The sequence below is a fragment of the Pirellulales bacterium genome, assembly GCA_036499395.1.
Classification (GTDB): domain Bacteria; phylum Planctomycetota; class Planctomycetia; order Pirellulales; family JACPPG01; genus JACPPG01.
On sequence record DASYDW010000120.1, the window covers coordinates 1 to 57,671 of the forward strand.

Genomic DNA, 57,671 nt, shown 5'->3' on the forward strand with positions numbered 1-57,671 from the left:
GCGCCGGTAGAAGGGCAGAAAGAAGTAGCACAAGGAAAGCAGGCAGAAGATCGCACCGAATTCGAAGTTGGCCTGCGCGAAACCTTCCTTCAAGCCGGCCCCCATCATGCCGACCATGTGGTGCGAACTGATATTGGTGCCGAAGATCGATCCGGCCACTGCCCACCAGGCGACGGTCTTCCCGGCTAGGTAATAGTCGGTGGTGTTTTCCTTGCGGCGCGCGATCCACATGCCGAAGGCTGTTGTTCCCACAATGGTGGCCGCGACCACCAATACGTCGATCCATTGCAACGGCACGCTAGCGGACTGGGCAAAGATCATGGGAAGGCAGTCGTTCATCGCGCGAGGCACCTAAGAGAGAAGAAGGGTGGCCTGAATCTAACGAGCCGAGCGCAGAGGGGGAAGCAGTTCGTGGGGCACGGTTGTGGGCGAGGTCGAGAGCCGCGCGCTGGATGTCCTCGCGGATCGAGCAGATTGGAACGGGCAAATTCCGCCGCCACGCACTGTCGCAGAACCCGGCATGGTCCATCAAGGCAGAACGGGCACCAAAACGGTACGCGGTGTGCATTACGAGGAGCGGATGGCAGTTCGCTGGCAATGGGGTGCGCTATGCAACCAATAATTCTGCTACTGATGCTGAGCGCTATTGAGCGGGGTGACGCGCGTGTGACCTCGCCGGTCCCTGATTCTTTGGCGCCTCGCAATCGTGATGTAACCGTTGTTGAGACGCGACGAGCCACCGGGCCATTGGGTAATGACTGGCGCTACGTCCACCACGGTGGTCGTCATTGGTACTGGATGCCGAACAAAACCTGGACGTTATGGACGGGTACGAACTGGGAGCCCTATCCCGCCGACATGGCTAACCCGGGGAGCAGCGAAACGCAATCACATCTGCAAATGCAAGGGTATCGTCAACCTGTGGCTCCGGCCGGCGCCTACGCTGTGCCGGGGGGCGAGACTAGCTCCCGGCCGAAGCAGTACAAGCCGCGCGACGGCACGTTACCGCTTGGCGAGCGAGCTTACAGCCCGATCGTGGGGCCGAAACAAGGGCTAACGCCGCAGGATACGAAGTTGTTACCGCAGCCTACGCCCGATCGATGACGCGCGAAGATTGTCCTGCGGAGGCGAGCAAAGAATCGTCGCGAGAGAAAGGTGGATCTTGTGGCAGAGAAAGGCGCGCTACCTTCTTTGGAATTCGTTGAATGTCAACGATTTGTTACCGTTCTTGTCGAGTGTCACGAACTCCTTCTTCGCCTTCGTGGCTGACTTGCCGGCTTTCTCGCCGACGAACTCCTCCTCGCTCAGCTTCTTGTCACCATTGGTGTCGAGCTTTGCGAATCGCTTTTCCTCGAACTGTGTGGTGGGGGCAGCGTGCGCCTGCGGTGACGAAGCAAGACCGATGGCGAGGATCGCAAGAGTCAGCAAGCAAAAGAGCGACAATTTCACGATGAGATTCCTCGAGGTTCCGACAGATCGCAAAGTGCGGGGGGGGGCGCTAGATCCACACTATCAAGAGCTAACGGCCGCTTCAACCTTTCTGCATGCGGACGTGCCGCGCCGGGTAGTAGGGCGTGAAGCAGTTCACCCGATTGTAACGTCACCTGATTGAGCGAATCCTGACCAAGGCAACGCGGCAGCATGCGATCCGGAGCCTTCCCCGCGACTGCAGAATACGGATCATGGCTCGATCATTGGTCGGTGGTCATTTGCATATTTGCACGCCCCGAGCTACGTAACTAGGATGCGGAGAAGGCACCGCAAAACCGGCCGGCGGAGCGGAGATTTCGGGCGGCGCGACGCGGGTCAGAGTTCTCGCCGGCGGGGAGAAAGCATCTCCTCTCATTGCGAAAGGCCTGAGAAACGTCACAATCCTATCGCGGCCGGATCCTGGCAACGTTTCAGGTCGGCTGCTGACAGGGGCGAGAGCCCGACTATACTAGAGAGTTTAGCCGTGGTAGCGGATGTCCGAGCGGGAAGTAGGCCGATGCCGAGAGCCTTGAGTATCAGCGGAATCGTCGTCGCGATATTACTCGTACTGGTCTTCGGACTGGACGTGACGCCCCTTAGATTCCCCTTCGGCGGCGCCAGTACCTTCATGGACATCGGCTTTATCGTCGCCGCCATGATGCTCGGCTATCTAAGCTGGACGACGCTTCGCGAAGCCACTTAGCGGCGCAATCCTCGCGCATCCTTCACTAGGCGGCTTGTCTCCGCAGGATCGAGCAGGCCGGAGCGGCGGTGTGACGTGGTTGCGAAAGAATCGTTGCGGCCGTGACCAAGGTTTGGGTCTGCAGCCCTCCTTGCCGGGAATACGACGAGATCTGCCGCACTACCGACCCCAGGTCCTCGGCTGGTCGTCGCGCTCCTGCGGAGACCGATGCCAGATCGATTTCCAGGTGGATCATATCAGCCGTCGCCACGGCGCGGTCGATCGCGTGTCGCACGCGCCAGGCGCCTTCGTTTGTCAGGCTGATCGCTTGCGGCATGCGCCACAGGCCCCAACGCAGTTTTTGGGGAACGGCGCTACTGCGGGCGGCCATCGGTAGCAACCATTGCCCGGCACGGCGAATCCGACTGGTCGACGCACGGTCGCCCGCGCCTTGGGCCGCGACATGGAGGGCCGACATCCCGTACTTGGCCAACAGTTGGTAGCTTTCCGTCGACAAGGCTTTGCGAGCGAACACCGTCGTCAGTCGCAGGCCACCGGCGCGCGCTCGCAATGTTTCGCGACGGAGTTGCTCGGCCATGAGCGCTCCACCGTCGTGGGTGAGTGTTACCGCCATTGCTTGGCGCGGTTCGTTTGCGACGATTGCTGAAACCAACGGAAAGTCGATGGGCGAACGGCAGCCCCAGGTCGCGGCAATGTCGTTTTCGACGAGCAATTCGAGCGTCGACTCGGCGGCAGTCGTGAGCGGCTGTCGCGAAGCGTGGTCGAGGGACGTTGCATCGGCCGTTACACTGACCAACAGCACCGCGGAAGAGCTTGACGCACGCATAGCAATCCCTCGCAATTTCGACGAACGACACAACGCCCCGGCATGGGAATCGTCGGCACCGCCAGCACGTCTACTGGAAGGAATGTAACGAGCGCTTGGGGCGGAAATCCGGGGCCAGTTTTTCGCGCTCGGGGCTGCTGCGGAATGTCACGAATATCCGGCCGCGCGTGACCCCGCGTAGTTGCTACGCCCGGCAAACTCAGCCGGCGAGAATCGCGCGGATCAGCCCATCGGTCGTATATTCCGCGGCTTCTACGGCGACGTCATAACCGAATTCTTTCAACGTTTCGGTCGTGATGGGGCTGATGCTTGCCAGTCGGGCCCGCTTCAAATCCCCACCGATCATGGTCGCCAAAGAGCGGGCGATGGCCGAACTTGTGACCGTGACCCACACCGGATGCTCGCCGGACAAGGCCGCCGCGACCGCCGGATCGGCAACCGTAACGTCACGGCTTTCATAGACCGTGATCTGGTCGACCTGTGCGCCGGCGGCGCGCAACTCTTCGGCCAGCAGTTCTCGGCCGCGACTGGCCCGTGCCAATAACACGCGTTGACCTGACACGCGCCCGGCCAGGGCAGCGGCCAGGCTTTCGGCCCGAAACTCGGGCGGCACAAGTTCCGCCCGCAGCGAGTACTGTGCCAATGCCTCGGCGGTGGCCGGTCCAATGGCGGCCAGACGGACACCGGCCAAACGTCGCACGTCATCCTGTTCGAGCAATCGTTCGATGAGAAACTTGACGCCGTTCGCACTCGAAAAAACCAGCCATTGGTAGTCGGTAATTTTTTCGAGAGCGCGATCGACCGGCGCCCAATCAGCGGGCGGCCCGATCTCGATGGCCGGTTGCACGAACACGTCCGCACCCAAATCGGTCAGCCGGGAACGCAGTTCGTCCGCCTGTTCCACGGGGCGCGTCACGATGACGCGTTGGCCGAACAACGGGCGGCCAGTGAACCAATCGGCCAACGGTTCGGCGCCGGCCACGTCGCCGACGATTGTGATGACAGGAGGCCGGATTTTTTGCGTATGAAACACCTCGGCAACTTCGCCGAGCGTCGTGCGAATGGTCGCCTGGTCAGGCCACGTGCAACGGCGGATCACGGCCACGGCCGTCGTGGCAGGCATGCCACCGGCTAGCAATCCACCGGCCCAATGGGCGACGGTTGTCGCTCCCATGTAAAACACCAGCGTGCCAGGGAAACTGGCCAGCGCGGCGTAATTGAGAACGGCCTCCTTGCCGTTTTCCTCGTGCCCCGTGACCAGGGCCACGGCCGAGGAAAGTTGACGCCCCGTCACGGGCACTCCGGCGTAGGCCGCCGCGGCGAGCGCCGTGGTCACGCCCGGGACGATTTCAAAAGGGACTTGCGCGGCGATCAGCGCACCGCACTCTTCCGTCGCACGAGCAAAAACGAGCGGGTCGCCAGCCTTCAGACGGACGACGATTCGCCCGGCGCGTGCCGCGGCAATCATTCGTTCGTTGACTTCTTGCTGCGACAGGATGCGTCCCGCGCCATGCCGGCCCAGGCAAACCTTTTCGGCCGTGGGACGCGCGTGGGTGAGCGTCTGCGGATTGACGAGGTAGTCGTACAGCACCAGGTCCGCTCGCGCCAGGCATTCGGCGCCGCGCACGGTCAACAGTCCGGGATCTCCCGGGCCTGCTCCGACTAAATACACGGCTGCGATACTTGCTGGGGTGCGAGAGGGCATAGGAGCGAAGTTGTGTGGCTGCGGCCTGCTGGTAGAATGGGGAATTACCGATCGAAACGCGGCCCTGGCTGTCTATTTCGGGCCGCTTCTCGATGAATCGATCTTAGGGACTCGTCGGCCGGCATCACAGTCGTCGCGGCCAGATTTCGGTAGCGAAGCGACATTTGTGGCTCTGTCGTTCGGTTCTCCCCGTGGATCGAGCGGATTCCTGGCAGATCAACTGAAACGAATTCCACTTCGCATACCCGTCGACAACGATCTCGATTTTCGCCTATGGCCGACAAGCCCTCGAAAGACGATCCCCAACAGCCAGTCTCGCGCCAGATGCGCGGGCGCTTGCAGGCCTGCTTCGAGCACGGCAGCAAGAGCGCCTCGAAGGGGAACTACGACTACGCCACCGAGATGTTCACGCAATGCGTGCAGGGGGATCCCGGCAACCTGCTGTACGTGCAGAATTTTCTCAACAACCTGCAGAAGAAATACGGGAATAACAAAAAAGGGAGCAAGCTGGCCGGGTTGAAGGGGGGCATGGTCAAGGGATCGATTCAAAAGTCCTACATGCAGAAGGACTGGAAAGCGGTTCTGAACAGCGGCCTTGAGATGCTCAAACTGAATCCCTGGGATTTGCAGTCGCTCAAGCAAATGGCCAATGCCTGCGAGCAACTGCAATTCGACGAAGTGCAGTTGGCGTACCTGAAATTGGCGCAAGACGTTGATATCGCCGACATCGACGTCAACCGACTTTACGCCCGGGCACTCGGCCGGCTGGGACGCTTCGATGAGGCCATCGTCTGCTGGACGCGGGTGCAAAAAGTCAGCCCACGCGACGAAGAGGCCAACCGCTCGATCGCGAATCTGACGGTTGAAAAGACGATTCACAAAGGTGGCTACGAGGATGCCGAATCCAGCACCGAGGTGATGGTCGACAAGGATGCCCAGTCCGACCGGCAGGGGACAGGCGTCGCGAAGCTCACGCCCGAGCAGCAGTTGGAAAAGGCGATCGCCAAGAATCCTGAGAAGGTCGAGAACTATTCCGAGTTGGCAGATTTACATCTGCGTCATGACCGGCTGGAGCAGGCCGAACAAGTATTGGCCAAGGCTCTGCAAGTGTCCGGTGGAGAAATGACGATTCGCGAGCGGTTAGAAGACGTGCAGATGCGCCGCGCACGCCGCGACTTGGAAATCGCGCAGAAGCGCGCCCAGGCCGAGAAGACGCAGGAATCGGTCGATCTGTGGCGGCAGATGAACGAAGCCCTGAATCGTACGGAACTCGAGGTTTATCGCAGCCGGTCGGACCGTTATCCCGACAATGCCGCCTTGAAGTTCGAGTTTGCCGTACGGCTGCAGCGGGCGAAAAATTTCGCCGAGGCGATCAAGATTTACCAGCAGGCCCACGCTGACACGAAACGGAAAGCGGCCATTCACCTGGGGCTGGGGGAATGCTTCCAATCGATCAAGCAATTCAAGCTGGCGATGAGCAATTTCGAGCAGGCGGTGATCGCGACTTCGGACCGCGAACCGGATCAAAAAAAGGTCGCCCTATACCGCGCCGGCAAGCTGGCCTTGTTCATGAAGAACCTGGACGTGGCCGAAAGGCACCTGAACGAGCTGGCCGGCCTCGATTTCGGCTATAAAGACGTGGCGGACCTGCTGGACAAACTCAATCAATTAAGGGAAGATGGCGGGTCCTCGGGCTAGCCGCCCCGGGAGATTCGCGGCCTGGCGGCATAGTCCGGCGAGGTCGCCCCCTGTTTTGGCCCTGCGAGGCCGGTAAGAACGAGCCTCGCCTGGTCGCACCTACTGCCTTCTGGATTTAACTCTCCGTATGCCGACATCGAACAGTGCCAAGAAGCGTCTTCGCCAGAACATCGTCCGCCGAGGACGCAATCGTGCCGCGCGCAGCGTGCTGAAGAACGAAGTTCGCAAAGTGCGTGACGCCGTGATCGCCGCCGACACTGACGCGGCCAATGTTGCCCTGCGTGGGGCGGCCCGCAGCCTCGACAAAGCCACGGCGCGCGGAGTGATTCATCGCAATGCGGCGGCACGCTTGAAGTCGCGCCTATCGGCCGCGGTGAAGAACTCGAAGGGCGCGACCCCGGTCAAGGCCACGAAGACGAAGGCCAAGGCGAAAGCCTGACGCAGCGCCGATTTTCGCCACGCGATAGCGTTCTTGACGCAGGCAGCATCGTCGACCGGTAAGTACCGTCGGTAGTCTCTTGCGCGCCAGCATGACCGGCTGCATCGGTATAACCGTCCCTCGTCCGCATGGCGGCTGTTCTCCTTCGGGCGACGCACTTCGCCGAGCCGTTTGCATTTCACTTGCCGCGCGGCCATGATCGAGCGGGTGGCCCATTCGCGGCCACGTTTTTTGCTTTCGATCTTCCGCGGTGCTCGCCATGTCGCCGACCGACGCACGGGTGGCTGTCTATACCGGCTCGTTCGATCCCATTACGCTGGGGCATTTGAACGTCATAGAACGTTCGAGCCGGCTGGTCGATCGATTGATCGTCGGGATCGGGATCAACGCCGGCAAAGATCCGCTGTTCTCGCTGGAAGAGCGCAAAGCGCTCGTCCGTCACGTCACCGAGCGCATTCCCAATGTCGAGGTGCAGGAATTCTCGGGCCTGGCCGTGCATTTCGTCCGCAAGTGTGGCGCCCGCGTGATGATCCGCGGCGTGCGGCCGCTGACGGATCTGGAAACCGAAATCACGATGATGATGGCCAATCGGCAACTCGATCCCGGCTTAGAAACCGTGGTGCTGTTGGCCGACGCCGAGTTCGCGCACGTTTCGAGCTCGCTGATCAAGCAGATCGCCCCGTTGGCCGATGACGAAGAGCTGAGCCGATTCGTCCCGGCCGAAGTCATCGCAGCGCTACGCCAAAAGATGGCCGATCGCCCCGTGCAAGGGCGTGATCTCTGAGCGGCTGGCCGAGCGCCGGTTTTGCTGTCGCCGCGGTTTTGCGGCGCACGATTACGCCGGCAGTTCAGCGAAGTTTCGCAGAATCTGCAGTCCGTCCTGCTGACTCTTTTCGGGATGGAATTGCGTGGCGAAGAGATTGTCGCGCCACACGACCGCCGTGAAGGGATCGGGATAGTGGGCCGCGGCCGCGATGACCTGGCTGTCTTGTGGTGCCACGTAATACGAATGCACGAAGTACATGTAAGGGGCGGGCGAAAGGCCGGTGAAGATCGGCGGCTGTCGCTCGATCGCCAGTTGATTCCAGCCCATGTGCGGGACCTTGAATCCTTCGCGCGGCGCGAAGCGCACTACCTCGCCCGGCAGAATGCCCAGACCCTGATGGCAGCCCCCTTCATAGCTGACGTCAAACAGAAGCTGCAGCCCCAGGCAGATGCCTAGGAAGGGCCGGCCTGACGTGGCCGCCGTGCGGACGACGTCGATCAGCTTGCGTACCTCGAGTTCGTGCATGGCGTCCTCGAACGCTCCGACCCCTGGCAGGACTACATGGGGTGCATCGGCAATAACGGCCGGGTCGCTCGTGATCGTTGCCTGGTGCCCGACTTTCTCGAAGCCCTTTTGCACGCTCCGCAGATTGCCCATGCCGTAGTCGATAATCGCGATCATAGTGCTCGTGGTGCGTGCCAGTCAGGCGGGGATTTCGAGGAAGATCGAGGACCGTGGGGCGGGCGAGCTCGTGCCAGGTACGGTCCTGAAAGGGACAGCACCGGGTCGCCGCTGGTTCGCCAGCCACCCGATTCTAACGTCCCGGGGTGCGCTCGGGGTAGATGACCAGCTCCACCCGGCGATTCCGTTCTTTGCCCGCCGGCGTTCCGTTTGAGACGATCGGGTGGTTCGGACCGTGACCAACCACGAAGAGTTGGCCCGGCTGCAGGCGCGACCGGAGCGAAATGTAGTCGTACACGGCCATGGCTTCGCCGATCGACAACTGGTGATTACTCTGCCATTTGCCAGCGCTGGAAGGGTCGCTGTCGGTGTGCCCCTCGATTCCCACAATCTGGTCGGGACAGAGCTTTTGGATATCGGTGGCCACGGTGTCCAGGAGGGGGCTGGCCTCGGGCAGCAACCGCGCCGTGCCAGGTGAAAAGAGGCGCGCGCTGGGCAATTCGATCCGTATCACATCGCCGTCAGCACGCACTTCGATGCCGGGGATCTCGATCGCCGGTAACTGGCTCTTCAAGCTATTGTTGGCCGTGATCTTCGCGCCGGCCGGCTTGGACGAGACGGTCCAGGCCTCGGGGCGAGTGCCTGCGGGGGGCGTTTGCTCTTTGACCTTGGCTAGTTGCGAAGTGGCGCTGCCCAATTGATCGCGCAGTGCGGACACCTGGTCCTCGAGCAATCGCGACTGCTGCTGCGACTGCCCCAGCATCGACTGCAATTCTTGATTGTCTTTATCAAGTGCCGAGGCCCGGGTTTGTAGTTCCGTGTTCCGCTGGGCGAGGGCGACTTGCTGCTGCTGCAATGATGAGACCTGGCTCTGCGACGAGAGGGAATTCTGCGCGCAGCCGACCACGGCTAACGGCAGAATCCACAACCAGCGCGCAGCGGCCACGGCTCGCATGGCGGCTAACTCCAAGATCCAGGACAGAAACAAGAAGAGATTCAAGCAGATGTGCAGCGAGATGCCCGTTGCCGAACCGACCGAAGCATGTTCGCACAGACGGTTTCCGACTGCGCACCTTCCGTAACGGCGCGGCAAGCGAGGGATGGTAGCCAGGGGGTATTAGCGACACAAGGCCAATCGCGAGGTTGCCGGCGGCGCGTCGCCACGAGACAGCATCGCGGCTGCTAGCGTGTCGCAGTCGGGGTACTGCCCGTAGAAGCGCTTGATGAAATGCCGGTGCCGCGGTCCGGGAGCGTGCGGCTCCCAACCCCAGCGAGCGAGCAACCGATCCGAGATGCGCGCCGTGGCCACGTCGCACACCAAAGCGTCGGTTCGCTTCAGGCGAGCCAGCTCATCCAGAACGCCCAGAGCGCCGCGAAACGTGGCCAGCGTCGTGCCGCGTGTCGAGACGACGTAATCCAGCACTAAGAACTGCGGCAATCGACGAGGCTCCCGGTAATAAAGCCAGCAGCGATTTCCCGAACGCCAGCGATGGATCAGACGTCCCCAGGTCAGTGCTTCGACCTGCGACGGACGGTGCGAGAAAGGACGCAGGCGAATGCGTACGAGTTGCTCGTCGGCCACGTCGATCACGCCGCATCGGCCGTGTTGCAGCAAGTCGGCATGCTGCTGGCAATCGGTCACGGTGGCGAAGAGCGGTCGCATGGAACAAAACCTTTGCAAAAGCGAACAGCCTGTGATCGCACCAGGTGTGATCACAGGCTGTTCTACGAATCTGGCGAAACGCCGCTCCCTTGAACCTAGTTGGTCGGACGGGCCGCTTCCGTGGCGCGATGCGCGTGGGGCGAGGCCGGGTGATGCTCTTGCGCCGGCTCTTGCTGCGCCGTGGCCTCGGTGCCTTGCTCATCGCCTTCCGAATCGTCGCCGTATTGGGGCTGATAAAGGGCAATGAACGGCTTCTGCGGATCAATCGGCTTGGTGAAGTTCACCGCGACGCCGCCGCCTGCCGCGACCTGGACATTCGTTTCGCGATTTTGCTCGCGGCCGTTCTCGTTCCAAACGGTGCGAATGTCGAACTTCTCGGCCTGATCGTTTTCGTTGTCGATCTCTGGAGTCAGCAGCACGCGCTGGTCTCCTTCGCCCGGCACAGGGTTGCCATTGAGGAATACTTGGGCGTCCTTGCTGGGGAGCGCGAGGTAAATCGCACCGCGGTAGTCGACGGTGTCGCCGTCTTCCTCTTCTTCGTTGCCCATTTCATCGTTTGATGCGAGCTGATCGAGAGGGGGACGCTGAGCATTGTTCTGTTGTGTGTCGGCGTACTGGTTCTCGATTGGCGCGCCGCTGTTCTGATCGTTCGCGGCCAGGTTGTCCACGCCAGCGTTGGGCTGTGCGCCGACGTTCGAGTCGTAGGCCAGCGAGTTGCCCCCGTACGGAACCGAGATGGGCTGATTCGCGGCGTAGTTGTTCCAGCCGCCGATCGGGTTGCCCCAATTGCCTAGCCCGTAGCCAGCCAGGCCATAGCCGAGGTGCGAACCCCAACCGCCGCCCCAGCCACCCCATCCGCCCCCCCAACCACCACCCCATCCGGCACCGCCGAAGCCGTGGTGCGAATGATGATGGTCATGGGTGTGGTGATGGGCATGATGATGGCTGCTGTGATGCGCGTGATGATGGTTGCCGTGGTGGCCACCATGATGACCTCCGCCATGATGGCCGCCACCATGTCCACCGCCGCGAGCCATGACCGTGCCAGCGGCGAAAGCCACGCTCAGAGCAATCACACCCACCACAAGCACGAAACGATTTCCGCGAACAGCCATGATTCGATCCTCGATGGAAATGGGAATTCGCGTCGCCAAGGGTCGCGCGAAGTTTTTGAGCGAGCGTTCCGCCCGGCCGATACCGCGTCCGGGCTCATGGGAAATCTATTTTCTGTTCCGAGGCTAGGCGGCGGAGAATTGGCGGATTTCCGGGTGCGCGGGCCGACGATCGGAACAACTGCTACGGTCGCGATAATCGTGTCGAGAGAGGAGCCCGGCGAATGATGATTGACGCAAAGTCGAACGCGTAAGCCAGATTGCCGTGCGGACAACAGACCAATGCGTCGCGTCGTTCCGCTAATCGCCAATGCCCAAGGCGGTGCGTAATGTCCGCCAACCGCGAAGCATGATGGCCAGCATCACCAGGCAAATGGCGATCACGGTGGGGACCAGCCACGGCAGATCATACAGCGGCATGGCCCAAGTCCAGATCGGTCCCCATTTGACGATCACAAAAAGCGCCGCCAGGCATAGGAAAGGACCATAGGGGATGACGTTATTGCGTTTCACGAACCATTGAATTAACCCGACGAACAAGCCGGCCAGAGGTGCCAGAAAGAAGACCATCGGACTGGTCTGCCACCCAAGAAAACTGCCGATCATCGCCATCAAAGTGACGTCGCCGAACCCCATCGCCTCGCGCGCGAGCGCCCAACTGGCGGCGATGCGCACTGCCCAAATCAGCCCACCACAGGCGGCCATCCCGAGCAATGAACTGACAAGCCCCAGCCACCGCTCACCACCGAAGAACCAGATTGCGCCGATGGCTGCGGTGCCGACGAGAGCACAGGCCACGACCACGATGCTCAAAGGGTCGCGGCGCCATCGAGCGGTTGTCAGCGCCACGGCATGCCGCCAACCGCGCCGTCCACCCCGTCGCCACGGCAAGAGCGCCAAACACCACAGCCAGAAGCAGAGAATTGCTGCACAGAGCCAGCCAAACGTCGCGTTCGGTGTCAGGTGAATCGGTGGTTCGTTGGGACTGGCCAGATTCAAGAAACCCACGCTTAACATGCCGTTCGCCGGATCGATCACCGGCAGTAGCGAGGCAGGCATGATCGTGGCCGCAAGAAAACCGAGCAGGGTTCCGGGAATCGTCACCAGGTCGGGGATCGTCTGTTCGTCGATGTCGACAAGCGATGCCGCCAGCATAAACGTGACAAGCAACAGGTGGCTGGCGAATTGCGCATGAAGGACAAACCAGTCGCTGCCGGCCGGGGCAAATCCGGGTGGCGCCTGGTCGCGCAATAGCTCCCAGTTAGGGACTTCCCACCAATAGAGAATTGCAAAACCGAGCCCGAGCAATAATTCGAGAAGTAAAGGACGCCAGCCGCTCGGGCCGGCACCGGAAGTTGCCTTACGACGAACTTGCCAGGCCCCTACGATCGGCACCCAGGCGGACCAGCGGACGTTCTTGGAGCCATGGCGAGATGCGGTCGCAGACCGCGGCGCTGCAACGATCGCCAGCGGTTGTTGTATTTGCACCAGCCACCACGAGAACCAGTTCACCAGTCGCGCGACGGCGGCGCCGATCAGGTAAAGAACGACGAATCGCATTACAAACGGCATGCGTGCGAGGGAGGTTACTCCCCCTCCTGGCCGCGGCCGCCGAGATGCAATCGGTCGATGATTTCGCCAGCAATGTCTTGCGGTGCGCGATCGTCGGTTGCAACTTCGATCGTGGCCGCGGCCTGGTAGAGCGGAGTGCGCTCGACCAGCAATTGGCGAATCTCGGACTCGCCGCCGGCCAACAGGTTCGGGCGGCGCGCTGCCGTCGTGGCGTCGGCTGTTATCCGCGCGGCAAGCGTCGGGATCGACGCGGTGAGCCAGACGATGTTTCCAGCCCTCTGCAGCGATTGACGATTATCGTTGCGCAGAACGACTCCGCCGCCAGCGGCGATTGCCGTGCGCGGCTGCGCGACCAGGTCAGCGATGACCTTGCTTTCCAGGTCGCGAAAGGCGGGTTCGCCGTCGTCGGTAAAGATCGCGGCAATCGATTTGCCCGCGCGCAGTTCGACCTCGACGTCGCTATCGCACCAATCCCAGCCGAGCGCCAGCGCCAACTGCTGCGCAACGGTTGTTTTACCGGTGCCGCGATAGCCGATTAGCACAAGGTTTTCGAGCACGGGCACCTCGACGCGTGACAATCGACAAAAAGATCGGGTTCCTGGCACCCCGCGAATGGCGTTCAAAGCCATCGGACAGGGCAACGCGCCGCTTGGAAATTATAGGACGCTGCCCGAACGCCCGCCGGGTCACGCTTTCGCGGGCCCAATGGCGCGCCGTAAGACTTCTCGCATCGATTCGGCCGGGGCTTCCTGGCCGGTAAACAGCTTGTATTGCAGCGCGGCCTGGCGAATGAACATCTCGACGCCGGTGACCACCGTGCAACTACGGTTGCGGGCATCTTTTACCAGCAATGTGGTCTCGGGGTTGTAGACGGTGTCGAACACAACCATCGACGGTTTGAGATGGTGCTTTTCGTAGGCCGTCTCGTCGACGTTCGGATGCATACCCAGTGGGGTGCAGTTAACGAGAACGTCCGCCGGATAGTTGTAGCGGGCCGTCCAGTCGATGGCGCGGCAGCCCAGGAATTTCGCCAGCGTGTCAGCGCGCTGCGCGGTGCGGCTGGCCAGCGTGACCTCGGCGCCACGACGTAGCAATCCGTAAGCGATGGCGCGGGCAGCGCCGCCGGCGCCCAATACCAGGGCGTTCTTACCTTGCAGGAAACGGGTCGTGGCAGTTTGTTCGTCCAGTTCCATGGCCGAGGCCAGGCTGTCCATCGCGGCGCGATAATCGGTGTTATAGCCGGATAGCTCGCCGTTCTCGAAGATCAGCGTATTGGCCGCCGCCACCCCCTTCACCGCACCATCGATCTTCCCCAGCCATTTCATCACCGCTTCCTTGTGCGGAATCGTGACACTCAGTCCGCGGATACCCAGCTCTCGCGCGTCTTCGATAAAGCTGGCCAGGTCCTCGCGTGGGATGCGAAACGGGAGGTACACCTTGGGCAGCTTGGCCTGCCGGAAGGCCGTGTTGTGGATTAGCGGGCTCATGCTGTGGCCGATCGGGTCGCCGATCACGCCATACAGCTCGGTGGCCTCGTTGATGTTGTCGTAATCGTAGATTTCGCGCATCTGCTGGAAACTAAGCTGCCCAGGTGCGAGTGTCCGCTCGTGATGGAACGTAGCGTAGGTGAACGGTGAACCGTAACGTCCGGCCAGCAACCGCGAGGGGGTACCGACGTCTCCCATGCAGAAGCCGACGGTGGGGTTCTTGCTCTCGCGCACCAGACGCAGCATCCGCAGATTATCGTGCGGGTGATTGGCGAGCGTCGCCATCTTGACGATGTCGGCGTCGAGCTTGGTCAATCGCGCATGAAGCTCGGATAAGTTCTCGGGCGTTTTGCGAAAGTCGTGCAGGCTGATGATGCGCTTCGTTTTGCCGTAGCGCGGTATCTTGCTGGCGATGTCTTCTTCCAGGTCGACATACTCGACCCCTTCGGCAATGGCCGTGCGCAAGAGCATGATCCGCGCGGCCTCGTCGCCGTTGAACTTACCACCATCCTGCGTGCGGCGGATCGTGATGATCACCGGGCAGGGGCGGTCGGCCAGCACGCGTTTGAGGTTGATTTGGCCGTTGATGTAATCGAGCCGCAGTTCGACCAACTGGGCTCCCTGGTCGACCAAGTGCTTATGTTCGGCGATGACGTGACGATGCCGGCCGCGGCCAATACTGACGCAAATCATGCTAGAAGCCCACGCGGAGAACGAGAGAATATATGATCGCTCTAGTATAGAGTCTGGACCCCGGCGGGGCAGTCCGATTCACGCCGCCCGGCACCAAAGGCGGGCAAGAGAGGTCGCGGGTAGGGGATGCCGCGGCAACGGCGTTTAATGGCCCGTCAGGTGCGCATGAACTGCCGGTCCAGGTCCTCGCGCGTGAAGACCAGGGCCGTGGGGCGACCGTGTGGGCAGTGGTGCGTATCTTGGGCCAAGTGGCGCTGGGCCAAGAGCGCTTCGATTTCGGCCGGCGTGAGCGAATCGCCCGCCTTCACCGCGGCCTTGCACGACATCATGTGCAATAGCTCGTCCAGCAGATCGCGCCGCTCGGGCGCTCGCGCACCGCTGACCAGCAACTCGACCATGTCGCGCAGTAGGGCAGCGGGGTTGGCTGCCTTGAGCATTGCCGGGTAGCTCGACACCAGCACGGTGCCGCCACCAAACGGCTCGATACGAATGCCGAGCTGCGCCAATAGTTCGCTGTGCTCCAGCGCCGCGGCGGCCTCGGCCGGGCTGAGATCGACCGGTTCAGGCACGAGCAGGCTTTGCGTCTCGAGTGCGCCGGCCAACACCTTCGTGCGAAATTGTTCGTACAGCACGCGCTCGTGCAGGGCATGCTGGTCGATGACCAACACCCCTTCGGCGCTCTCGGTGACCAGGTAACGGTTATGAATTTGCACGGCCTGCGTCGCGGGGGCGGCGTAGGAACCGATAGCCTGCTCTGCGGCGAATCCTGGTCCATGCGGACGCAGGTTCCAGGCCGGAGTCCGATTGTCAGCAGTGTGGAGATCGAAGCGCATGCCCGCGTCGTGCGCGGCCGTGGAATCATTCGGCAAAGGTTCTTCGTGCGCGCCTGCCGGTTCCCAATGCCGCTCGAGCGGAACGAGTTCCAGAGGGGGACCGTCCATGAGCGAGCTTGTGGGACGTGCCGGGACGGAGGTCGGCAGAGCGTCCGGCGCCGATAGTGGCTGCCGGGCTGACAATTCGCTTTTCGCCCAATCGACGAAGGCGCTGCCGGCCGGGGATTGCGGCGCGCCGCCGTTTGTTTCGAAGGTTGTTTGCGCTGCGGGATTGGCTGCGAAATTCGCGCTTGGCTGCGCGATGCGGTCTGCCGCGACGGCGTGCGTCAGATCGCTCGTCAGGAACTTGGTGCGGATCGTGCCCAGCAGTTGGCTGTAGAGACGACCGCCGTCCTGAAAGCGGACTTCCAGTTTGGTGGGATGGACGTTGACGTCGACCATATCGGCCGGCATGTCGAAGCACAGGAAAGAAATCGGATAGCGCCCGGTCAGCAGCAGCCCGCGATACGATTCGGCCAGGGCATGTTGCAAGGCCCGATCGCGGACGTAGCGGCCGTTCAGAAACAGATACTGCATCCGCGTGCTGGTACGGCTTTGGCTGGGATGGGCCACATAGCCGGCCAGGCGGATCGGATCGTCGACGCTTTCAATCCAGATCAGATTATCACGCAGCTCAGGCCCGAAGAACGAGCCGATGCGCTCGCGCCAGTCCTGACTGGGAGGCAAGTCATAGACCATGCGATCGTTGTGCCGCAGCACGAAGTGGACGTGCGGACTGGCCAGGGCCAGGCGGGTGAAGGCCTCGGTGACGTGTCCCATCTCGGTCTGCGTCGAGCGGAGGAACTTGCGTCGCACCGGCGTGTTGACGAACAAATTGCGCACTTCGATCACGGTGCCGGTCGGACAACCGCAGGGGACGACCGGACGATGGTTGCCGGCAATGACTTCCAACTCAGCGCCTGCCGTGGCATCTGCGGTGCGGCTGCGGAGCGTGAAATGGCTGACTTCGGCGATGGACGCGAGCGCCTCGCCACGAAAGCCGAGTGTATTGACGCGAAACAGATCATCGGCCGAAACGAGCTTGCTGGTGGCGTGGCTGGCGACGGCCAGCGGCAACTGCTCGGCCGGTATGCCTAGGCCGTCGTCGACGATACGGACCAGGTCCATGCCCCCTTGGGCGACGGCCACCTCGATGCGCTTGGCGCCGGCGTCGAGCGAGTTTTCAACCAACTCCTTGACCACGCTGGCTGGCCGCTCGACGACCTCGCCGGCGGCGATCTTGTTGATCACGCTTTGCGGCAATTGTCGAATCGTGGCCATAAGAGTCCGTTCAGAAATGGCAAAGCGGGCGGCGGTGTGTCGAGCGACGGCCTACACGGATCCGCCTGCGACTACAGGTCGTATTCTTTGATCTTGCGATACAGTGTCCGCTCGCCGATCCCCAACATTTCGGCGGCCTCTTCGCGGTTGCCGCCGGTCAGCTTCAGCGTCTCGCCGATGAACAGCCGTTCGAGATCCGTCAGCGGCTTGCCCACCAGGCTGCCGAGATTGTCGCCGGCTACGGCTTCGGGCGCACCTTCGGCGGGAGCGGAAAGCTCGACCGGTAAGTCATCGACATCGAGCACGCCATCGTAGTCGACGACCACCATGCTTTCCACGACGTTGCGCAGTTGCCGCACGTTGCCTGGCCAGTCGTAGGCCATCAGCCGGCGCCGCGCGGCGGTCGACATGCTCTTGATCGGTTTCTCGTGACGCTTGGCGAACTGCCGAATGAAGTGCTCGATCAAGAGCGGAATATCCTGGCTGCGTTCGACCAGCCGGGGCAACACAACAGTGACGACTTTCAAGCGGTGGTACAGGTCGCTGCGGAACGTGCCGGCCGTGATCTGCTTTTCCAGGTTGCGGTTCGTGGCGGACAAGATACGGACATTGACCTTCACGGGATCGTTCGACCCGACACGCGTAATCTCGCCGTTTTCCAACACGCGCAACAACTTAATCTGCGTGGCCATCGGCATATCGCCGACTTCGTCCAGGAACAGCGTGCCGCCGTGCGCGTACTCGAATTTTCCGATGCGATCGGTCGAAGCGTCCGTGAAGGCTCCCTTCACGTGGCCGAACAGTTCGCTTTCGAGAATGTTCTCGCTGAGGGCCGCGCAATTCAGCGCCACGAAGGCTTTGTTCTTGCGAGGGCTGTTCTGGTGGATCGATTGCGCGACGAGTTCCTTGCCGGTACCCGTCTCTCCCTGAATTAGCACGCTGGCGTTGGTCGGCGCGATCCGCTTGAGCAGTTGGATCACGTCGTTCATCTTGGGGCTGGAGCCGACTACGCCTTCGAAGCCATATTTCTCGTCCAGCCGGCGCTGCAGTTCGGCATTGGTGCGCCGCAAGCGCAGGTTGGCCGCGGCGTTTTCGGTGACGGCCCGCAATTGCCCCAGGTCGAGCGGCTTCAGCAAGTAGCTGTAGGCCCCTTGCTGCATTGCGGACACGGCCGAAGGCACGGTGCCGTGCCCGGTGACCAGAATCACCTCGGCCTCGGGCTGGCTCTCTTTGGCTCGTTTGAGAATTTCCAGCCCGTCGATGTCGGTCATCACCAGATCGGTGATGACGATGTCGAAGACATTTTCTTCGAGCTGTGCGGCCCCGTCTGCGCCGCTGGTGGTGACGGTGCAGTCGTAGCCGACCCGTTCCAGGCTTTCTGCCATGGCTGCGGCGTGCGCAGCATCGTTGTCCACGATCAGCACGCGGATCGGTAGCGCCGGCGAGTCGGCCGTCTCAAGGGGCTTGGCTGTAACCATTTGCCCGATAATACAAAACTGGCTCGAAGCAGGCCACTGGCCTTGCCGCTTCGCTATTCTTTGATGGCGGCAGGTTCCTGCACGCCCAACCGCGCAGGTACGGGCAATTCGATCGTAAATTGTGTCCCGCGGCCGAGCTCGCTCTCGACGCGGATCTTGCCGCCGTGAGCTTCCACGATTTTCCGAGAGATCGACAGGCCCAGGCCTGACCCCCCCGATTTTGTCGTGTAGAAGGCGTTAAAGATTTTTGAGCGCGTTCGCTCGTCCATGCCGGAACCGGTGTCGATCAGGTGCAAGGCAACGCCGCGCGACGTCGCCTCGGTGTTGATCACGAGTTGGCCCCCCTTGGGCATCGCCTGCTGTGCGTTAAGCACCAGGTTCAAGAGAGCGCTTTGGAACGTTTCGCGATCCAGCAGCACGCCGGGCAAGTCCGATTGCAGGTAAGTGACGACTTCGATCTTGGTCTCGGCCGCCTTGGGGCGGAAGAAATTCAGAAGACGGCGGACCTCTTCGTTCAAGTCGGACGATTCCAATCGCGGTTTGCGCACGCGAGCGAAGGCCAGGAAATCATTGAGCAGGTCCTGCAGCCTTTGGCATTCACGCTGCACGACGGCGATCTTGGCCAGCGCTCGGCGAGCCTTCGGTGAGTCGTCGCCCCCCAGGTCCTCGGCCAACAGCTCGACATTCAGGCCGATGGTCGAAAGGGGGTTCTTGATCTCGTGCGCCAGGCCGCCGGCCAGTTGCGCGATCTCGGTGTACTGGTCGACCAGTTTTTGATTGACGTCGTCGGCAGAGGGCGGAGTGGCACGGTTCATAGGATGGTTATTTTACGAAAGGCGCGCGCAACAGCCCAGGTCCTTCTCGGCCCGAGAAGGCCATTAAGATGCTCATCCGGCCGGGGGCAGTTATCATGCAGCGATGCGAATCCATTGGCCACTAGTCGGTTTGTTGATCGGCGCGATGGTTGGGCCGGGATTGTTTCGGCAGTCGCTTGCAGGGGCACCTGACGCGAACACGGTGGTATGGGTTTTTTTGCCGGTCGTGATTGGGCTGTTGATCGGATTATGGATCGATAAAGAATGCCAGAAGCCGTCGGGAGTACGGTTCAGATTCTCGCTGCGCAAGATGCTGATCTTGGTGACAGTGCTAATCGTGCCGATGGCTTGGCTTTCCTCGGAGGTGCGGAATATCCGCTATCGCGCCGCAATGTTGGATCGATTGAAAGCGGCCGGCGGGTCATTTTATGCGATATCTTATCGCGAGGCCCGCCAGCGCCAGCCGTACACCGATAAGCACGGACGGATCGTAAAATTCCGCTTCTGGAGACCGTGGTTGGGGGATCAAATCGTTGTTGGCGTCGTGGTTCCCGACGGCTATCCACCGGACGACCTTTCCGAGTTCTGGGAATGCTTCCCCGAGGCACAGCAAACGATGCCGGTGCAAGTGCAGCGGTTGCCATAAGGGGGTTGCGGCGGAAGCGACCCGCACCGAGGGTGAGCCGAGAGTTCTATTCGCATATCGCTAAAACGACGACCGATCATTCGTCGTTAACGTTCGCGCTGGTGCGGTTTGCAGGGAATGAAACTGGGGCCGCGGCAACTGTCAGCCTGCGCCATCGATTCCAAATTAGCAACGCACTGATCAGGACAATGCAAAAAGGAAGCGCGTCGGGATTAAACCGAAGTACGACGAAATATAATTGCGTACCTACGCCGGCAGATACCAAGAAGTGCCCTTTTTTCTCCTCTCCGTCGTGCGTATCTCGATAGCATCCAAAATCGATTCTAAACCCAATTCCCGACTCGCACGGATCACCTTCGCCGAAGTGATAATCAATAGACGGCCGCATCACGATGCCTAACGTCACGATCGTTAGCATTCCGAGCAACGTACCTAGCCCGAACTGAAGTGGCCGCCAGCGGTTGGGCGCAGTAGTAGGCATGGGCGCATGGTATACGCCGGAGGCTGAGGAGTTGTTCGCAAGGCGACAGGCGGGCGGGACGCCCGCCCCCCAAAACTTGCGCCCGCCAAACATGCGTTCCCCCAAAATCTCGCCCCTCAAGACTTGCGTCTGCGCTCGGTGCTGGGAGAGGGGCCGCGGCTTTAACGCTCGTGCTTGTGCGGTTTCGACGGTTTGAAGTCCGGGCCGATTGGTAGTGGCAGGCCGAGCATGTCGCCGTTGGCTTTGAATCCGCTGCCGTCCGTATCTACAAAGATCGGGTTCGTCACGGCCGTGGGCATTTCCTTGGCGTGATCGGGCCCTACGACCATGCCCAATTCTTTCCCTTCGCCTGCGGCGACGACGATCAGGTGCGCGTCCGAGGTTAGCTCGACGGGCAATTCTTCGGCGAAGACGAGCGTTGCCTGATGGAACTTGTCGGGATGGGTGCGGCGCGTGTAGTTCCACTTCGGATCCGCCACGCCGTTGACGAAAACCTGCACACGGTTTACCTCGAACCAGTTCGGGCATTGCACGCGCACCGATAGTTGCAGTTTGCCGCCGGGGGCTTTCAGATCTTCGCCGACGAGCGCTGTGTCGGCGCCCTTGTCAGCCTTGGCATGCACGGTCAAAAACGGCCCGTTCGTCATTACGATATTGCCGTGCTCGCAAGCGTGTACCAGGTTCGGCACCGAGGCCTGGGTGGGCTCGTCGGTCGAGGACTTGATGTAGTTGCGCAGCCAGCCTGAGCCGTGAAAATTCCAGTGCGCGTCGGTATTGACTACGCCGGGGATGCGATAGCCGAGGTTCAAAAGTTGCAGCCAGTGGTAAATCGTGTTGCCTTGCTCGCGCTCGTTCGGCAGGCTTTCGGGGCGGGTGAAGATGGTCGTCAGCGGGTGTACTTCGATGACGTCCATAAAGCTGAACATCTTTTCGAAGCCGCCGTCCGGCGAGCCGTTCAGGTCCTTGTCGAAGGCCATCTGCACGATGTTGGGATGATTGACCTGCACCAGCTTATCCGAGTTGTTCTCCCACATGGCCAGCCGCTCGATCTGCACCACCGGGTCGCGATCCGACAGGGGGGCGCCGTTATCCTGCGTGCGAGGATGCGGAGTCAGCGGAAACGCGTTTTGATGATTCAGCGGCAAGGGGCGGCCCGTCAGTTCCATGCCGGGGCAGGTCAGCATTCGATTCTCGGCCTTGAACGCCTTCAAGTGCGGATCATAGACCGTGATGCGATTGTGCTCGGTACAGGGAGCGAACTCGATGTGTTCGGCGAGCAAGTTGAGCACGCGTCCTGGTTGGCTGGCCGTGTTGTCGCCCGACGGCGTCGAGTGGCTATGAAAGTCCGAGCTTAGCCAGCCGGCGGTATCGACCGACCGCTTGAGCTCCTCGGCGAGCGCCGTTTCCTTGGCGGCTGTGATCGTGATCGTTTTGAAAATCGCGTCGTGTTCGGGACCATAGCTTACGATCACGTCGTATTCACCGGGCGCGAGCGGCACGCGAAATTCGCCATTCTCGGTGTAATAAATGTTACGCACGCCGTGGATGGCGCTATCGGGACCGAAGTTAGGGCTCGCCGTGTCTCCGTGGCCAGCGAATTGCACTTTGCAGGCGGTCTTTTTGCCCGCGGCGCCCGTGATCTTGGCAACCACATAGCCGGGCGTCGGTAGCTCGACGGTTTGCGAAGCGTTCCTTTCGGCATAGAGCGTGACCGACTTCGAGTCGCGTCCTTGCGCGCTGACCGCGGCCGGATATTCGCCGGCGGGGAGCCGTACGGCGAGCTGCCCCTTATTGTCGGTGCGGCCATGAGCCAGACGCTCGCCCGCCGTGTTTTTGATTTCAACGTCGGCGTCAGGGACCGGCCCGTCGCCGTCTTTGACGGCCAGAGAAACCGTTGTCAGTGATTGCTTGTGCAGGTCGCGCGCAATCGCCAGAGTTTCGATCAAGTTCGTGGCAGGAAATAGGTATCGCACCAACTCGCGTGTTTCGCCGGCAGCGAGCGGCGCCGCCGCGGCCTTGGCTTTGATCGCGAGTTCTGGATGCTCTCCGCACTTAAGCGTGTTGGCCGCGAACTGCCACTGGGGATCGAGAATCAGGGAGCCATACCCTTGCCGCCAGAACGAATCGTAGGCCCAGAACAGGCCCAGTTCGTCGGCCACGCCAAATTCGAACTCGCCGTCGGCGCGGATCGCATCCGTAAGATGCAGCTCTAGCGCCTCGCCGCTGACATTCTTGACGCGGGTCGTGATTTTCAGCCAGCGGGCGTCGTCAGCGAGCGTGTAGATCACCTCGGCGGTTGATTTCGTCGATGGGCCCTGGAAGGTGAGCGACACTTCCGAAGATTTGCTCTGGGCCGGCCCTTTTGCATTCGTCTGATCGGGGCCCTCAAGAGCGTACTGCGCGTTGAGTGGGTAGTACGCGCTCAGTTGGTCCGATTGCTGCTTTCGCTCGGTCAGATCGATCACCGAGCCGCCGACGTTGCGCACGGTCATGTTGGCATTGCGCTTCGGCAGAGCTTCGGCAATTACAGCCACGATGTGCTCGTTGCGCAACACCCAATCGCCGTAGATGCAATCGACTTCCTTCCCCTCAGGCACGGCATCGTCCCAGGTCGCTTCTGAGAGTTGGATGATCTCCGTGGCCGTAGCCTTACCGGATGGTAGAAACGACCAGGCTGCCAGGCAGGCGACGACAAGCAGCGAACGCCTGTAAAAGGCTTTGTGACGAAGGCCCATGATGCGAATCCCCTGATGCCGAGTTAGCGATTGGCGTGATGGGGCCCATGATAGCGGAACTTTATGAGAGGAGTGTGAAGGGCCGGCCGGCCGCCGGGGGAGAGGCATTTCGCAGGCGTCGGCCTTAACAAAATGTTTTTCGTCGGCAGCCCGACTCGCTTATGATAGTGCTGACTCCGTGGGGGAGTTACGTACGGGGATGGCAGACGGCGTCGCGTTCGGGTGACGCCGCCTGTTCCCCATTCCCTGTTTGCAAGCCTGTTAGGGGGCCTAGCAATGAATACCGAACCTATCGAAACGTACCGGGGCGTGCTCATCTATCACGATATGCCGAGGAAGCCCAACGAGGTGGAGCGCGCCCAATTTCGCTGCATGGCGCAGGGGAAATGGCTGACCGCCGAAACCAAGGCTTCGCTGCGCGAGCAGATCGACCGCATGCTGCGGCTGCCGATTAACGGCTGAAGCTGCCCCGCAGCCAGCACGCAGAGCGATTGAATCTCGGACGATGATTGTCGGCAAGCATTCCTCGCGCTTGTGACGCTGCACAAAAAAAGAAGAGCCGCCGAAACGGGTTTCCCCTTTCGGCGGCTCTTTTGAAATTAGCACCAATCGACCGAGTTAACGACGCTTAGGCGTCGTCGCTACCAGCCGCGGCGGCTTGCTCACGCAGTACCGCACGTCGGCTCAGCTTGACGCGGTCTTGGTCGTCGATCGCGATGACCTTAACGAGCATCGAATCACCGATTTTGCACACGTCGCCGACGCTGTTGACGTATTCGTCCGACAGTTCGCTGATGTGGACCAAGCCGTCCTTGCCCGGCAGAATCTCGACGAAAGCGCCGAAATCCTTAACGCTGGTGACGCGTCCTTCGTACAGCTTGCCGACGGTGACGCTCTCGGTCAGGGCTTCGACGCGACGCAACGCGCTCTCGGCCGCGCCCGCATCGCTGCTGGCAATGGTGACCGTACCGTCGTCGTCGACCTCGATCACGGCGCCGGTCTGCTCTTGGATGCCGCGAATGGTCTTTCCGCCCGGGCCGATCAGCAGGCCGATCTTCTCGGGTGGAATCTTGGTCCGCAGCAGGCGCGGTGCCCACGGCGAGATCTCGTCGCGAGGCATGGGGATAGCCGTCAGCATGGAGCGCAGGATCTGAATCCGCGCTTCACGCGATTGGGCCATCGTCGCCTTGATGATGTCGGCGCTGATGCCTGTGATCTTCAGGTCGAGTTGGATTCCGGTGATGCCGTTTTGCGTACCGGCAATCTTGAAATCCATGTCGCCGTAGTGATCCTCGTCGCCGATGATATCGGTCAGCAGCGTCCATTTATCCTCGGTCTCTTTGACCAAGCCGACCGAGATGCCGGCCACGGGATTGGCGATTTTCACGCCAGCGGCCATCAAACCCAGCGTCGCACCGCACACGGTGGCCATTGAGCTGGAACCGTTCGATTCCAGGATGTCCGAGATGACGCGGATGGTGTAGGGGAACTCGTCCGGATCGGGGAGTATCGGCTTCACGCTACGTTCGGCGAGCGCACCGTGACCGATCTCGCGACGGCCAGGGCCGCGGATGGGACGAACTTCGCCGACCGAGAACGGGGGGAAGTTGTAATCGAGCATAAACTTCTTGGAGTACTCTTCGATCAGCCCGTCCACGCGTTGCTCGTCACGGTTGGTGCCGAGCGTAATCGTGATCAAGGCTTGCGTCTCGCCACGTTGGAACACGGCCGAGCCATGCACGCGGGGCAGAACGTCGACTTCGCAGTGGATCGCCCGCAGGTCCTTCGTGCCACGACCATCGGGACGTGTGCCCGACAGAATCAAGTCACGCACGACGTGCTCTTGGAGCTTGCTCCAGGCGCGGTCGAAACTGCCGACGGCGATGGCCCCTTCGGCCTTCGGGTCGGGAATCAACTCGGAGAGAACTCGTGCCTTGAGTGCGGAGACCGCGTCGGCGCGAGCCTGTTTGCCGGAGGTCTGCTTGGCGGCTTTGAAATCGCCGTAATAGGTGCCTTGCAGACGCTCGTAGACACCGTCCGGAGCCGGGATGTCGTACTGCTTCTTGACGGGATTTACCTTGCGTGAGAGCTCTTCCTGCAATTCGCAAATCTCGATGATGATGCGATGCGCTTCGTTGATCGCTTCGATCATCTCGGCCTCGGGCATTTCGCGGGCAAAACCCTCGATCATGCAGACAGCTTCCTTGCTGCCCGAGACGACCAGGTCCAGATCGCTCTCTTCCAGTTCATCCTGAGTGGGGAAGGGAACCCAGCGACCGTCGATGCGGCCCAACCGCACGGCGGCAACCGGTCCTTGAAAAGGAAGCGGTGAGATTCCCAAGCTAACGCTCGCACCGTTCATGGCCAGCACGTCGGCGTCGTTCTGACGATCGCTGGCGACGACGAAGCATTGCACCTGCACTTCGTCGTGGAACCATTCGGGAAACAGCGGGCGAATCGGACGATCCACCAGACGCGAGGTGAGCGTCTCTTTCATGGTCGGGCGACCTTCGCGCTTCAGGAAGCCGCCGGGGAACTTGCCAGCCGCGGCCGTGCGCTCGCGGTAGTCGCACGTGAGCGGGAAAAAGTCGATGCCTGGGCGGGGTGGCCCGGTGGCGGCGGCGACCAGGACGACGGTCTCGCCGTATTGTACTAGACAGCTGCCGGCGGCCTGCTTGGCCAGAAAGCCGGTCTCGAACGACAGGACGCTCGCACCGATTTGCTTTTCAACACGTACTTTCAAGGTTCTTCCATCCTTCTTCTTAGCGTCCTGACCTGCGGCTCGACGAATGAGAAAAGCGCGACCAACGCGCTTGCGCATGTCGAACGACCGCGCCCTGAGAAAACACCACCACCGTGCCCATCAAGGGCAGGCGACAGAGTGAGGACCAGCGACGGTCCCGACGCCAAAGGCGATCTCAATGCCAGAAATGGCGAGGCAGGAATGACTGCTACTCGCGGCGGACTATTTACGAATATCGAGACGTCGAATGATGTCCAAGTACCGCTGAGGGCTGACCTTCTTCAGGTAGTCCAACAGGCGACGCCGGCGACTGACCATCATCAACAGACCGCGCCGACTGGCGTAGTCCTTGGTGTGCGTCCGCAGGTGCTCCGTCAACTCGCCAATCCGGGTTGTCAACAGTGCGATTTGGACTTCGGGCGAACCAGTGTCATGGTCGCCACGGCGAAAGTCCCCGATCAGTTCTTGCTTACGCTCTTTTGTGATAGTCATCTGTTTCGTCGTAAATCCACCACTTTGACCGGCAACCGGCCGCTTCCAGCATCCGGCTCCGATGCCGGCTTGCAGCTCTGGCGAAATCCAGCTCTGCCGACTTCTTGGTTTTCCCCAAGGTTGGCTAGGACTGCTCCCACTTGTAGGTTTTTAACAAAACTTGAAACAGCCAATGTAGCAATCTCGGCCGGATTTGCAACTACAAATGCATCTTCGACTTTCGGCTTGCCCGAGTAGAGACCGGTCGAACGGCTCGTAGCGATCAGATAAACGGGTACGGGCCCGCATTTTCGCGTTGATTGAGCCTGCGTCCTGCGGCCCTGGGTGTTACCCCTGAACCACCGGATTCGACAAGGTGCCGATGCCGTCGATCGCGATATCAACCACGTCGCCGGCATAGAGCGAGAAGTCGTCGTTGGGGACGATCCCTGTGCCGGTCAGCAGAAATGCCCCGTCCCGAAACAAATTGTCGCGCCCCAAGTAAGCGATCAGGTCTTCGAACGTGCGGGCCATTTTGCAGACGCTGGTACACCCTTCGAAAACGGTCTGCTTGCCTCGGCGGATCGCCATGCGAATGTTGATTTCCTCGCGCGGCGGCATGCGGTCGACCAATGTGATCCAGGGACCCAGCGCACAGCACGCGTCGTAGACCTTGGCTTGCGGCAGATAGAGGGGATTCTCCCCTTCGATATCGCGCGAGCTCATGTCGTTACCGATTGTGTAGCCGACCAGCTTGAGCCGCGAGTTCAGCACCAGCACGAGTTCCGGCTCTGGCACGTTCCACAACGCATCCTCGCGAATTCGCACCGGCTTGCCCGGCCCCGAGACACGGCTGGGCGTAGCCTTGAAAAACAGCTCGGGGCGCGCCGCAGCATACACACGATCGTAATGCGTGGCCGCGGCGGCTGATTCGGCCATGCGGGCCGTGCGGCTGCGCGTGTATGTCACTCCGGCCGCCCACACTTCCTGGCAGTCGATCACCGAGAGTGGGACGACCTCGGACTCGGGAACTTTTTGCGCCGATTGATCGATCAGTAGCTCGACCGTCGACAGCGGGTCATCGGTTTCCAGAATTTCGGCGAGCGACTGATAATGTCCGCCACTCATTTCGAGCGGCACGGCCATTTCGTCGATCACCGCCCCGATGGCCTCTTGGCCGTTGGGGAATCTCACCTTTCCGACTTTCATCGACTCCTCCCACGAATCCGCGCAGGCCGCTGGCCTTTCCTGAAAGCGCGGCCGACAGTGAAGCGATGATTTTCCCTTGTGACCTTCATTTGGACAAGCGGCGAAAGGCCCGCAGTTCGGCGAGGACACCCTCGATATCTGCCGGCAGCGGCGCTTCGATCGTCATCGGCTCCGACGTCTCGGGATGCACAAAAGACAGTCGCCGCGCATGCAGAGCCTGACGCCCCAGCAGCAGTGCGGTGTCCGCCGGCTGTTGGCGCACTTCGCCACGTGTAATTTCGGCGCGACCGCCGTATTGCCGATCGCAGAGCACGGGGCAGCCAATGCTCTGCAGATGGACGCGGATCTGATGTGTGCGTCCGGTGCGCGGCTCGATCCGCACAGCGGCGAAACCTTGGAAACGCTCCAGAACCTCGTAAAAGCTGCGAGCCGGACGGCTATTGGGGTCGTGCGGCCGGATCGCCATTTTTTCTCGTTCGCGCGGATGCAATCCGATCGGCAGATCGATCCAATCGCGGTCATGGTCAGGGCAATTCACGACAATCGCGAAATATTCCTTCTCGATCGAACGTTCTTCGAATTGCAGCGCCAACAGCCGATGCACCTGGTCATCCTTGGCAATCAGGATCACGCCGCTGGTATCGCGGTCCAGCCGATGAACGACACCCGGCCGCGTCGGGCCGCCGGCGCTGCTGAGATGATCGAAATGGAACTGCAATGCCGCAGTCAGGGTGCCGGACCAATGCCCCTTGGCCGGATGTACGACCATGCCAGGCGGTTTATTGACGGCCGCCAGCCAGCGATCCTCGAAGAGGATTTCGAGCGGAATGTCCTCGGCTTTGGGCAGTGCGCGCGGCGGATCGATCAGCTCTATGAGAATTCGCTCACCGCCGCGCAAGCCATGGGACGCCTTCACGCGTACATCGTCCACTGTGACGCTCTTGGCATTGATGAGCCGTCGCAGGTGAACGCGGCTGTAACGCGGCAACTGCTGTGCGAGAAACGCATCGAGCCGTACACCGATCGCCGATTCGGGAGCGATCAGCTCGAGTGTTTCCGGAGAAGATGGTGTTTCGCTCGACATCGAACCTGCTCGCCCGCGGCGCCCGTTTCAATTTGTGCGCCTGGAACTCGTTGCTCTGCGAGCGTGATGGCCGATGCCGCGCACCGACGAGGTAGCTAAGGAGTGGCCGTCTCGGGCGACTTCTGATCGCCAGCGGCAGGCGCGTCCGCCTTGGCTTCGGCCTCGGGCGCGTTGCCGGTGGCACTATCTGGAGTAGTGGGGGTCTCGGCCGGTGCAGCAGCGTCAGACGATGCAGCGTCCTCGGCGGGCGTCGCGTCAGCGGCCGCGCCGTCATCGGTTTTCGCTGGCGTGCTCAGCAGGCTGTCGCTATCGGCCTTGGCCGGGGTGAACGATCGCTCGTCGGGCATCTTACCGAAATCGGGACGTAGGCCCGGCAGACCCGGACCGCCTAGGCTCTGTCGCGGGGGCGTCGCCGCAAAGAACCAGTCGTAGAAGCGTTTGGTGGGCTCGCGTCCGAGATCGCGGAGCCGCTGCTGGGCTTCGAGCGCAAAAGGGCCAGTGCCCGAAGCGGCCAACGATTCGTAAGCGCTTCGTGCTTTGTCCAGTTCGTTCAATGACTCAAAGGCGTTGCCGACACCCAGCTTGGCACGCTCGGCGAGCATCGGGAACTTCGACTGACCAGCGACACGCAGGTACTCGTCTACGGCTGCGCGCAAGGAAGTGGTTGCTGCGGGGCGATCGTTGAATAGTTGGCCGATTCCTTCTCGCAAGTGGTGATCCGCCAAGCTGAGCACCGCCCAGTAACCGACCGGCGTGTTGGCGAACTCCGACGACTGCGCAATCTGCGTCAGCGGATCGATGTCACCTTTCTGTTGCAGATCGTCCATCGCGACGAAGTAACGTTGCCATCCCTCCTCGTTGCGATAACCGGCTTGCGTATTCAAATAGCTATAGAGACCGATCGCGACGACGATCGCTACCAGCACGCCCAAAGCCAGCCGTGAATAGGGACGAAACCGTTCGACCTGGAGGCCAATCCAGTCCGCCAGCACGTTGGTTTGTAGTTCGTGGCGGCGCTCCGTCTTCATTGCGGACCTTCCGTTCGATGCGTGCGATCTAAGGACAAAAGGAGCCAAAGCAGGGCTCAGAAAGTTCTGCTGCCGGGAGTATGGGGCTCTCGCGGAAGTTCGTCAAGAGCGGCTACTTACGTCGCGTGTGCCGGTGCCGCGCGGGGGATGTTCAAAGGATATTGCCAGCCCGTTGCCAAGCCGCCACACGAGCCGGTAGGATCGCAGAAGACCGGTCACAAGGTCAGAACGGCGCACCACCCGGAAGACACAAGCTAGGATGGCGACTCCTCTCAATCCCGCCCAGGATCAGGCGGTTCACACGCTGCGCGGCCCCTTGCTCGTGCTGGCCGGCGCAGGCACGGGCAAAACGCGCGTCGTAACACATCGGATCGCGGAATTGATTCGTCGCGGCGCGCGCCCCTCGCGAATTTTAGGAGTGACGTTTACGAACAAGGCCGCCGGCGAAATGCAGGATCGCGCCGCCGCACTGTTGGGGAAGCGCCAGCCCGAGAAGCCTGAGATTTCGACATTCCACTCGCTGTGCGTCCGAATTCTGCGCCGGCACGCCCGATTGTTGGGTTATCCGGCACAATTCGCGATCTACGACCGTGGCGACCAGGAGGGGGTAGCCCGCGCGGCGCTGCGCGACATCAAAGTGCCTGGTGCCCTGTTGCGCCCCGGCGACTTGCTGAATTTCATTAGCCGCTGGAAATGTGCATCGCTACGGCCTGACGCGGCGGTTTCCCAGGCCGCGACCGACAAAGAGCATCTGGCGGCCATGGCCTATCGACGCTACCAGCGGGCTTTGAAGACGGCCGGAGCCGTGGACTTCGACGACCTGCTGTTATGCACCGAAGAGCTGTTCGACCATTTTCCCACGGCCCGCGCCGAGGAAGCAGAACGCTACAGCCATTTGTTGATCGACGAGTACCAGGACACCAACGGGTCCCAGTATCGGATCGTGAAGGCGCTCGCCGATCAGCACCGCAATCTGTGCGTGGTGGGGGATGACGATCAATCGATCTACGGCTGGCGCGGCGCTGAAGTCGCGCATATTTTGCGATTCAACCGCGACTGGCCGGATGCCACGGTGATTCGGCTGGAAGACAATTACCGTTCGACGGCGGCGATCCTGACCTTGGCCAATAGGTTGATTGCCTACAACACGCAGCGACATGACAAGGTGCTGCGCGCGTTTCGCGGCGAGGGCGAGCAGCCCCGCATTCTGCAGTTTCCCGACGAGACTGTGGAAGCACGCCGCGTCATCGAAGAAGTTCGCGCGCTGATCGACACGAAATCGGCCGAACCGCGCGAGATCGCGATCCTGTTCCGCACCAACGAGCAGCCGCGTCCCTTCGAAACGGAATTGCGGCGGGCGAAGGTGCCATACACGTTGATCGGCGGAATGTCGTTTTACGATCGTAAGGAAGTGCGCGACGTGCTGGCGTATCTGAAAACGATCGTTCATCCGCGCGACGAGGTTTCGCTGCTGCGGATCATCAATACGCCGGCGCGCGGTATCGGCGCCAAGGCGGTGGAATTGCTGATGGCCCGCGCCGTGGCGGCGGGCAAGCCGCTGTGGGAGGTCTTGCCCGAGGTCGCGCAGATCCCCGAATTGCCCGTGGCGGCTGTAACGGCGGTCGGGCAGTTTTGCGAGCTGATAGAACGCTATCGCGAAATCGTTTCGCACGGTCGATTGGTTCACGTCGTGCGGCAGCTACTGGCCGAGATCGGTTATCAGGAGGAGATCAATCGGCAATACAAAGAGCCGAACGATCAGACCGCTCGCTGGAATGCTGTGGAAGAGGTGGTCAACGCGCTAGGGGGCTATGCCGAGCGGGCCAAGCGTCCGACCTTGGCTGGATTCATCGAGGACGTGGCCCTCGGCGGACGCGATGATAGTGAAGACAAGGAATCGCGCCTGGCACGCAACGCGGTCGTCCTCATGACGTTGCACAGCGCCAAGGGGCTCGAGTTCCCGCATGTCTACCTGGTTGGGATGGAGGAAGGGTTTCTGCCGCATCATCGCTCGGTGGCGCTTGAGGGGGCGGCCATCGACGAGGAACGCCGGCTGTGCTACGTCGGGGTCACCCGTGCGCAGGACCGCCTGACGATGACGCTCTCGTTGAATCGGATGAAATGGGGGAAAAAACGCCCCACGATCCCCAGCCGGTTTCTCTTCGAACTGTTGGGGAAAGCCGACCGCGCGCCGAGCGCCGCGGGCAAGTTGCCGGCGCCCCATGGCCGACCAGCGGCAGCGCGCGGAGCGGCCAAGAAAAGTGCGCCGCACGCTGGCGGTCGCGCCACGCGTGCTCCCTCGACCGATCGGCCTCCGCCGCGCCCGAAGTGAGTCGGTGCGCGACGCGTTCCTGAGCGAGCGCTAACGACTCGGCAGCTCGGTCAAATTGGGAAAGCGAGGTAGCCCGTCAGGCCCTCTGCGACTAGACTTACGCCATTGCATGCTTGGTGCTAGCCCGGCCGCGGGCGATGCTTGCTGTGCCGACTAGGTTCTTCGGTCCGCATAGCGCCAGCAGGGAAGCATTCGAGGCGTTCATGTCGCAGTCCTTGCGTTTTTTACACGCCAGCGATTTTCATCTCGAACGCCCACTGACGGGCTTCGCCGAGACCCCTGCGCACCTGGTGGATTTGCTGATTGACGCTCCCTACGCTGCGGCGGAGCGCGTCTTCGAACTGGCCCAGAGCGAACGGGCCGATTTCCTGGTGCTGGCCGGAGATATTGCGAACATTGATCGCGCTGGCCCTCGCGCCATTGCGTTCTTGCTCGATCAGTTCCAGCGTCTGGCGGCGCGCGAGATCGCGGTCTATTGGTTGTGCGGTCCGTCCGAACGGCGCGGTCCCTGGCCGGCCGAGGTCGCGTTGCCAGGGAACGTGCGCATCTTCCCGCTGGGCACGGCGCAGCCGCTCGTCCATCATGCCGATGGCGACGATCTGGCGCTGCTGTTGGGTTACAGCCCCGGCAAAGGGGATGCACGTCCCGAGCCGGTCGCCAAGACGAAGTCCGGACGTTATACGATTGGCGTCAGCCACGGAAAATTGAATCAACGACAGGTCGCCAAGCTGGGCGTCGATTACTGGGCCTGCGGCGGACCGCATCGCCGGCATCAAGCCAGCGGTGACAAGGGGCTGACCGTTTACTCAGGCTCTCCGCAGGGACGCACGCCCAGCGAACGTGGTCCGCACGGTGCGGTCGTGGTCGAGGTCGATGAACGTGGCCTGGCTCGCCCGCGCTTCGTGCCAACAGACCTGGCGCGGTATCGCCGTATCCGCGTAGAGATCGATCCCGCGGCCTCGCGCGCGGATCAAGAACGCATCTTCTCCAATCGCGTGCAAGCGGAGTTCGACCGCGCGCCGGGGGGCGATCTGTTCTTGCGCTGGAAGATCATTCCTGTGGGGATCGCCCGCGGCAGCAACACGATTCTGGGTGCATCGACGGAAGCCTGGGGACAGTCGTGGCTGCGCTGGCTGCGACAAGAGTTCGGCACCGATTCGCCCGCCGCTTGGAGCATATCGGTTGATGTCATAACGCCGAAGACCAAGGCACACGATCCACAAGATGGTAGCCTGCTCGCCGACTTCCTGGCCGTGATCGACGAAATCGAGGAATCGCGCGACGCCCTGCCACTGGTGGAAATGTTGCCTGAGGGCGCGCGCCATTCGTCGGCTGCTGATCTTCTGCAGGTGGCCGATGCACGGCAGCGCAAGCTCTTGCTGCAACGGGCTCGCGCCTTAGGGGCGGATCTGTTGGGTGCCGAGGAGTTCTCGGCATGAAGATTCGTGACATTTCGATCGACGGCTTCGGCGTTTGGTCCGGCCTGCAGTTACTCGCGCTCGACGATCATATCAATGTCTTCTACGGTCCGAACGAAGCCGGCAAGACGACATTGATGCAATTCGTGCGGGCGATGCTGTACGGCTTTTCCGCCGATCGGCGTGCTCGTTACCTCCCTCCGGTACACGGCGGGCGAGCGGGCGGCTCAGTGACCTTGGCTAGCGCCGACGGAACGTTTCTCGTCGCGCGTACGGCGACCGACGCCACAGCTCCCGAGCGGTTAGAAATTACATCCGGCGAGGAACGGCTGCGCGACGACCACCTACTCGCGCGTCTGTTGGGTCACGTCGACGAATCGGTCTACCGTAATATTTTCGCGATCGGCCTGCGCGAAATCCAGGAACTCGGATCGCTCAGTGACACCGACGCCTCGCAGTGGCTGTATAAGCTGGCCACTGGCACGGACCGGGTTTCGTTGGTCGATGTGCTTTCCGAGCTGACCAAGGCGCGCACGCGGTTACTCGCGGACGGGCAGACATCGTCTACGATTCCGCAATTGTTGGCCGAACGCGAAGAGCTGCGACGCCAGGCGACCGCCCAATCGTCGATTCGTGCCTATCTGGATCTGGGGCGCAAACGCCGCGAGCTGCTCGCGCAGATGGACGGATGGGACAGCGAGGCCACGCTGGCCGAGCGATCCGCGCGGCTGGTCGAAATCGCGGCCGCGGTGTTCGACAAGTGGCACGCACGCCACGCCGTGGAGCGCGACCTGGAAGCGGCCCAGCAAATTCCCCGGCTCGGTCAGCAAACGGTTGATGCCTATGACGCGCTGGGCGCCTCGTTCGCGCGGATTAAACGCCGTCACAAGATCCTGTCGCGCAAGCTGGCCAAGACGAAGCAGGAAGTCACGGCCCTCGGCTTTGACGTGATCCTGTCGCGCCGTGCGGGGCGGGTCGAATCGCTCTTGGAGCAAGAGCAATGGATCACGGCGCTGGATGCCGAGCGCGTGGCCCTGGCCGAACGTGTGGTAGCTCTCGAAGCGCGCCGCGCCGAACTTTGTACGCAACTTGGTTTTGACCCGGCGGGTGCTGCCGGCACACCGGCCGAAACTCATGGCAAGGCGTGGCGGCAACTAAGAGCGCTCGCCAGCGAGCTGCGCATCGCGCGTGATCGATTGGCCGTGGCCACCGAAGAGGCCGGCAGTAAGCAGAAAGAATCGCAGACAGCCTCGCAGCAACTAACAGCCGCTCTCAAGGCACGAAACGCTGAAAGCCTGACGCCGCTTCTGGAGAGTGCCGGGCAACTGGTTTCGCAATTACGTCGCCGGGTGCAGTTGGACGATCGTGTCGCGGAGCTCACCGAGCAGCAGACCGATGTTGGTGAGCAGAGCCGCGATCTGCTTTCAAAACTGTTGCTCCCCGGCTGGGCGGTGACCGGGCTGGGGGGCGGTTTTGTTTTAGGCACCATGGCGTCACTCGGCGGCCTGTTTTTGCCGGCCTCGCTGGTGGGCGATGGTCGCCTGGCCCTGGTGGCGCTGGGACTGGTTTCCTCGGGCGGGTCGGCGGCGGCCAAATACGCACTCGAGAAAACATTCGCCAGTCGCTCGAGCCGGTGCCTGGCGCAATTGGAATCGCTGGCGGATCAGATTCAGAAGGCAAAGCAAGATCGCGATGCTCTCGATCAGCAATTGCCGCGTGGTGGTGGGCCGTTGCTCGCGCGGCTCGCAGCCGCCGAGAAGGATCAGGCCGCGATCGAAGCTCTGGTACCGCTGGAATCCAAGCGTCAGTCCGGCGCCCAAGATTCGGGCGATGCCGAGCAACGCCGCGAGGAAGCTCATGCGATCTATACCGAACTGCGACACCGCTGGCGGCACGCCTTGATCGATGCCGGTTTGCCCCCGAAGACTCCGCCCGGCCGCGCCGGTCAATTGGCGCGAGTCCGCAAGCACCTGACCAACCTCGACGCACGCTTGACCGAAGAGCGCGGAGAATTGGCTCGGCGCCAAAGCGTAGTGGACGCTTTCGCCAACCGGTTAGCGCAATTGCGGGCTGAGTTGGATATGCTGCCCGAGGAGCACGCTAGCGAGTCGCCAGTCGTTAAACCCGTGGCACCGCCGCCCGCGGCCAAGACCGTGCCCGCGACCGTGAAGGCCCTGCCGTCCGGCATTCCCGCCGAGTTGCGGCTGCTGCGCGAACGTTTGCACGAGCAGGCCGCGCTGGCCTCGCGTCGCAAGGCGCTGATTCACGCGGGAAACACGTTGATTGTGCGGCGGAAGAAGGTGCGCGCCCACGGCCATCATCTTCATCGCAAGATGCAGTCGCTTTTGAAGCGCGAAGGGGTCGCCGATGCCGCCGAACTTCGGGCGCGCGTTGCGAACTCCGTACATAGTGACCAGTTGAATGCGCAACTGGCGACATTTGCTGTCGAGATCGCGGCACTGTTGGGGCCGCAGACTCTGGAAACGGACGTCGCCGCGCTGGTTACGACCAAGAGCCGGCAAGATCTCGATAACGCCTGGATTGAACATAGCGCCAAGGCTCGCGACCTGCGCGATCGGGTCAAGACGGCGCACGAGCAACTGGGGCGCTGGCAGCAAGAATCACAAACGCTCGTGTCGGGACGTCAGGCCAGCCAGACGCGAGTGAGACTGGGGGCGGTCGAGCGCCAATTGCGTGAGGCTGCCATGCGATGGCAAGTGCTGGCCACGACCGAGTCGTTGCTGGCAGGCATTCGCAAACGCTACGAACGCGATCGTCAGCCCGAGACGCTGCGCGAGGCATCGGGTTATCTCGAACGTATGACCGCGGGGCGTTACAAGCGGGTTTGGACACCGCTCGATCAACACGTGCTGCGTGTCGACGACGCGCAAGGGAACTCGCTGGCTGTCGAAGTCTTGAGCCGCGGTACGCGCGAGCAATTGTTTCTCAGCCTGCGGTTAGCGTTGGTGCGCTGGTACGCGCGGCGTGGGATCGAACTGCCGCTGGTGCTGGACGACGTGCTGGTGAACTTCGACGCGCAGCGCGCCCGAGCGGCCGCCGAAGTGCTGCGTGATTTCGCCGCGCGCGGGCATCAGTGTCTGGTGTTCACCTGTCACGAGCACATGTATCACTTGTTCCGTTCGCTCGACGTGGAGGCCCGTGAGCTGCCCGCGAATCCGCGCGTGCTGGCGATGCGCGGTCTGGTGGCCGAGCACGACGTGCCCCGGCCTCCGGTGGCGCCATTGGTCGTGCCGTCGGCTAGGCCCGCCCCGGCAGAGTTTATCGAGCCGACGCTACCGACGAACGGGCACTCGTACGAACATGACGTGGCCCCCGCGCCGCCGCCGCCACCACCGCCTCCTCCGCCGCCACCACCGCCTGCCCCCGTTGCGGTTCCCGCCCCCGTGCCCCCGCGCAAGAAACGGGCTCATGTGAAGTTCGACACCGTTCATGGGCCGCGTGGGCCGTTTGCCACCGCGCTGTGGCACGAGCGGGTGACGTATGAACTGTCGGCCGAGCCACCCGAGGAGCCACCGCACGATTCATACGACGAAGACGATTGGATCGACGTCGATTCGGTCGAATAACGACGGATGAATTGTGCGCAGTCGATGTCACGCCTTCTGGCGGGGCAGGCAATCCTGCAGGACGCCATTTTGCAGCTTACAATGCGCGCAACCGACTCGGGCGATATGGTTATCTGGCATCAAACGGCTGGCAGGAGCAATTTCTGATGATCGATAAACGATGGACTCGTCGTGAGTGGAATGGGTTGGCGTTGGCGGGTTTGGGAAGCTGTCTGGCCGGCGACTGGAGTAGCGCCGCGGAACCGGCTGCCGATAGTGCGGCTCCTTTGGAGTTTGTCCCTGGCTCGTTCACGATCGTGGCGTTGCCCGATACGCAGATATACTGCGAGACTTATCCGCGCCACTTCATCAACCAGACGCGGTGGATCGTCGAGAATCAGGAAAAGTACAAAATCAAGTTCGTGGCCCACCTGGGCGATATCACGAATCGCAACACGCCCGAGCAATGGGAAGTCGCACAGGAAGCACTGCGTGTGCTGGATGGCGAGGTCCCCTATTCGCTGGTGCTGGGGAATCACGATTGCGGGCCGGGAGGGAACTGCACGACACGCGATACGCTCTTGAATGAATATGTGTCACTCAAGACGATCAGCGCGCAGCGCACGTTCGGCGGCGTCAAGGAAGAGGGGCGCCTGGACAATAGCTACCACACATTCGAAGCCGGCGCGAACAAGTTCCTGGCGCTGGCCCTGGAATTCGGGCCGCGTGACGAGACGGTTGCCTGGGCCGATACGATTGTCGCTCGTTACCCGCAACATCGCGTGCTGCTGACGACGCACGCTTACATGTATTACGACGACACTCGCTACGACTGGACCAAATTCGGCAAGGAACAGAAGTGGAATCCACACGCTTATGGCACGGCGAAGCTGGCCGGCGGCACCAACGATGCGCAGCAGCTATGGGACAAGTTGATCGCCAAGCATCCGAATTTCTTCATGACCCTCAATGGTCACGTGCTGGAAGACGGGCTGGGCCGACTGACGACGCCCCGGCAGGACGCAAACGACGTGCATCAGATGCTGGTCAACTACCAGATGAAGACCGAGGGGGGCGAGGGCTTTCTGCGGCTCATCGAGTTCTTGCCTGACAAGCGCACGGTGCAGGTGAAGGCGTTTTCACCTTCGACCGGCACATATAAGACCGACCCTCAGAATCAATTCACGTTGCAACTGAATCCGCCGCTGATCTGACGGTTCGAGGTCGTTATTTCCCAGCGGCGCGGGCCTGAACCCCTATGTCGGGAAAGTCTGTGAACAGGCCGTCGACGTCGTAGGTCCAAAAGTACCGGCCGGTCTCTGCTGCGTCCTTGCCCAGCGTGTAGGGAAAAACCTTCAGCCCGCGCTGGTGTGCCCGGCGGACCAGCGAATTGTCGTCGACCGGTTTGCCGTCGTTTTCGATGCGATTGATGGCCGGGCCGATGCCGTCGGCGAAGGTCGCCAGATCGTCCAGCGTGCGATCATCGAGCGCCGCGCCGGTTAAGAAAACGAGCCGGAGGTCGCTCTTCAATTCTTGGCGGATGCGGCGCAGGGCATCGAGTTCGAAGCATTGCACGATCACCGGATCGCTGCGCTTCGTACACTCGAAGGCGGCGTACTGGTCCAGCAGCTTGGCCTCGAGGGGCTGGCCCTGTTCCCGATGCCAGCGCGGGTTCTTTGGCTCGGGAATCGTGCCTACGTTTCGCCCCGTGCGCTCGTTCAAGCGGCGGATCATCGTGAGCATCTCGACCAGCGTGGGGATCTGGTAACCAGGTTCGGCCGAATCGCGCCGCCCCTTGATGGAAAGGGTCTTCAATTCGGCGAGCGTGAAATCGATGAAGTAGTATCGTCCATCCTCGCGGCGGCGGTCGGGGAACAACTCGGCGACGTTGGTCGTGTCCCCCATGTGAATGTCGTGATTGCACACCAGCACGCCGTCGCGGCTGATTACGACGTCAGGCTCGATGAAGTCGGCTCCCTGGGCATAGGCGAGCGCGTACGCTTCCAAAGTATGCTCGGGCAGGTATCCACTGGCGCCGCGATGCGCGATCACGATCTTGCCGTCTGCGGTTGACGTGTCGGCGGCGCGTGCCGGAAACGCGGACGCACTGGCGATCAAAAGAGAACATGAAGAAAAATTCAGTATGGCTCGTATAGCGATGTGCATCCGTCAGTTATCCATTCTGTAGGCGACGCTGAAGCTTCATGACGTCTCCTTAAGGTACGGTTGAATCACCGGTAGTTCCAGTGTGAATCGCGTTACGGAAGCTGCGCGGAAGGGCGTCATTGTCGTTCAAAAATGAGCACTTTAGCGCGCCGAATTGCACGCTGCGGCAAGTTATCCGCAGGGCGGCGCGGCGCAGTGAGACGCCTCGACGCACAAAGGCTTCGTTGCTAAAGTCTAAACCAGGATGTCGCCCTTCGGGGTGGCTCCCGGGTCGCCAGGTTCCTGCCCCACCTGGCGGCTCTTTTTTTGCGCGCGTTGAGAATGTTTTCATCGCGGCGCCAAAGATCGGTGCGGCGATGTGATTCCATTATTGCTATTTCTATTCGGTGGCGTGTTTGCCATGGACGGTGCTCGGCAACCGTGCGAACGCCGGAAATCAACCGCGGTGCGCCGTCCGACATGACACGATCGGCAATATCGCTAAGGGCGCTAATGGGCGGCGTCGCAAGGCGATTTTCAGCCGCCAGAGCGGGGCAGGGGAGTGGAAGGGGAGGCGAAGCCGCCTTGCCCGTCGTTGTTTTGCGGGCTACGATCCAGCACCCGGTCGCGGGATTTCGATTCTTTCGAAGCAGGTCCACCAGGCGCGCCTGTCCGTTTTCGCGGCCCCGAATAGTTAAGCGCATCCTTCTCGGCATGGCGGCAGGAGTATCGTCGGCAATGACCACTCACGAGCATCAACACGGCGGCAAGCACGAACACGGCCACGAGCATGGTCATACGACCCATCGCAAAAGGCCGATCCACCACAGTCTGATGTTGTGGGGGGCGGTGATCTTGATGCTGATCGCGATGGTGGTTTACGTGATGTCCGACGACGAACGATTCATACCGGGCAACGACAAGAAGGAGCCGATGCCCGCCGCTCCCGCGCTGTAATGCCGGTCGCTTAAGTGGAGCGTCTGCCAGCCTTTACCAATGCATGTGTACGTTGGGGAGCGTTTCGTGCAATTTTGCGACGCCGGCGTCGGTGACCTTGGTCCCTTCGACGTACAGCGATTCCAGGCCGGTCAGGCTGGTCAACTGCTGAATGCCTTCGTCCGTGATCGGTGCATTCTCGATGATCACGAACTTGAGCGCCGGCAGCTTGGCCAGATGGGCGAGCCCCCGGTCGTCAACCTGCGAACGTCCGAGCCGCAGTAGCTCTAGGTGCTCGTGTTTGGAGAGCGCGGCCAGCCCTGCACCGGTTACCTGAGCCGCGGCCAGATTCAAGACGCGCAGATTCGGCCAGTTCGTAACCACCGATAATCCCTGGTCACTGATGGTCGTCTCACCGAGCACCAGGGTTTGCAGGTTAGCCAGCTCGGCAAGGTGAGACAGGCCGGCGTCCGTGATCTTGGCCTTCGGAAGCTTGAGCACTTCCAAAGACGTTAGCGTCACGAGTCGCGCCAGGTCCTCGTCGTGCAACTCGGCATCCGGGACTTCGACCGTGCGCGATGTGCCATCGCTCGCCATGTGCAATTGATGCGCGAATTCAGGGTCGATCTGGCCATCGGCGATCGTATCTTCGCCTGGCACAACAACCGGGCACATGTTTGGTCCGTCGCAAGATTGATTGCAGCCAGCGAGCGCGCAGACAACCATGCCGATCAGTAACGTGGCCGATAGTGATGCTGAAAGGCGAGCCATTTCGCGTTCCGAAATTGGGAATGATGTCCGCACGAAATCTTTTGCCGCTAACCGCGCCACGACGTTAACGGCCTTGGCCGAAATCACCCTTCGCGTCTCGCCACAGCGAATGAATGTGATTCGCCGGATTGCCGGCCGAATCGGGCTGCGTGTTGACGAACTCGATGACGAACGTTGGGCCCTGTACGACGTAATAATGGCCGATGCCCGGCTTGTCGGCGCCGGCCCAGGCGAACTGGATCTTGTCGATGCCTGCTTGCTCGAGCGCATCAAGGCGGCCTTTGGCGACCGACTCGGGCATGTTGTCCGTGTAGGCCTTTAAGAGCGCGCGAAGCAACGTGACTTGTTCGGCGGTCATTTCGGCAACCGAAAGGCCGCCGAGCGACTCTTGCGGCGCTTGGGGCTTGGCAGCGCCGCGCAGGTCGTTCGGCGCTTTTTCGGCGATCGTGGCTTTCTTACGCTGCTCGGGTGTCAGCGATGCCAGCAGTTTGAAGCCCGTGTCTTCCTCGGGCTTGAGGACGCGCATGCCCTTTTTCAGGTCACCGAAGTCTTCTCGCAGCTCGGCCGGATTGGCACCGAAGAACGTGGGGGTCGTGGCCGCGACATGTCCGTGATCGACCACGAAATTCAGCGATAGGTGATGCCCCTCGACACTCCAGCCCCAGCGGCCGGCGTCATCGGGCGACCCGAACACCGTGAAGTAATAACGCTCGGGATCGCGAATCGGCGAATCGGTTTTCGCCTTCTCCAGCTCGCGCAAGAGGGCTTCGAGGCTCATGATCGTTTTGGCCTTGTCGTAGCCCAGGTGGCTCAAGCCGCTTTCCAGCAGCTTGTGGGCGGCGCGGCGGGCCGACTCGTCCATCTGCTTGATCTGCAGCCCCTTGCGTTGGGGCTTGGGGATGAAGTGCCAGTCGAGCCGGGCCGGATCGTCGAAGGGAATCGTGGCCGTGGTGCGCTGGTCGGCCGGCAGCGTTGACAGGAAGCCTTGCGCTGCGGTCACCATATCAGGACCGGGCCCGGCCGGACGCAGTTTCAGCCATCCGCCGGCAATTGCCAGGATCGCCACCCCCGCCAGAATCGAATACTTCGTACGCATGTTCAAAGAGATCCCTTAAGTGGTTGCCAATTCTTCAGCTTTGATTCGCTTGCGCCGCGTTTGTTAACACTGGCGCCGGTAGGTGTATTACACGCTTGGTGTTCGTCGACGTTTGTCCTTCAAGCCTACTCCGCGGCCAGATTGGCGCACACTAGCTCTTTGTCATTGCGGGCGAAGACATGCTTGTTGGCGTAGGCCGGATGGGCCCAGCAAACGCCGTCTTTACGGCGCAGTTGCTCGGTGGTGGGATCGATTAGCTTGGTACGGCTCAGCTCTTCGAAACCTTTGGGCGAGAGCTTGGTGATCAGCAGCTCGCCGCGATCGTTGAACATCCAAATCTTGTCACCATTTTTGACCATGTGGATCGTGGCCCAGCGCTCGCGGGGTACGGCCTGCTGGCTTTCCCAAATGCGATCGCCTGTCTTGGCGTCCAGGCAGCGTAGCTCGCCATAGCTGTCAACTCCGTAGACGTAATCACCCGCCATGTAGGGCGTGCTGATGATCGAATGCAGACTGTCGGTCAGCTTCTCGTCGGGGCCCAGCCGGCGCCAGATTTGTTCGACCCCCAGCCGATCCTGAAGCAGCTTCAGCATCAACGAGCCATCGTAGAAGCAACTGACGAACAGCCGATCCTTTTCCACGATCGGCGTGGCGATGTTGATGATCATTCGGGTGGGCTTGAAGGGATGTTCCCAGTACTGCTTGCCCGAGGCGGGGTCGAGCCCTGCGACGTGTTCGCCGGTCCAGCACACCAATACACGCTGGCCCGCTTGTTGGATAATGATCGGCGCCGAGTAAGAGGCATTGTCCGCCAGCGATCGCCAGCGTTCCTTGCCGCTGACTTTGTCGAACGCCACCACGCAGGCGTTGTCTTCACCGCCGATTTGCACGATCACGAGATCGTTGTCGACAAGCGGCGAAGCGGAAATGCCCCAGATTGGCATACGAATCTTGTATTCGGCATTGAGGTCCTTCGACCACAAGACCTTGCCGCCGGCCGCATCGTAGCAGTGCAAGTGCCCCATCGTGCCCAAGGCGTAAGCGCGACCATCGTCGATCGAGACCGAAGCCCGCGGTCCGGCCACGTACTGCACTGTGTATTCGCAATCGTACTGGTGCGTCCACAATTCTTTGCCCGTCTTGGCGTCGAAGGCATGGGTCCGTTCGATCTGATTGGGCATGTCGACCCGATCCATGACGTACACCCGGCCGGCAGCGACCGTGGGGCCGCAGTACCCGGCAGAAATTGGTACGCGCCACTCGGGGACGATTCGCTCGGCGGGAAGGGTCGCGACGATACCGGTCTCGTTCCAGACGCCGTCACGGTTCGGCCCGCGCCATTGCGGCCAATCGTCAGCGCGTGAGATAGGCGCGCTCAATGCCAATACGGCCAGCACGAAAATCGCTCGGCGGAATTTCGTCATGGAAAATCCTTTCTCACGGTGCGAATCATAACCTTGCGTATCATACCCTCTGCGAATCATAGCAGTGGGGCGAAGCACCGACCGCGCCCTCGGGTGGGTGGCTGGCTGCGGTGCAGGCAAGCTGTTTATCGAACCGCGCGGACCGCCTGGATGGCGGACTGGCGACCGATTCTCAGAATCCACGCGGCGTGGTTCGCTGCGCTACGGACGAAAACTATTCGCCGCCAGCCGCGGCCGCCGCCGGCTTCTTAGCATCGTCGCGGGCGTTGGCTTCGAGAAATTCTCGAAGCGTCTTGCGGAATAGCGGGTTCGTGAAGGCTGTCATGTGATCAGCCCCCTCAATCACAACCACGCGCAGGTTCTTCATCCGCTTTTCGAGTTCGTCGACCCCCAGCTTCAACGGGTCGATTTCGCCGATTAAAGAGAGCGTCGGTACTTTGTTGTTCTTGAGCTGGTCTTCGGTGACAGCGAGTCCGGTCATGCCGCGAATGACCGCGGCGAGCGCCTTTTGATCGTTGGTGAGCATCAGCATTTGATTGATGCCCGAGAGTTGCTCGGCGGTGGGCTTGGGGCGACCGGCCGGTGTCAGCTCTTCGATCAAGGGGCCGATCCCTTTACCGGCTTCGAGCGATTCGGCAAGCGTTTTCAAGAATGCCAGGCGATCATCGTCGGCCTGGGCCCAACCGGCGCCACCGAGCGTGGCCGTGATGACGCGATCCGGATGGGTCGTTAGCAGCTTGTTCGTGATGAAGCCCCCCATCGAGTAGCCGACGATGTGAGCTTTGTCGATCTTCATTTCGTCCAGTAGCCGGACCACGTCCTCGACCATGTGGATGCCGTATTTTTCGGGCTCATGCGGCTTGCCGCTGCGACCGTGACCGCGATTGTCCATCGCGATGACCTGATGGTCCTTTGCCAGGTCTTTGATCACGCCCGAAGCGCCCCACTGGACGGGGATGCTGGCGGCGAAGCCATGGATCAGGACGACCGGTTCGCCTTCTCCTTCGACGATGTAATGAATCTTTACACCGTCGGACAAAAAGTAGCGGTCGTCAGCGCGAACCGCGGAAACGAACAGCAGCGCAAGCGACAACAGCAAGAGCGTGAGGCGGCGTGGCATGGCAACATCCTCTGAAAGAGAGAAAGCTTCGAAGTAATTAAAAAATGGCGCGCGGACGCATTCACCGCATCGAGGCCCCCAGTCCTGCGCCACGCCGTCGCTTACCGTCTGAGGACTGGATTGCATTCGCCGCGGAAATGCAAAGTTCGCGTCATTGTGTGCCACCCGCCATGCGGGGTCAATCGTGCCAGCGGATTTGCGTTTTACGGGCGCATGGTCGAGTTCTCAAATAGCGCAACAAAAAGCCGGCCGCAGGAACAGTCGCTCCTGCGGCCGGGCATTAGGCTCGTGTCCAAGATCGGCGTCGAAAGTTACGACGCCACGGCCGTAGGTCGTGCGCGCATTTGCCGGGAGAAGATCAGCATGCCGATCGCTAGCGGCACAACCAACTTTGCCAATTGAATGAACGCGGTGTTGGTCGCAAATCCCAAACCCATCGTCAAGCTGCTTTTGCCGGAAACGGGGGAGACGTACATATCCATCTGCGACAGGCCAGCCAGGACGCCCAGGATGGCGCCCGTAATGATCGGCCAGTGTCGTTTGACGCTGGCTCGCGCGGCGAGCCAGGCAAACAGCGCGGCGGTGAGCGTGGCCGGCACCAATAGGGCACCAATGCACAAGAGCCGCATCACGCCGACGCCGGTCGGCGACATGCGATCGCTCGACATGCCGGGGTCCAACGCCTTGATGACGCGGCCCGCGCCGACAACGCCAAACAAACTGGCCAGATACCCCACGGCCACGACTAGGACCGGCAGGGCGATGAACATCAAAACCGGGTGTCGTCCCGTGAAGCTGCGCTGCGTGTATTCGTGCGCCGCGTGTCGCGCAATTTCCTGCGGCGATCCCAAACGATCAACTACGCTGCGGGACTGGAGAGCATCCGTGCTCATCTGATCCTCCAAAAAATCGGTGAAATGATCCGACAACTCGTCCACAAGCCGGGCAGCGTACGCCGCCGGTAGATTCATCCGGGCTAACTGCTGTCGCAGTTCGTCAAGCCACACTGGGTCGGGCACGTTCGCCTCCTTGCAGGCAGCCGCTAACCGCGGCTACGACGCGTTGCCAATCAACCACGGTTGCAGCCAACTGCTTCCGGCCGCGCGGCGTCATGCGGTACACGACGCGGTCGCGCCCGGCGGCGGGCTGGCGTCGACTGGCCAAGAGTTCTTGCGCCTCGAGCCGATGCAGGATCGGATAGATGCATCCTTCGCCGAACTCGAGTTGCTCGCCGCTGGCAGTACGGATCGCTTGTACAAGCTCGTAGCCGTACATCGGCCGCTCGTCCAGCAGGCGCAGAATCAACATCTCGGGCACGCCGTTGAGAAACGGCGGATTACTCTTTTTGCCATTCATGCCGGGCCTTGTACCTCAAGGTTCGAGGTATGGCAAGGTCAGTTCGAAGGCATAAGATATGGCGCCGCGGATCTGCGCCTACGACTTTCCCGAATGTGAACCGTTGCGGGCGTGTGCGCGTCAGTTGTTTGGTAACGCGAAGATCGTCTCTGGCACGTCGATGTTGACGCCGGCGGCCGGGATTTCGAGCTTCATCGTCCACATCACGCCCTGGGTCACCAGGCGGCGATAGAACTCTTGCTTCCAATTCTCGTGGAAATGTAAGCCGGTGAAGCCGAACGATCGGCCGCCGTCGGGACGCTGCCAGGCGAGCGCCACCATTTCGTCCTGGCCATCGATCTTCGCCGTCAAAACGGGCTGCGGCTGCGAGTCACCTGTCGGTCGTTTCAGGCGATAGTAGAACTCGTCATGCACGGTGAGCGGCGTTAGTCCTTGCGCGATCGCATGACGTGGCTCGGCCGGGCTCAACTGTGTTTCCAGTACCTGGTAGCGGCGGTCGGGCCCGCCGTGACAGCCGCCGAAGAGTTGCGTAAATGGTCCCACGAACTGCGGGTCCTTGGCGCCGATACCCCAGTGCAGCGCCGTGAGTCCGCCGCCACGCGATGCCAGTTGCGCAATCGCACCCTGCCGACGCGGATCGGCGGCGATCCACTTGGCTCCTTCCGAGACGTAGATCACGATGCCATCGGCGCGCCGAATCAAGTCGGGCCCCTCGGCCCAGGGTTCCTCGGCCTGAACGGTGCGCACCTCCAAGTCGTCGCACTTTTGCAAGGTGGCGGCCAGCACGCGCAAGCCGGGCATGAATTCGTGCGTCGTCACCGGATGGTTGTCACGCTTCTGGCCGATCAATAACAGTTGTTTTTTCTCACCCGCATACCCCACCTGACCGATTCCCAGCGCGACAACCAGGGCGAACGCAAACCGCTTGAGCATGAGAGACCTCTCTTAGAAAACTCGCAGCAGCCAATGTCCGCGGCACCAAAGAATGGGGTGATTATAGTCCATCGGTCCGTGAGGATGTCGATCCTTGACGCCCGCCGCCGCGCGAACGAGAATCGGACGCTGTTCGCCCAACCCCACCTGGCCCGATTCGTCAGGCCATTAACTCCGCCGAAGGACTTTCTTGCCATGCCTGCACTTCGCTTGTCGTCGCTCGTTTCGCGGTCGATTTCCGTCGGTTGGCGGCGCGCAGCGCTGTGCTTGTTCGTTGGCTTGGCGACGTTCGTCCTGCAATCGACAGCGGGTGCTGAGCCGTGGAGCGAGAAGCTCGGCTTTCCCGCGGGCAAGAAGGTGCTGATTCTGCACGCCGACGATATCGGCATGTGCTACGAGGCCAACGAAGCGGCCAAGACTTACCTGAAGGCCGGGCAGATCCAGTCGGCGGCGTTGATGGTGCCGTGCCCCTGGTTCAATGAGATGGCCAACTGGTACATCGAAAACCCCGACTACGATATCGGTCTACACCTGGCAATGACCAGTGAATGGAAATGGTATCGCTGGGGGCCCGTGGCCGAGCGCGCGAAAGTGCCCGGCCTGATCGATAACGAAGGCTATCTGTGGCGCAACGTGCAATCGGTCGTTTTGGCGGCGAAGCCGGCCGAGATCGAGGAGGAGATTCGCGCCCAACTCAATCGCGCTCTTGCCCGGGGAATCAAGCCCAGTCACATCGACACGCACATGGGGACGTTGTACGCCCGTCCCGATTACACGCGGGCGTATTTGAAGGTTGCCGAAGAGTTCCGCATTCCGGCCATGGCTATCGAGCCTACGCCGAAAGTGATGGAGAAGTTCAAGAAGCAGGGCTATCCCGTCAGCGAGGCCGGCAACAAAATTCTGACCGAATACAAGCTGCCGAAACTCGACGACTTCTATGGCGCGCCCGAAGGGAAGACCTACGAAGAGAAACGCGAGAATTTCTTCCAGCTTGTCCGCTCGCTTGATCCAGGTATCACCGAGATCATCTTCCACCCCTCGGTGCAAACCGAAGGGCTGAAGCACATCACCGGTTCGTGGCAGCAGCGCGTGTGGGAAGCGCAGATGTTCGCCGATCCGGTCGTGCTGGCCTTCTTCGAACGCGAAGGGATTTTGTTCACGAATTGGAAAGAGATGATGAAACGCTTCGACAAGAAGTAGGCGGCGGCGAAGGCGGTTAACGCGGTCGGCGATCAAAACTGCAGACCGCCATAGATTAGGTGCGGCTCTATCGGCGCCTAGAAGGATCGAACGTATGACGACGGACGTGGCAAGCAGGTCGCGATTTTCAACAGGCTTCTCGCAGCAGGAAGATGCCCGACAGGCTGCGCTCGAGGCGAGCCGTCAGGCGCTCGATAAGTTGGGCGCCCGGCCGCACCTGGCGCTGGTGTTCGCCGCCGGATTCGAACCGGATGACTTTGCCATTCTGGCTCGCACGTTGCACGCAGAACTCGGCGCGGGCTGCCTGCTGGGCTGCTCGGCCGAGTCGTTGGTCTACGATGCGACCGAGATCGAAGGGGATCGGGGGCTGGTGGTCTGGCTGACGCATTTGCCTGGCGTCACGCTGACGCCGATGCATCTGGAGTTCGAACGCACCGACGACGGCGTCGCCATGCTCGGCTGGCCGGAGTCTTTGGAAGGCACGCTTCCCGCCGGATCGAGCTTGCTGCTGCTGGCCGATCCGTTCACTTTTCCGGCGGATACGCTCTTGGCACATTTGAACCGGCACCAGGAGGGCATTCCGGTTTTCGGCGGTATGGCCAGTGGTGCGATGTCCGCGGGCGACAATCGGCTGATTTTCGCCGACCAAGCCCTCGACGATGGCGCCGTCGCTGTCCTAATCGATGGGCCGATTCGCGTTCGGAATGTCGTCAGCCAGGGTTGTCGACCGATTGGACGCCACTTCGTCGTGACCAAGGCCGATGACAACGTGATTCTCGAACTGGGAGGTCGCCCGGCCGTCGCGCAATTGCAAGAGCTCTACCAGCAGCTCACGCCTGCCGAGCAGCAGTTGGCGCAGCGCGGCCTGCACGTCGGGCAAGTGATCAACGAATACCAGGACCGCTTCAGCCGTGGCGATTTTCTGGTGCGCAACGTCCAAGGCATCGACGCCAAGGCGGGCGCTATCGCGATCGGCGATTACGTGCGAGTCGGTCAAACCGTGCAATTTCACGTGCGCGACGCGGCCACGGCCGACGAAGACCTGGCCGAGCTGCTGGCCACGGCGCACTCCACGAATCGAGGTTCGTGCGCCGGCGCGCTGGTATTCACTTGCAACGGGCGCGGAACTCGCTTATTTCCAGAACCGCATCACGACGCGCAAGCCGTCGCCCGGCAGTGGCCGGCGGTGCCGACGGCTGGCTTCTTCGCGCAAGGCGAAATTGGGCCGGTCGGAGGCAAGAACTTCATTCACGGATTCACGGCCAGCATCGCGCTGTTCGAGCCAACCGCTGAAAAGTCAGCCTGAAAGCATGGGCCGCGAGGGTCTGCGCGTTGCGGAATCGCGCGTACGAGCGGCAAGCCTGGGGCGAGTCAGAACGGCGAAGTACACAGACGGCTCAGTGTAGGAACTGCGCACTTCAAGAACGGCGCATTGTGCTCAAGAAAGCACGGCGAGGATCTCGTCTTCGTGCAGAATCAACAGCTCTTCGCTGTTGTACTGCACTTCGGTGCCGGCGTAGTCGTTGAACAACACCCGGTCCCCTTCGTTGACCTGTGGCCTGGCGCGGGTGCCGTCTTTAAGAATGATGCCGTCCCCCACGGACAGCACGCGTCCTTCGCGCGGCTTTTTGCGAGCGCCTTCGGGCAGAACGATGCCGCCCGTGGTCTTCTCCTCCGCCTCCATTCGTCGCACCACGACATTCGGGCCGAGGGGAATGATTCGCATAGACCTGGAGAACTCCGCTGGGCTTTTCGTCGGCCGAGAGAACGCGCGCCACCGGGACACGCGGCAGCCGACAAGAAACGATTTTCGCACGCCCGGGGGCGCCCCGCAAGTGAACGGTTGTGCCAGCCGTGGTCGAATTTGGCAGAAGATTTGCCGCGCGTGACGCCTTTGCGGACACGGCAAGCGGTATCGTTCGATACGTGCCTGATCGTGACAGGCAGAAAGTCGGACGGCGTGCCAAGGTGCAGGCGTTATCGGCCGTCGCGCGAGATGAACGCCAACACCACGCCCGGGGCCATTAGTCCAGCGGCCCACAGCGCGGCCCAGGAGCGAGCCTCGATGGCGTGCAGCACGCCGGCGAACACGATACCGGCCGCGCCCGTGCAGAATACGGCCGGCAACAGCGGATACCACGGCACTCCAAACGGCCGGGTACGTTCCGGATCGCGCTCTCGCAGCACGATTACCGAAAGCCCGGTAAGCAGCAGAAAAGACCAGAAGACGGGTGTCGTAAAATCGATCAACCGCTGGAAGCCGCCCCCTTGGGTTTCGCTACCTATGACACCGAAGCCGACGACGGCCAGCAAGGTGCAAGCCGCTTGAATCACCAGTGACCAGGCGGGCGTGCCGAAACGCGAACTCCAGCGACCGACCAGCGCAAATAGCGAATGATCGCGCCCCATCGCGTAATAAATCCGCGCCCCGGTGAAAATCATGCCGTTGATGGCTCCCAGAGTGGAAATGCAAATCAATATTGCAATCCCTCGCCGCCCCCAATCTCCCAGTCCCAATGCCGCGACGTCACCGGCCACGGCGCGACTGGCGGCGAATCCCTGCAGGCCTAGCGCGTGAACGAAGGCCAGGTTCACTCCCACATAAATCGTGGCCACGGCGAACACGCCCAGCAGTAACGCTCGCAGGATATTCCGTTCGGGATTGCGAACCTCGGCCGCGGCGTAGGCAATATCGTTCCAGCCTCCGTAGGTGAAGACGACCAGGATCAACGCCAGGCCCACGTTGTAATTGGGCGCTTCTTCGAGAGCCGGTGGCGCCTGTTCGAGCGGAGCGCGGCACGTCAAGCCGACGATCATGACGATCGATAATCCCAGCAGTTTGGCCGAGGTTAGCGCGTTCTGCGTCCATTTTCCTTCACGGACGCCGAGAATATTGATGCCGCTGATGACAAGCACCGCACCGGCGGCATAGATCGTGAACGAATAGGGCCCCAGCGAAACCAGCTGCGTGGCATACCGTCCGAAGACATAGGTCATGGCGCCGATCGAGCCGGGGCGAATCACCCACAGTTGGGCCCAGGCGAAGAGGAAGCCCAACGCCCGGCCGAAGGCACGCGTGAGATAGACATAGTCACCGCCGTCGGCCGGATAGGTTGTGGCCAATTCGGCATAGCACAGTGAGCCCACGAGCGAAAACAGGGCTCCCAGCAGCCAACCCAGGATCAACCACACGGCACTCGGCACATTGCCCGCAATGACAGGCGTGGTTTCGTACAGCCCTGAGCCGATGATGATGCCGACGATCATCGACGTGGTATCGAACAGCGACAACCGCCGCTGGGGCTGCGCGCCCGCGGCGGGTGGGGTGTTCGCGTCGGAAGGAATGTCGTTTGATGTCACGTGGCAAAGGGCGCGAAGGGTCGAAGCCGCGGCAGTCTGGGGGGCATTGTAGCAAGACGAAGCGCGGCCGCGCGAAACCAGGCCGCGATCGATGCCCACGAAGCGGCGGCGACTCTTGGCAAAGTGACAGAACGCGATTCGAAGAAATCGCCGGTGCGGACGCGAATCGGTGCTACCCGATTAACGACGCAAGGTATCGCCCGTGCGCAGGCGGGTCGCGATGCGCGGCCGATTGAGAGAATGCTCAGGCGAGTCGTCGCTGTCGTCGAGCGCGGGAATCGTGAATTCCCATAGCGCAAAAATCAGTGCGATGACCGCCCACAAAAGCGTCGTTCGCACTCGCCAGTTTCGGATATCCATAACCCGACTTTCCGCTGCGAAGTTCCTTGCAGTATGCTGACGCCTCGACCGGCGCCGCACGTGTCGACGCCGGCGTTGATCTTATCGATTCTGAAAGATGTATCGGCACGAACCAGTATGCGAAATATATTCTTTCCCGTGCTAGCCTATCGGAATTGCTGGAAGCTGGGGGGGGCGGGCGGGATGGCTTCGCAATGCTACGAACCTTTTTCGCGGGAATTCATTACCTGCAGAGGTGATTCATGACGGCGGACCTGGCGGCAATGATCGGTGCCCTGCGTTCGAAAGACACGAAGGCCCAGGCAGCCGCGGCCCAACAACTGGCGCAGTTGGGTGAAGATGCGCAAAAGGCGGCCGTGCCATTGGTTGAAGCTTGCGCTGCCGACGAATCGATGCGCGAATGGGTGACCGCGGCGCTCGAGGGACTGGGCGCGCCCCAAGCGACCGATGTGCCAGCGCTCATAGCGCTCCTCAAACGGACGGAATTGGATGTCGCCTACTGGGCTGCCACGCTGTTGGGGCGACTGCACGCCGACGCGGCGCCGGCCGTGGCGGCGCTAGTCGAGGCGCTTGAGCGTCACCGTGAAGGTGCCGTGCGCGAGCGGGCCGCATGGGCGCTCGGGCAGATCGGCCCTGCGGCCAGTGCGGCTCTCGCGCCGTTGCGGACGCTCAGTTCAGGCCACGGGCGGTTGGCACGCCTGGCAGGAGACGCCGTGAAACAGATCACGAGCTGAAGTTGTCCGTATTTGCCAGCGCCGGTGACTTGCTCGTCGCAGCGGAACTGGGTGGGACATTTACCCCATGCCCGCTTTGTTCGATCGCCGCCCGTTTCGCATCGAACATATTTCTAACAATCCGACGTCGCTCCTGGTCACGATTGACCTCCCCGCCGGCTGGTAGGCGATGAAAAAGTAATTGTCGGTCGGCTTATGCCGTCGGGTTCACGCCGGCGCCTGTCGCGAACTGGCATCGGGAATGATGCCGAATCGCAACATCCTTGCGGGGTGGCGAGTTCCGTCCCCTCGGCTGCCCGATTTTTTCTGGCGTCGAGTCGGGCGAAACGCCTTGCAACCCGGGCAGATTCGACTGAACGGCGGTTTTTTTCGGGCGTTAGTGACTGAACAATAGACGCCCGTGCAACGTCTGGTTAGCATGAATTACTCTTCTCGACACGGAACAGTAATCGCGGTCGTGGCGCCTGGGAACAGGGCGTCCTCGGTCGCGCCACAAGCCGGCGCAACATTTGCTTTTGCAACTTGGCGATGAAGATTCGGCAGTCGCAGGTCGAGAGGATCGGGGTCTACCGGCTACGGCCGGAACGCCTTACCTGGGCAGCTATGCCAGGGCCGAGAGGGTTTTCGGCACTGGCACCGGACAATTGCGTCCGGCCGACCGCTTCCGCAAATGACGCGCGGCTTTATCAAGCGGATTCGTTGGCAGTAGCTCCTTGATTTTTTTTCAGAGGCTTGTAGGGCGGAACGTAGGCACCAATTCGCCGCGTCTGTGCTCCTTCGAGTCGCAACAGAGAGAGGCTAGTTCATGGGTTTCTTCGGCTTTGGCGGTAAACGGGCCAAGAGAAACAAGAAGCGGAGCGCTCCGCGCCGGTTGTCGCTGTCGGTGCGCGGCCTGCACTTCGAGCCTCTCGAGCAACGCCAACTGCTGACCGTCACGGTCAATCCCATCACGGGGCCTGACCCCAACTCGGCGTACAACACGCCGTCGGGCAAGGACCTGTACGTCCCGCTGGTGGGTAGCGATACCGGAAATACGATTACCTACTCGGCCACCAGCAGCAATCCCAACGTGCAGGTGAGCGTGCTGACGGGCAATCCCGAGCTGATTATGAACGTCACCGGGACTGACTCGACCGGCGCAAGCTTTAGCGGCCAGTTGGTCTTCCAGTTGTTCGAGAATCTCGCGCCGCAGACGGTCGCCGCGATCATCGCCAATGTGAACAACGGCGTTTATACGAACTCGTCCTTCTACCGCATGGAGACCTCGAGCTCGTTCCAATTGATTCAGGGCGGCATTAGCGAAGAATCGAACCCGCCCAGCGTGGCGACGGTGCCCAACGAGTACAACGCCAACATCGCATTTAATTCGCCGGGCCTGCTGGCGATGGCGGCCACCAGCGCCCACGTTGCTTCGAGCGAATTCTTCCTTACGGGCCCGACCCAGCCTTTGTCGGCCGAGCCGCAGGCGCTGAATTTCGGTTACACGATCTTCGGGCAGTTGCTCAAAGGGCAGGATATCTACAATAAGATTCTCAACGTTCAGACGCATTCGAGTAGTGGCGTGAACATCGCCAATACTCCGGTCACGATCACTTCGGCCTCGATCGTACAGAACGACACACAAAACGGCGTGCTGCAAATCTCGGAAGCGCCTGGGTTCACTGGCAATGCCACGATCACGGTCACGGGAGCGGGGTCGGACAGTACTTCGGCGCAGCAGACATTTAATGTCAACGTGATCGCGCCGGCGCCGCCGACCCAGGAACCACAGGTCCTGCTGGGAGCCGTCAGCAATCTGACCACGCAAGCCGGCAAGGCGATTACGTTCCAGATCACGGCCAGTGACACTAACGGTGGCACCGCAACCTTCAACATCGGCGACCAGAACCCGTTCGGGCAGGCTCCCTATGCCACGCCGGCGAATGTCACCGTGACGATCGCGCCCGGCACGGGCAACACGGCGACGGTGACGTTAACGCCCAAGGCGGGCTTCACCGGAACGTTGAATCTGGTGGCGCACGCCGACGATTCGAGTAGTGGTCTGCGCGACGCGCAAGATTTTACGTTGACCGTCGCCGGACCGATCACGGTACAGACTGACGGCACCACACAACAGGTCACGGCTGGCAGCTCGTTGGGTGTGACGGGGTTGTCGATCACTGACCCTGGTTTGTCGACGACGAGCAATGTCACGGCGACGTTCGCGGTGGCTCACGGCACGATCAACTTCTCGACAAGCACGACCGCCGGAATTACCAGTTCGCAGGTAACTGGTAATGGCACCGGCAGCGTGACGATCACTGCTCCCTTGGCCGCGATCAACGCCACCTTGGCAGCCACGAGCGGCATTACTTACACGCCGTCTGCCAGCTTTGGTGGATCGGACAGCTTATCGATCACCGCCAGTGATTCGGCTGGCAACACGAATACCAACTCTGTTTCCCTGGCGGTCTTGTCCAGTATTCTGATCAATGTGCCGTCGTCGTCGCTTGCGACCGCGATGGGTGCCGGACTAGCGATTGCGGGACTATCGATCTCGGACCCCGCCCTACCCGCTGCTAACAATGTGGCGTTCACGTTCAAGCCTCAAAGCGGCACGATTACGCTGGCGACAAATATTCCGAACGGCATCACGAGCGCCGAAGTCACGGGTAATGGCACTGGCACTGTCAGTGTCAACGCGACGCAGGCCCAGATCAATGCCACGCTGGCCGACGCCAACGGCGTCACCTACGCGCCGACTTCGTCATTCAGTGGCACGGACACCGTGCAACTGCATGCCTCGGATGGGAGCAATTCGACCGACAACGACTTCACCGTTACCGTCGGACTGTCGATCACGGCTCCGACGACGATCAAGGCACCGTCGGGGACCAATTTCGCGATCACCGGCGTTTCGATCACCGATGCGGCACTCCCCTCGACCGATACGATTACGCTGACGATTGCCGCCACGCACGGCACGATTAAGGTCGGCTCGACGATAACCGGCGGCGTATCTAGCTCGGGCATCACGGGCAATAACACGGCGACTGTCACGATCGCCGGAACCTTGGCGCAGGTCAACGCCACGCTCGCGGGCACCGGTGGCCTGCTCTATCGCTCGGCGAACGACTACGACGGTCCGGATACCATCACGATCACGGCCAACGATCAGTTGACCAGCAGCGGCACCAGCACGGTTGGTGTTAGCGTGATCGGTCCGTTGTCCATTAACGGTCCCACGAATGGCCTGGTGCAGGCCAACACCGTGCAGCATATCACGGGCGTTTCTCTCGACGACACCGGATTGCCGGCAACCGATAACGTCACGCTGACGTTCGCCGTGCAGAACGGAATCATCAATCTCAGCACGGCGGTCACGGCCGGCCTGACCGCGGCCCAGATCACGACGAATGGTACCGGTAGCGTTACCATCATCGCGCCGCTGGCCGCGATCAACGCCACGCTGGCGGATGCCAACGGCCTGACCTACACGCCTCACACCGGCTTCAGCGGTGACGACACGGTTGCAATCACGGCCAGCGACACCGCTGCGAACAGCCCATCAACATCGATTTCGTACGTCGTGATCGGGCCGATCACTCTGACTACGCCGCAGACTCAAACCGCGATAAGCGGTGGCTCGGCGTCCATATCCGGAATTTCGTTAAGCGATCCTGGCCTCTCAAGCCAGTCCGCCGTGACGATGACGTTTAGTGTTGCCCATGGTTCGTTGACTTTTTCGACCGCAGTTTCGTTGGGCTTGGTAGACGGCCAAATTTCGGGCAATGGCACCAGCAGCGTGACCATCACCGCACCCGTGAATGCCATCAACAACACCTTAGCCAATGCGAGCGGGCTGACCTACGTTTCGACTGCGAGCTTCAACGGCTCGGATGCCATCGCCATGACGGTCAGCGATCCGGCGGACAATACGGCCACGGGAAGTGCTTCGATCGCCGTAGGACTGGCGGTCAACGCGCCGGCTTCGCAACTAGGAACGGCGAGCACTGCGCTGGCGCTGACGGGCGTTTCGATCACGGATCCGGCGCTGTCGGCCAGTGGGACTGTCACCGTAAATCTGACGGCGACCAACGGCAATATTTTGCTTTCGACTGCTGTTTCAGGAGGTCTGACGACCAGCCAAGTGACTGGCAACGGTACCGGCACCGTGACGGTCACGGGGACCTTGGCCGCGATCAATGCCACGCTCGCGGCGGCCAACGGCCTGACGTACACGTCGACGGCCGGTGGTGCGGACACGGTCACGTTCGCGGCGTCCGATACGCTCGAGAGTCAGGCCTCGGCCAGCACAGCGGTCACGATTGTCGGCCCACTCTCGATTACCGCCCCCACGTCGCAGACGCTGACGACCGGATCGAGTGTGGCGATCACCGGCGCCACACTTGCCGACCCGTCGTTGCCGACCACCAGCAACGTCACCGTGACGCTCACAACGACGCTGGGGACCGTGGCACTATCCACGTCGATCAGCGGCGGCCTCACCGCCTCGCAGATTACTGGCAACGGCACCGGTAGTGTTACGATCACGGCTCCGCTGGCCGCGATCAACGCCACGCTGGCGGCGGCCAATGGGCTGACCTACGCGGGCACGACTGCTGGAGCCGACACACTCAAGATTCAAGCTCACGACGACGCGGGCAACACGGCAACTCCGACCAACACGCCGCTCTCGGTCTTTGGGCCGGTGACGATCAACGTCCCCTCGACGCCGCCGACGCTCAAGACCAATGGCTCGGTCGCTATCACCTCGATTTCGGTAACCGATCCGGGCCTGTCGTCGACGGACAACGTTACGCTCGTTTTGAATGCTGGCCATGGCACGCTGACGCTCTCGACCAGCATCACCAGTGGACTCACGGCGGGCCAAATCACGGGCAATGGCACCAGCAACGTCACGATCACGGCACCCTTGGCTGCCATTAACGCTACGCTGGCGGCGGCGGCCGGACTGACCTACGCGCCGACCACCGGGTTCAACGGCACCGATACGATTGGTCTGTCGGCCAACGACACGCATAACAACAGCAACACGGCCAGCTTCTCGGCGACGGCGATTGGACCGGTAACAGTGACCGTTCCCTCCGGCACGTCGACGATCGGAAGCTCTGCCAACTCCTCGATCACCGGGATTTCGCTCACCGATAGTTCACTGCCCTCGACGAGCAATGTGACGGTGAACCTTTCGGCCGCTCATGGCACCCTCACGCTATTGACCAATGTCACCGGCGGCCTGACCGCGGCGCAGATTTCGGGCAA

At 61.4% G+C, this 57,671-nt stretch carries 47 protein-coding genes (1 of these 47 running past the window's edge); 16 read left to right on the forward strand and 31 right to left on the reverse strand.

Going from position 1 to position 57,671, the window contains the following annotated elements; all coding sequences use genetic code 11:
• A partial coding sequence (locus VGN12_21715) for a hypothetical protein (protein HEY4312081.1) occupies positions 1-339 on the reverse strand: 339 nt, incomplete at its 3' end.
• A 270-nt stretch (positions 340-609) separates the two neighbouring features.
• Here VGN12_21715 and VGN12_21720 point away from each other — a divergent pair.
• A complete protein-coding gene (locus tag VGN12_21720) occupies positions 610-1,104 on the forward strand; it encodes a hypothetical protein (protein ID HEY4312082.1) in 495 nt (164 codons plus the stop codon).
• A gap of 78 nt (positions 1,105-1,182) precedes the next feature.
• Here the strand turns inward: VGN12_21720 and VGN12_21725 are convergent, their stop codons facing one another.
• Positions 1,183-1,449 (reverse strand): EF-hand domain-containing protein, encoded by a 267-nt coding sequence (locus VGN12_21725; protein ID HEY4312083.1) that lies wholly within the window; start codon positions 1,447-1,449, stop codon positions 1,183-1,185.
• Positions 1,450-1,987: 538 nt separating this feature from the next.
• On the opposite strand from VGN12_21725, the gene VGN12_21730 reads away from it, so the two are divergent.
• On the forward strand, positions 1,988-2,173 hold the full coding sequence (locus VGN12_21730) for a hypothetical protein (protein HEY4312084.1): 186 nt from the start codon (positions 1,988-1,990) through the stop codon (positions 2,171-2,173).
• Between the two features lie 25 nt (positions 2,174-2,198).
• Here VGN12_21730 and VGN12_21735 read toward each other — a convergent pair whose 3' ends face one another.
• Both VGN12_21735 and cobA read right to left on the reverse strand, forming a co-directional pair.
• On the reverse strand, positions 2,199-2,999 hold the full coding sequence (locus VGN12_21735) for a hypothetical protein (GenBank protein HEY4312085.1): 801 nt from the start codon (positions 2,997-2,999) through the stop codon (positions 2,199-2,201).
• A 199-nt stretch (positions 3,000-3,198) separates the two neighbouring features.
• A complete protein-coding gene (gene cobA, locus VGN12_21740; GenBank protein HEY4312086.1) occupies positions 3,199-4,671 on the reverse strand; it encodes a uroporphyrinogen-III C-methyltransferase in 1,473 nt (490 codons plus the stop codon).
• Positions 4,672-4,977: 306 nt separating this feature from the next.
• Here cobA and VGN12_21745 point away from each other — a divergent pair, with 306 nt between their 5' ends.
• From VGN12_21745 to coaD, 3 genes are all read left to right on the forward strand, one after another.
• Complete coding sequence (locus VGN12_21745; protein HEY4312087.1) at positions 4,978-6,402, forward strand: tetratricopeptide repeat protein; 1,425 nt, start codon at positions 4,978-4,980, stop codon at positions 6,400-6,402.
• A gap of 127 nt (positions 6,403-6,529) precedes the next feature.
• Positions 6,530-6,841 carry a 30S ribosomal protein S20 gene (gene rpsT, locus VGN12_21750; protein ID HEY4312088.1) on the forward strand — a complete coding sequence of 104 codons (312 nt, stop codon included), beginning with the start codon at positions 6,530-6,532 and terminating at the stop codon, positions 6,839-6,841.
• 259 nt (positions 6,842-7,100) lie between these two features.
• On the forward strand, positions 7,101-7,625 hold the full coding sequence (gene coaD / locus VGN12_21755) for a pantetheine-phosphate adenylyltransferase (GenBank protein ID HEY4312089.1): 525 nt from the start codon (positions 7,101-7,103) through the stop codon (positions 7,623-7,625).
• A gap of 51 nt (positions 7,626-7,676) precedes the next feature.
• On the opposite strand, the gene hisH is transcribed toward coaD, so the two are convergent.
• The 10 genes from hisH to VGN12_21805 all read right to left on the reverse strand — a co-directional run bounded on the left by hisH (position 7,677) and on the right by VGN12_21805 (position 19,261).
• Complete coding sequence (gene hisH, locus VGN12_21760; protein ID HEY4312090.1) at positions 7,677-8,288, reverse strand: imidazole glycerol phosphate synthase subunit HisH; 612 nt, start codon at positions 8,286-8,288, stop codon at positions 7,677-7,679.
• A gap of 133 nt (positions 8,289-8,421) precedes the next feature.
• Complete coding sequence (locus VGN12_21765) at positions 8,422-9,243, reverse strand: OmpA family protein (GenBank protein ID HEY4312091.1); 822 nt, start codon at positions 9,241-9,243, stop codon at positions 8,422-8,424.
• Positions 9,244-9,405: 162 nt separating this feature from the next.
• Complete coding sequence (locus VGN12_21770) at positions 9,406-9,951, reverse strand: hypothetical protein (GenBank protein ID HEY4312092.1); 546 nt, start codon at positions 9,949-9,951, stop codon at positions 9,406-9,408.
• Positions 9,952-10,046: 95 nt separating this feature from the next.
• Positions 10,047-11,066 carry a hypothetical protein gene (locus VGN12_21775; GenBank protein HEY4312093.1) on the reverse strand — a complete coding sequence of 340 codons (1,020 nt, stop codon included), beginning with the start codon at positions 11,064-11,066 and terminating at the stop codon, positions 10,047-10,049.
• A 297-nt stretch (positions 11,067-11,363) separates the two neighbouring features.
• On the reverse strand, positions 11,364-12,623 hold the full coding sequence (locus VGN12_21780) for an A24 family peptidase (GenBank protein ID HEY4312094.1): 1,260 nt from the start codon (positions 12,621-12,623) through the stop codon (positions 11,364-11,366).
• Positions 12,624-12,649: 26 nt separating this feature from the next.
• Positions 12,650-13,192: a shikimate kinase gene (locus VGN12_21785; protein HEY4312095.1), complete on the reverse strand. Its 543-nt coding sequence runs from the start codon at positions 13,190-13,192 to the stop codon at positions 12,650-12,652.
• Positions 13,193-13,321: 129 nt separating this feature from the next.
• Complete coding sequence (gene aroE, locus VGN12_21790; GenBank protein HEY4312096.1) at positions 13,322-14,815, reverse strand: shikimate dehydrogenase; 1,494 nt, start codon at positions 14,813-14,815, stop codon at positions 13,322-13,324.
• A gap of 155 nt (positions 14,816-14,970) precedes the next feature.
• On the reverse strand, positions 14,971-16,968 hold the full coding sequence (gene mutL, locus VGN12_21795; protein HEY4312097.1) for a DNA mismatch repair endonuclease MutL: 1,998 nt from the start codon (positions 16,966-16,968) through the stop codon (positions 14,971-14,973).
• Between the two features lie 71 nt (positions 16,969-17,039).
• A complete protein-coding gene (locus tag VGN12_21800) occupies positions 17,040-18,446 on the reverse strand; it encodes a sigma-54 dependent transcriptional regulator (protein HEY4312098.1) in 1,407 nt (468 codons plus the stop codon).
• A gap of 53 nt (positions 18,447-18,499) precedes the next feature.
• Positions 18,500-19,261 carry an ATP-binding protein gene (locus VGN12_21805; protein ID HEY4312099.1) on the reverse strand — a complete coding sequence of 254 codons (762 nt, stop codon included), beginning with the start codon at positions 19,259-19,261 and terminating at the stop codon, positions 18,500-18,502.
• Between the two features lie 103 nt (positions 19,262-19,364).
• Between VGN12_21805 and VGN12_21810 the strand changes: the two genes are divergently transcribed.
• A complete protein-coding gene (locus tag VGN12_21810; GenBank protein ID HEY4312100.1) occupies positions 19,365-19,907 on the forward strand; it encodes a hypothetical protein in 543 nt (180 codons plus the stop codon).
• A gap of 642 nt (positions 19,908-20,549) precedes the next feature.
• Here VGN12_21810 and VGN12_21815 read toward each other — a convergent pair.
• Positions 20,550-23,123, reverse strand: a complete 2,574-nt coding sequence (locus VGN12_21815; protein ID HEY4312101.1) for a CehA/McbA family metallohydrolase — start codon at positions 23,121-23,123, stop codon at positions 20,550-20,552.
• 276 nt (positions 23,124-23,399) lie between these two features.
• Here VGN12_21815 and VGN12_21820 point away from each other — a divergent pair, with 276 nt between their 5' ends.
• The gene (locus tag VGN12_21820; GenBank protein HEY4312102.1) at positions 23,400-23,585 is read left to right on the forward strand and encodes a hypothetical protein; all 186 of its coding nucleotides are present in this window, start codon (positions 23,400-23,402) and stop codon (positions 23,583-23,585) included.
• 166 nt (positions 23,586-23,751) lie between these two features.
• Here VGN12_21820 and VGN12_21825 read toward each other — a convergent pair whose 3' ends face one another.
• The 5 genes from VGN12_21825 to VGN12_21845 form a co-directional block, all read right to left on the reverse strand.
• Positions 23,752-25,866: a polyribonucleotide nucleotidyltransferase gene (locus VGN12_21825; GenBank protein ID HEY4312103.1), complete on the reverse strand. Its 2,115-nt coding sequence runs from the start codon at positions 25,864-25,866 to the stop codon at positions 23,752-23,754.
• 222 nt (positions 25,867-26,088) lie between these two features.
• Complete coding sequence (gene rpsO / locus VGN12_21830; GenBank protein HEY4312104.1) at positions 26,089-26,358, reverse strand: 30S ribosomal protein S15; 270 nt, start codon at positions 26,356-26,358, stop codon at positions 26,089-26,091.
• A 327-nt stretch (positions 26,359-26,685) separates the two neighbouring features.
• Positions 26,686-27,546 carry a fumarylacetoacetate hydrolase family protein gene (locus tag VGN12_21835; GenBank protein ID HEY4312105.1) on the reverse strand — a complete coding sequence of 287 codons (861 nt, stop codon included), beginning with the start codon at positions 27,544-27,546 and terminating at the stop codon, positions 26,686-26,688.
• A gap of 85 nt (positions 27,547-27,631) precedes the next feature.
• Complete coding sequence (locus VGN12_21840) at positions 27,632-28,630, reverse strand: RluA family pseudouridine synthase (GenBank protein HEY4312106.1); 999 nt, start codon at positions 28,628-28,630, stop codon at positions 27,632-27,634.
• Positions 28,631-28,725: 95 nt separating this feature from the next.
• Complete coding sequence (locus tag VGN12_21845) at positions 28,726-29,658, reverse strand: hypothetical protein (protein ID HEY4312107.1); 933 nt, start codon at positions 29,656-29,658, stop codon at positions 28,726-28,728.
• 259 nt (positions 29,659-29,917) lie between these two features.
• Here VGN12_21845 and VGN12_21850 point away from each other — a divergent pair, with 259 nt between their 5' ends.
• The 4 genes from VGN12_21850 to VGN12_21865 all read left to right on the forward strand — a co-directional run bounded on the left by VGN12_21850 (position 29,918) and on the right by VGN12_21865 (position 38,188).
• Positions 29,918-31,990 (forward strand): UvrD-helicase domain-containing protein, encoded by a 2,073-nt coding sequence (locus tag VGN12_21850; protein ID HEY4312108.1) that lies wholly within the window; start codon positions 29,918-29,920, stop codon positions 31,988-31,990.
• A gap of 203 nt (positions 31,991-32,193) precedes the next feature.
• Entirely contained in the window at positions 32,194-33,429 is a 1,236-nt protein-coding gene (locus tag VGN12_21855) for a DNA repair exonuclease (protein HEY4312109.1), read from the forward strand.
• On the forward strand, positions 33,426-36,995 hold the full coding sequence (locus tag VGN12_21860; GenBank protein ID HEY4312110.1) for an AAA family ATPase: 3,570 nt from the start codon (positions 33,426-33,428) through the stop codon (positions 36,993-36,995). The genes VGN12_21855 and VGN12_21860 overlap by 4 nt, the downstream gene beginning before the upstream one ends.
• A 146-nt stretch (positions 36,996-37,141) precedes the next feature.
• Entirely contained in the window at positions 37,142-38,188 is a 1,047-nt protein-coding gene (locus tag VGN12_21865) for a metallophosphoesterase (protein HEY4312111.1), read from the forward strand.
• Between the two features lie 13 nt (positions 38,189-38,201).
• On the opposite strand, the gene VGN12_21870 is transcribed toward VGN12_21865, so the two are convergent.
• Positions 38,202-39,140 (reverse strand): glycerophosphodiester phosphodiesterase family protein, encoded by a 939-nt coding sequence (locus tag VGN12_21870; protein HEY4312112.1) that lies wholly within the window; start codon positions 39,138-39,140, stop codon positions 38,202-38,204.
• Between the two features lie 717 nt (positions 39,141-39,857).
• Between VGN12_21870 and VGN12_21875 the strand changes: the two genes are divergently transcribed.
• On the forward strand, positions 39,858-40,076 hold the full coding sequence (locus tag VGN12_21875) for a hypothetical protein (GenBank protein HEY4312113.1): 219 nt from the start codon (positions 39,858-39,860) through the stop codon (positions 40,074-40,076).
• A gap of 33 nt (positions 40,077-40,109) precedes the next feature.
• Here VGN12_21875 and VGN12_21880 read toward each other — a convergent pair whose 3' ends face one another.
• From VGN12_21880 to VGN12_21910, 7 genes are all read right to left on the reverse strand, one after another.
• Positions 40,110-40,826, reverse strand: a complete 717-nt coding sequence (locus tag VGN12_21880) for a hypothetical protein (protein ID HEY4312114.1) — start codon at positions 40,824-40,826, stop codon at positions 40,110-40,112.
• 64 nt (positions 40,827-40,890) lie between these two features.
• Positions 40,891-41,922, reverse strand: a complete 1,032-nt coding sequence (locus tag VGN12_21885; GenBank protein HEY4312115.1) for a DUF3500 domain-containing protein — start codon at positions 41,920-41,922, stop codon at positions 40,891-40,893.
• 125 nt (positions 41,923-42,047) lie between these two features.
• Positions 42,048-43,346, reverse strand: coding sequence for a PQQ-binding-like beta-propeller repeat protein (locus VGN12_21890; GenBank protein HEY4312116.1), 1,299 nt, complete (start codon positions 43,344-43,346; stop codon positions 42,048-42,050).
• Between the two features lie 214 nt (positions 43,347-43,560).
• Positions 43,561-44,466, reverse strand: coding sequence for an alpha/beta hydrolase (locus VGN12_21895; protein HEY4312117.1), 906 nt, complete (start codon positions 44,464-44,466; stop codon positions 43,561-43,563).
• 311 nt (positions 44,467-44,777) lie between these two features.
• Positions 44,778-45,485: a hypothetical protein gene (locus VGN12_21900; protein HEY4312118.1), complete on the reverse strand. Its 708-nt coding sequence runs from the start codon at positions 45,483-45,485 to the stop codon at positions 44,778-44,780.
• Positions 45,463-45,822 carry a helix-turn-helix transcriptional regulator gene (locus VGN12_21905; protein ID HEY4312119.1) on the reverse strand — a complete coding sequence of 120 codons (360 nt, stop codon included), beginning with the start codon at positions 45,820-45,822 and terminating at the stop codon, positions 45,463-45,465. Before VGN12_21905 ends, VGN12_21900 begins: the two co-directional genes overlap by 23 nt.
• Before the next feature lie 120 nt (positions 45,823-45,942).
• Positions 45,943-46,755: a ThuA domain-containing protein gene (locus VGN12_21910; protein ID HEY4312120.1), complete on the reverse strand. Its 813-nt coding sequence runs from the start codon at positions 46,753-46,755 to the stop codon at positions 45,943-45,945.
• A gap of 195 nt (positions 46,756-46,950) precedes the next feature.
• Here VGN12_21910 and VGN12_21915 point away from each other — a divergent pair, with 195 nt between their 5' ends.
• Together VGN12_21915 and VGN12_21920 are read left to right on the forward strand one after the other, a co-directional pair.
• On the forward strand, positions 46,951-47,955 hold the full coding sequence (locus VGN12_21915) for a polysaccharide deacetylase family protein (protein ID HEY4312121.1): 1,005 nt from the start codon (positions 46,951-46,953) through the stop codon (positions 47,953-47,955).
• Between the two features lie 94 nt (positions 47,956-48,049).
• Positions 48,050-49,261: an FIST N-terminal domain-containing protein gene (locus tag VGN12_21920; GenBank protein HEY4312122.1), complete on the forward strand. Its 1,212-nt coding sequence runs from the start codon at positions 48,050-48,052 to the stop codon at positions 49,259-49,261.
• A gap of 132 nt (positions 49,262-49,393) precedes the next feature.
• On the opposite strand, the gene VGN12_21925 is transcribed toward VGN12_21920, so the two are convergent.
• The 3 genes from VGN12_21925 to VGN12_21935 form a co-directional block, all read right to left on the reverse strand.
• Positions 49,394-49,681: a co-chaperone GroES gene (locus VGN12_21925; protein ID HEY4312123.1), complete on the reverse strand. Its 288-nt coding sequence runs from the start codon at positions 49,679-49,681 to the stop codon at positions 49,394-49,396.
• Positions 49,682-49,932: 251 nt separating this feature from the next.
• Complete coding sequence (locus tag VGN12_21930) at positions 49,933-51,315, reverse strand: amino acid permease (GenBank protein ID HEY4312124.1); 1,383 nt, start codon at positions 51,313-51,315, stop codon at positions 49,933-49,935.
• 180 nt (positions 51,316-51,495) lie between these two features.
• The gene (locus VGN12_21935) at positions 51,496-51,675 is read right to left on the reverse strand and encodes a hypothetical protein (protein HEY4312125.1); all 180 of its coding nucleotides are present in this window, start codon (positions 51,673-51,675) and stop codon (positions 51,496-51,498) included.
• Between the two features lie 242 nt (positions 51,676-51,917).
• Here VGN12_21935 and VGN12_21940 point away from each other — a divergent pair, with 242 nt between their 5' ends.
• Positions 51,918-52,409 carry a HEAT repeat domain-containing protein gene (locus VGN12_21940; protein ID HEY4312126.1) on the forward strand — a complete coding sequence of 164 codons (492 nt, stop codon included), beginning with the start codon at positions 51,918-51,920 and terminating at the stop codon, positions 52,407-52,409.
• An 805-nt stretch (positions 52,410-53,214) separates the two neighbouring features.
• On the forward strand, positions 53,215-57,671 hold the 5' portion of the coding sequence (locus VGN12_21945) for a peptidylprolyl isomerase (protein ID HEY4312127.1). Its footprint extends 6,403 nt past the window's final position; 4,457 of the gene's 10,860 nt are visible here — the first part of the coding sequence; it begins with the start codon at positions 53,215-53,217; its stop codon lies off the right edge, out of view.

Excerpts from the sequence above, each read along its gene's own strand:
- VGN12_21720 (HEY4312082.1), top strand. The coding sequence starts at position 610 with ATGCAACCAATAATTCTGCTACTGATGCTGAGCGCTATTGAGCGGGGT.
- VGN12_21730 (HEY4312084.1), top strand. The coding sequence starts at position 1,988 with ATGCCGAGAGCCTTGAGTATCAGCGGAATCGTCGTCGCGATATTACTC.
- VGN12_21735 (HEY4312085.1), bottom strand. The coding sequence starts at position 2,999 with ATGCGTGCGTCAAGCTCTTCCGCGGTGCTGTTGGTCAGTGTAACGGCC.
- VGN12_21745 (HEY4312087.1), top strand. The coding sequence starts at position 4,978 with ATGGCCGACAAGCCCTCGAAAGACGATCCCCAACAGCCAGTCTCGCGC.
- rpsT (HEY4312088.1), top strand. The coding sequence starts at position 6,530 with ATGCCGACATCGAACAGTGCCAAGAAGCGTCTTCGCCAGAACATCGTC.
- coaD (HEY4312089.1), top strand. The coding sequence starts at position 7,101 with ATGTCGCCGACCGACGCACGGGTGGCTGTCTATACCGGCTCGTTCGAT.
- hisH (HEY4312090.1), bottom strand. The coding sequence starts at position 8,288 with ATGATCGCGATTATCGACTACGGCATGGGCAATCTGCGGAGCGTGCAA.
- VGN12_21765 (HEY4312091.1), bottom strand. The coding sequence starts at position 9,243 with ATGCGAGCCGTGGCCGCTGCGCGCTGGTTGTGGATTCTGCCGTTAGCC.
- VGN12_21770 (HEY4312092.1), bottom strand. The coding sequence starts at position 9,951 with ATGCGACCGCTCTTCGCCACCGTGACCGATTGCCAGCAGCATGCCGAC.
- VGN12_21775 (HEY4312093.1), bottom strand. The coding sequence starts at position 11,066 with ATGGCTGTTCGCGGAAATCGTTTCGTGCTTGTGGTGGGTGTGATTGCT.
- VGN12_21780 (HEY4312094.1), bottom strand. The coding sequence starts at position 12,623 with ATGCGATTCGTCGTTCTTTACCTGATCGGCGCCGCCGTCGCGCGACTG.
- aroE (HEY4312096.1), bottom strand. The coding sequence starts at position 14,815 with ATGATTTGCGTCAGTATTGGCCGCGGCCGGCATCGTCACGTCATCGCC.
- mutL (HEY4312097.1), bottom strand. The coding sequence starts at position 16,968 with ATGGCCACGATTCGACAATTGCCGCAAAGCGTGATCAACAAGATCGCC.
- VGN12_21800 (HEY4312098.1), bottom strand. The coding sequence starts at position 18,446 with ATGGTTACAGCCAAGCCCCTTGAGACGGCCGACTCGCCGGCGCTACCG.
- VGN12_21805 (HEY4312099.1), bottom strand. The coding sequence starts at position 19,261 with ATGAACCGTGCCACTCCGCCCTCTGCCGACGACGTCAATCAAAAACTG.
- VGN12_21810 (HEY4312100.1), top strand. The coding sequence starts at position 19,365 with ATGCGAATCCATTGGCCACTAGTCGGTTTGTTGATCGGCGCGATGGTT.
- VGN12_21815 (HEY4312101.1), bottom strand. The coding sequence starts at position 23,123 with ATGGGCCTTCGTCACAAAGCCTTTTACAGGCGTTCGCTGCTTGTCGTC.
- VGN12_21820 (HEY4312102.1), top strand. The coding sequence starts at position 23,400 with ATGAATACCGAACCTATCGAAACGTACCGGGGCGTGCTCATCTATCAC.
- rpsO (HEY4312104.1), bottom strand. The coding sequence starts at position 26,358 with ATGACTATCACAAAAGAGCGTAAGCAAGAACTGATCGGGGACTTTCGC.
- VGN12_21835 (HEY4312105.1), bottom strand. The coding sequence starts at position 27,546 with ATGAAAGTCGGAAAGGTGAGATTCCCCAACGGCCAAGAGGCCATCGGG.
- VGN12_21840 (HEY4312106.1), bottom strand. The coding sequence starts at position 28,630 with ATGTCGAGCGAAACACCATCTTCTCCGGAAACACTCGAGCTGATCGCT.
- VGN12_21845 (HEY4312107.1), bottom strand. The coding sequence starts at position 29,658 with ATGAAGACGGAGCGCCGCCACGAACTACAAACCAACGTGCTGGCGGAC.
- VGN12_21850 (HEY4312108.1), top strand. The coding sequence starts at position 29,918 with ATGGCGACTCCTCTCAATCCCGCCCAGGATCAGGCGGTTCACACGCTG.
- VGN12_21855 (HEY4312109.1), top strand. The coding sequence starts at position 32,194 with ATGTCGCAGTCCTTGCGTTTTTTACACGCCAGCGATTTTCATCTCGAA.
- VGN12_21860 (HEY4312110.1), top strand. The coding sequence starts at position 33,426 with ATGAAGATTCGTGACATTTCGATCGACGGCTTCGGCGTTTGGTCCGGC.
- VGN12_21865 (HEY4312111.1), top strand. The coding sequence starts at position 37,142 with ATGATCGATAAACGATGGACTCGTCGTGAGTGGAATGGGTTGGCGTTG.
- VGN12_21870 (HEY4312112.1), bottom strand. The coding sequence starts at position 39,140 with ATGCACATCGCTATACGAGCCATACTGAATTTTTCTTCATGTTCTCTT.
- VGN12_21875 (HEY4312113.1), top strand. The coding sequence starts at position 39,858 with ATGACCACTCACGAGCATCAACACGGCGGCAAGCACGAACACGGCCAC.
- VGN12_21880 (HEY4312114.1), bottom strand. The coding sequence starts at position 40,826 with ATGGCTCGCCTTTCAGCATCACTATCGGCCACGTTACTGATCGGCATG.
- VGN12_21885 (HEY4312115.1), bottom strand. The coding sequence starts at position 41,922 with ATGCGTACGAAGTATTCGATTCTGGCGGGGGTGGCGATCCTGGCAATT.
- VGN12_21890 (HEY4312116.1), bottom strand. The coding sequence starts at position 43,346 with ATGACGAAATTCCGCCGAGCGATTTTCGTGCTGGCCGTATTGGCATTG.
- VGN12_21895 (HEY4312117.1), bottom strand. The coding sequence starts at position 44,466 with ATGCCACGCCGCCTCACGCTCTTGCTGTTGTCGCTTGCGCTGCTGTTC.
- VGN12_21905 (HEY4312119.1), bottom strand. The coding sequence starts at position 45,822 with ATGAATGGCAAAAAGAGTAATCCGCCGTTTCTCAACGGCGTGCCCGAG.
- VGN12_21910 (HEY4312120.1), bottom strand. The coding sequence starts at position 46,755 with ATGCTCAAGCGGTTTGCGTTCGCCCTGGTTGTCGCGCTGGGAATCGGT.
- VGN12_21915 (HEY4312121.1), top strand. The coding sequence starts at position 46,951 with ATGCCTGCACTTCGCTTGTCGTCGCTCGTTTCGCGGTCGATTTCCGTC.
- VGN12_21920 (HEY4312122.1), top strand. The coding sequence starts at position 48,050 with ATGACGACGGACGTGGCAAGCAGGTCGCGATTTTCAACAGGCTTCTCG.
- VGN12_21925 (HEY4312123.1), bottom strand. The coding sequence starts at position 49,681 with ATGCGAATCATTCCCCTCGGCCCGAATGTCGTGGTGCGACGAATGGAG.
- VGN12_21935 (HEY4312125.1), bottom strand. The coding sequence starts at position 51,675 with ATGGATATCCGAAACTGGCGAGTGCGAACGACGCTTTTGTGGGCGGTC.
- VGN12_21940 (HEY4312126.1), top strand. The coding sequence starts at position 51,918 with ATGACGGCGGACCTGGCGGCAATGATCGGTGCCCTGCGTTCGAAAGAC.